The organism is Pseudomonas sp. AFG_SD02_1510_Pfu_092, assembly GCF_003331055.1.
Lineage (GTDB): Bacteria > Pseudomonadota > Gammaproteobacteria > Pseudomonadales > Pseudomonadaceae > Aquipseudomonas.
Genome location: NZ_PUQD01000044.1, coordinates 1 through 45,939 on the forward strand (window position 1 = coordinate 1; position 45,939 = coordinate 45,939).

44 protein-coding genes, 1 tRNA gene and 1 pseudogene are annotated in these 45,939 nt (G+C 65.1%); 28 read left to right on the top strand and 18 right to left on the bottom strand.

Features of this window, described 5'->3' with window-relative positions:
- Positions 1-122 precede the first annotated feature (122 nt).
- The 4 genes from C6A77_RS17720 to C6A77_RS17735 form a co-directional block, all read right to left on the bottom strand.
- Positions 123-620: a GreA/GreB family elongation factor gene (locus tag C6A77_RS17720; RefSeq protein WP_114170636.1), complete on the bottom strand. Its 498-nt coding sequence runs from the start codon at positions 618-620 to the stop codon at positions 123-125.
- A gap of 67 nt (positions 621-687) precedes the next feature.
- The gene (locus C6A77_RS17725; RefSeq protein ID WP_114170674.1) at positions 688-1,044 is read right to left on the bottom strand and encodes a hypothetical protein; all 357 of its coding nucleotides are present in this window, start codon (positions 1,042-1,044) and stop codon (positions 688-690) included.
- A 199-nt stretch (positions 1,045-1,243) separates the two neighbouring features.
- A complete protein-coding gene (locus C6A77_RS17730) occupies positions 1,244-3,097 on the bottom strand; it encodes a DUF4105 domain-containing protein (RefSeq protein ID WP_114170637.1) in 1,854 nt (617 codons plus the stop codon).
- A 74-nt stretch (positions 3,098-3,171) separates the two neighbouring features.
- Positions 3,172-3,660 (bottom strand): DUF3015 domain-containing protein, encoded by a 489-nt coding sequence (locus tag C6A77_RS17735; protein ID WP_114170638.1) that lies wholly within the window; start codon positions 3,658-3,660, stop codon positions 3,172-3,174.
- A gap of 253 nt (positions 3,661-3,913) precedes the next feature.
- Here C6A77_RS17735 and C6A77_RS17740 point away from each other — a divergent pair, with 253 nt between their 5' ends.
- From C6A77_RS17740 to C6A77_RS17760, 5 genes are all read left to right on the top strand, one after another.
- Complete coding sequence (locus C6A77_RS17740) at positions 3,914-6,352, top strand: ATP-binding protein (protein WP_114170639.1); 2,439 nt, start codon at positions 3,914-3,916, stop codon at positions 6,350-6,352.
- Positions 6,353-6,513: 161 nt separating this feature from the next.
- A complete protein-coding gene (locus tag C6A77_RS17745) occupies positions 6,514-6,852 on the top strand; it encodes a hypothetical protein (RefSeq protein WP_114170640.1) in 339 nt (112 codons plus the stop codon).
- Positions 6,853-7,009: 157 nt separating this feature from the next.
- Entirely contained in the window at positions 7,010-7,498 is a 489-nt protein-coding gene (locus C6A77_RS17750) for a TIGR00645 family protein (protein ID WP_114170641.1), read from the top strand.
- A gap of 157 nt (positions 7,499-7,655) precedes the next feature.
- Positions 7,656-7,961 carry a DUF6482 family protein gene (locus C6A77_RS17755; RefSeq protein ID WP_114170642.1) on the top strand — a complete coding sequence of 102 codons (306 nt, stop codon included), beginning with the start codon at positions 7,656-7,658 and terminating at the stop codon, positions 7,959-7,961.
- Between the two features lie 85 nt (positions 7,962-8,046).
- Positions 8,047-8,664, top strand: a complete 618-nt coding sequence (locus C6A77_RS17760) for an FKBP-type peptidyl-prolyl cis-trans isomerase (RefSeq protein WP_025337633.1) — start codon at positions 8,047-8,049, stop codon at positions 8,662-8,664.
- 127 nt (positions 8,665-8,791) lie between these two features.
- On the opposite strand, the gene C6A77_RS17765 is transcribed toward C6A77_RS17760, so the two are convergent.
- From C6A77_RS17765 to C6A77_RS17775, 3 genes are all read right to left on the bottom strand, one after another.
- On the bottom strand, positions 8,792-9,037 hold the full coding sequence (locus C6A77_RS17765; RefSeq protein WP_009686102.1) for a hypothetical protein: 246 nt from the start codon (positions 9,035-9,037) through the stop codon (positions 8,792-8,794).
- Positions 9,038-9,119: 82 nt separating this feature from the next.
- Complete coding sequence (locus tag C6A77_RS17770) at positions 9,120-9,461, bottom strand: zinc ribbon domain-containing protein YjdM (protein WP_114170643.1); 342 nt, start codon at positions 9,459-9,461, stop codon at positions 9,120-9,122.
- Positions 9,462-9,649: 188 nt separating this feature from the next.
- On the bottom strand, positions 9,650-10,618 hold the full coding sequence (locus C6A77_RS17775; protein ID WP_114170644.1) for a polyprenyl synthetase family protein: 969 nt from the start codon (positions 10,616-10,618) through the stop codon (positions 9,650-9,652).
- A 244-nt stretch (positions 10,619-10,862) separates the two neighbouring features.
- Here C6A77_RS17775 and rplU point away from each other — a divergent pair, with 244 nt between their 5' ends.
- The 5 genes from rplU to C6A77_RS17800 all read left to right on the top strand — a co-directional run bounded on the left by rplU (position 10,863) and on the right by C6A77_RS17800 (position 14,560).
- The gene (gene rplU, locus C6A77_RS17780; RefSeq protein WP_003247466.1) at positions 10,863-11,177 is read left to right on the top strand and encodes a 50S ribosomal protein L21; all 315 of its coding nucleotides are present in this window, start codon (positions 10,863-10,865) and stop codon (positions 11,175-11,177) included.
- Between the two features lie 38 nt (positions 11,178-11,215).
- Positions 11,216-11,473 carry a 50S ribosomal protein L27 gene (rpmA, locus tag C6A77_RS17785; protein WP_023533198.1) on the top strand — a complete coding sequence of 86 codons (258 nt, stop codon included), beginning with the start codon at positions 11,216-11,218 and terminating at the stop codon, positions 11,471-11,473.
- A gap of 189 nt (positions 11,474-11,662) precedes the next feature.
- Positions 11,663-12,889, top strand: a complete 1,227-nt coding sequence (gene cgtA, locus C6A77_RS17790; protein ID WP_114170645.1) for an Obg family GTPase CgtA — start codon at positions 11,663-11,665, stop codon at positions 12,887-12,889.
- Positions 12,890-12,974: 85 nt separating this feature from the next.
- On the top strand, positions 12,975-14,093 hold the full coding sequence (gene proB / locus C6A77_RS17795; RefSeq protein ID WP_114170646.1) for a glutamate 5-kinase: 1,119 nt from the start codon (positions 12,975-12,977) through the stop codon (positions 14,091-14,093).
- Positions 14,094-14,116: 23 nt separating this feature from the next.
- Positions 14,117-14,560 (top strand): CreA family protein, encoded by a 444-nt coding sequence (locus tag C6A77_RS17800; RefSeq protein ID WP_161959678.1) that lies wholly within the window; start codon positions 14,117-14,119, stop codon positions 14,558-14,560.
- 247 nt (positions 14,561-14,807) lie between these two features.
- Here C6A77_RS17800 and mksF read toward each other — a convergent pair whose 3' ends face one another.
- Genes mksF through mksB form a run of 3 tightly spaced genes read right to left on the bottom strand, consistent with a single transcriptional unit; the run spans position 14,808 to position 19,622 of the window.
- The gene (mksF, locus tag C6A77_RS17805; RefSeq protein WP_114170648.1) at positions 14,808-17,639 is read right to left on the bottom strand and encodes an Mks condensin complex protein MksF; all 2,832 of its coding nucleotides are present in this window, start codon (positions 17,637-17,639) and stop codon (positions 14,808-14,810) included.
- Positions 17,636-18,343, bottom strand: a complete 708-nt coding sequence (mksE, locus tag C6A77_RS17810) for an Mks condensin complex protein MksE (protein WP_114170649.1) — start codon at positions 18,341-18,343, stop codon at positions 17,636-17,638. The genes mksF and mksE overlap by 4 nt, the downstream gene beginning before the upstream one ends.
- On the bottom strand, positions 18,333-19,622 hold the full coding sequence (mksB, locus tag C6A77_RS17815; RefSeq protein ID WP_114170650.1) for an Mks condensin complex protein MksB: 1,290 nt from the start codon (positions 19,620-19,622) through the stop codon (positions 18,333-18,335). The genes mksE and mksB overlap by 11 nt, the downstream gene beginning before the upstream one ends.
- Positions 19,623-19,864: 242 nt before the next feature.
- Between mksB and C6A77_RS17820 the strand changes: the two genes are divergently transcribed.
- Together C6A77_RS17820 and rimI are read left to right on the top strand one after the other, a co-directional pair.
- Positions 19,865-20,650: an energy transducer TonB gene (locus C6A77_RS17820; protein ID WP_114170651.1), complete on the top strand. Its 786-nt coding sequence runs from the start codon at positions 19,865-19,867 to the stop codon at positions 20,648-20,650.
- Entirely contained in the window at positions 20,647-21,102 is a 456-nt protein-coding gene (gene rimI, locus C6A77_RS17825) for a ribosomal protein S18-alanine N-acetyltransferase (protein WP_114170652.1), read from the top strand. The genes C6A77_RS17820 and rimI overlap by 4 nt, the downstream gene beginning before the upstream one ends.
- Positions 21,103-21,187: 85 nt before the next feature.
- Here rimI and C6A77_RS17830 read toward each other — a convergent pair whose 3' ends face one another.
- A complete protein-coding gene (locus C6A77_RS17830; protein WP_114170653.1) occupies positions 21,188-22,345 on the bottom strand; it encodes a hypothetical protein in 1,158 nt (385 codons plus the stop codon).
- 67 nt (positions 22,346-22,412) lie between these two features.
- Between C6A77_RS17830 and C6A77_RS17835 the strand changes: the two genes are divergently transcribed.
- Positions 22,413-22,994 carry a D-Ala-D-Ala carboxypeptidase family metallohydrolase gene (locus C6A77_RS17835; protein ID WP_114170654.1) on the top strand — a complete coding sequence of 194 codons (582 nt, stop codon included), beginning with the start codon at positions 22,413-22,415 and terminating at the stop codon, positions 22,992-22,994.
- On the opposite strand, the gene C6A77_RS17840 is transcribed toward C6A77_RS17835, so the two are convergent.
- Positions 22,934-23,851 (bottom strand): LysR substrate-binding domain-containing protein, encoded by a 918-nt coding sequence (locus tag C6A77_RS17840; protein WP_114170655.1) that lies wholly within the window; start codon positions 23,849-23,851, stop codon positions 22,934-22,936. The two genes, C6A77_RS17835 and C6A77_RS17840, sit on opposite strands and share 61 nt — an antisense overlap.
- A gap of 238 nt (positions 23,852-24,089) precedes the next feature.
- Here C6A77_RS17840 and C6A77_RS17845 point away from each other — a divergent pair, with 238 nt between their 5' ends.
- Positions 24,090-24,704, top strand: a complete 615-nt coding sequence (locus C6A77_RS17845; protein ID WP_114170656.1) for a LysE family translocator — start codon at positions 24,090-24,092, stop codon at positions 24,702-24,704.
- Between the two features lie 64 nt (positions 24,705-24,768).
- Here the strand turns inward: C6A77_RS17845 and C6A77_RS17850 are convergent.
- Positions 24,769-24,845: transfer RNA gene (locus C6A77_RS17850), tRNA-Met, on the bottom strand.
- 209 nt (positions 24,846-25,054) lie between these two features.
- Between C6A77_RS17850 and C6A77_RS17855 the strand changes: the two genes are divergently transcribed.
- From C6A77_RS17855 to C6A77_RS17860, 3 genes are all read left to right on the top strand, one after another.
- The gene (locus C6A77_RS17855; protein ID WP_114170657.1) at positions 25,055-26,272 is read left to right on the top strand and encodes an MFS transporter; all 1,218 of its coding nucleotides are present in this window, start codon (positions 25,055-25,057) and stop codon (positions 26,270-26,272) included.
- Between the two features lie 103 nt (positions 26,273-26,375).
- Positions 26,376-26,513, top strand: a complete 138-nt coding sequence (locus C6A77_RS25730; RefSeq protein ID WP_164497671.1) for a hypothetical protein — start codon at positions 26,376-26,378, stop codon at positions 26,511-26,513.
- 83 nt (positions 26,514-26,596) lie between these two features.
- Positions 26,597-27,754, top strand: coding sequence for an MFS transporter (locus C6A77_RS17860; protein ID WP_114170658.1), 1,158 nt, complete (start codon positions 26,597-26,599; stop codon positions 27,752-27,754).
- A 5-nt stretch (positions 27,755-27,759) separates the two neighbouring features.
- On the opposite strand, the gene C6A77_RS17865 is transcribed toward C6A77_RS17860, so the two are convergent.
- The gene (locus C6A77_RS17865) at positions 27,760-28,716 is read right to left on the bottom strand and encodes a FecR domain-containing protein (protein ID WP_114170659.1); all 957 of its coding nucleotides are present in this window, start codon (positions 28,714-28,716) and stop codon (positions 27,760-27,762) included.
- Positions 28,703-29,218, bottom strand: a complete 516-nt coding sequence (locus C6A77_RS17870; RefSeq protein WP_114170660.1) for a sigma-70 family RNA polymerase sigma factor — start codon at positions 29,216-29,218, stop codon at positions 28,703-28,705. Before C6A77_RS17870 ends, C6A77_RS17865 begins: the two co-directional genes overlap by 14 nt.
- Before the next feature lie 172 nt (positions 29,219-29,390).
- Here C6A77_RS17870 and C6A77_RS17875 point away from each other — a divergent pair, with 172 nt between their 5' ends.
- The 3 genes from C6A77_RS17875 to C6A77_RS17885 all read left to right on the top strand — a co-directional run bounded on the left by C6A77_RS17875 (position 29,391) and on the right by C6A77_RS17885 (position 33,695).
- Positions 29,391-30,017, top strand: coding sequence for a DNA-3-methyladenine glycosylase (locus C6A77_RS17875; protein ID WP_114170661.1), 627 nt, complete (start codon positions 29,391-29,393; stop codon positions 30,015-30,017).
- A 148-nt stretch (positions 30,018-30,165) separates the two neighbouring features.
- On the top strand, positions 30,166-31,224 hold the full coding sequence (gene ada / locus C6A77_RS17880) for a bifunctional DNA-binding transcriptional regulator/O6-methylguanine-DNA methyltransferase Ada (protein WP_114170662.1): 1,059 nt from the start codon (positions 30,166-30,168) through the stop codon (positions 31,222-31,224).
- Between the two features lie 56 nt (positions 31,225-31,280).
- Positions 31,281-33,695 (top strand): DUF3772 domain-containing protein, encoded by a 2,415-nt coding sequence (locus C6A77_RS17885; protein ID WP_114170663.1) that lies wholly within the window; start codon positions 31,281-31,283, stop codon positions 33,693-33,695.
- Between the two features lie 154 nt (positions 33,696-33,849).
- On the opposite strand, the gene C6A77_RS17890 is transcribed toward C6A77_RS17885, so the two are convergent.
- The 3 genes from C6A77_RS17890 to C6A77_RS17900 all read right to left on the bottom strand — a co-directional run bounded on the left by C6A77_RS17890 (position 33,850) and on the right by C6A77_RS17900 (position 37,286).
- Positions 33,850-35,289: an aldehyde dehydrogenase family protein gene (locus C6A77_RS17890; RefSeq protein ID WP_114170664.1), complete on the bottom strand. Its 1,440-nt coding sequence runs from the start codon at positions 35,287-35,289 to the stop codon at positions 33,850-33,852.
- Positions 35,290-35,302: 13 nt separating this feature from the next.
- Positions 35,303-36,802, bottom strand: coding sequence for a cytosine permease (locus C6A77_RS17895; protein ID WP_114170665.1), 1,500 nt, complete (start codon positions 36,800-36,802; stop codon positions 35,303-35,305).
- A gap of 94 nt (positions 36,803-36,896) precedes the next feature.
- On the bottom strand, positions 36,897-37,286 hold the full coding sequence (locus tag C6A77_RS17900; RefSeq protein ID WP_114170666.1) for a nuclear transport factor 2 family protein: 390 nt from the start codon (positions 37,284-37,286) through the stop codon (positions 36,897-36,899).
- Between the two features lie 180 nt (positions 37,287-37,466).
- Here C6A77_RS17900 and C6A77_RS17905 point away from each other — a divergent pair.
- The 8 genes and pseudogenes from C6A77_RS17905 to C6A77_RS17945 all read left to right on the top strand — a co-directional run bounded on the left by C6A77_RS17905 (position 37,467) and on the right by C6A77_RS17945 (position 45,808).
- Positions 37,467-38,050: pseudogene (locus tag C6A77_RS17905) on the top strand (Fic family protein).
- A gap of 135 nt (positions 38,051-38,185) precedes the next feature.
- Positions 38,186-38,806 (top strand): isochorismate family cysteine hydrolase YcaC, encoded by a 621-nt coding sequence (gene ycaC, locus C6A77_RS17915; protein WP_114170667.1) that lies wholly within the window; start codon positions 38,186-38,188, stop codon positions 38,804-38,806.
- 187 nt (positions 38,807-38,993) lie between these two features.
- Positions 38,994-39,812 (top strand): polyphosphate kinase 2, encoded by an 819-nt coding sequence (gene ppk2, locus C6A77_RS17920; RefSeq protein WP_114170668.1) that lies wholly within the window; start codon positions 38,994-38,996, stop codon positions 39,810-39,812.
- Positions 39,813-39,839: 27 nt separating this feature from the next.
- Positions 39,840-41,036 carry a monovalent cation:proton antiporter-2 (CPA2) family protein gene (locus C6A77_RS17925; RefSeq protein ID WP_114170669.1) on the top strand — a complete coding sequence of 399 codons (1,197 nt, stop codon included), beginning with the start codon at positions 39,840-39,842 and terminating at the stop codon, positions 41,034-41,036.
- Positions 41,037-41,071: 35 nt separating this feature from the next.
- Positions 41,072-42,169, top strand: coding sequence for an AI-2E family transporter (locus C6A77_RS17930; RefSeq protein WP_114170670.1), 1,098 nt, complete (start codon positions 41,072-41,074; stop codon positions 42,167-42,169).
- 12 nt (positions 42,170-42,181) lie between these two features.
- Positions 42,182-43,702, top strand: a complete 1,521-nt coding sequence (locus C6A77_RS17935) for a TolC family protein (RefSeq protein ID WP_114170671.1) — start codon at positions 42,182-42,184, stop codon at positions 43,700-43,702.
- Positions 43,699-44,808, top strand: a complete 1,110-nt coding sequence (locus C6A77_RS17940) for an HlyD family secretion protein (protein WP_114170672.1) — start codon at positions 43,699-43,701, stop codon at positions 44,806-44,808. Before C6A77_RS17935 ends, C6A77_RS17940 begins: the two co-directional genes overlap by 4 nt.
- Positions 44,798-45,808 (top strand): DUF2955 domain-containing protein, encoded by a 1,011-nt coding sequence (locus C6A77_RS17945; protein ID WP_114170673.1) that lies wholly within the window; start codon positions 44,798-44,800, stop codon positions 45,806-45,808. Before C6A77_RS17940 ends, C6A77_RS17945 begins: the two co-directional genes overlap by 11 nt.
- Positions 45,809-45,939 lie beyond the last annotated feature (131 nt).

Consider the following 45,939-nt stretch of genomic DNA (forward strand, 5'->3'; position numbering starts at 1 on the left):
TGGGGGGGTGGCGCCCCGCCCCGCCCCCCCCCCCCCCCCCCCCCCCTCCCCCCCCGTCGGGCGGCGGGGGGGGTGGGGGGGGGGGGGGGGGCCCCCCGGCGATGGGCCGCACAGCGGCCCCCTCAGGTTTCACCCTCGATCTCGATAATCTCAATCACCTGCTCCCCCACCGGCCGCCGCCAGGCCACTTCATCCCCCGGCCCCGCACCCAGTAACGCCCGCCCCAGCGGCGACCCCCAGTTCACCAGCCCGCGGCCCGCATCAGCTTCGTCCTCGCCCACCAGCCGCACCACATGTTCCTGATCCTGCGTATCGACAAACCGCACCCGGCTACCAATCTGTACCTTGCTGCGGGAAGTCGCCGCCGGCACCACCTGGGCACTCTGCACTCGCGCGCTGAAGTAGCGCAGGTCCCGTTCGGTATCCGCCAGCCGCTGCTTGTCGCCTCGCTCGCCTTGCGCCAGCAGTTCGCTGCGCAGGGCGTTCAGCTCGGCCACGCGTGCCTGCAACTGGCGCAGGCCGCTGGCGGTGACGTAGTTGGGTTGTTCGCTGACCCGACGCTCGACCGGCTGGTCGGCCTGGGCGGCGGCCTGGTCTTCGTTGACGAATGCTCGGCTCATGCGTGGCCTCCTTGTGCAAGAGACCATCATCGCAGGCCGACGGTTTCAAGGGATGTCCGCTTGCGACTCAGTTGTGGCGATAGGCGCGGGCGGCGTCGCGGTCCTTTTCCTGTTGCCAGTCGCGCTCGCGCTCGTCCCAGAAGCGCTCATGGTACTGGCGCTGTTGTTCGCTGTTCTGCATGGCCTGGCATTGGCGGAAGCCGTCGTCCCAGCCGCTTTCGTACTGGCGCTCGTGCAGGTAGCGCGGTACGTCCTTGTGAAAACCGCCCACCATCAGCCCCGCCGCCTGACGGCCGCTGCTGCAGCCATCCTGGAAACCATCGGCATAAGCGGGGGGATAACCCTGATCGACCATCTGCTCGTGGGTGGTCTCGCAACCTGACAGCAACAACGCAACGCACACGCCGAACCAGTACCGCGACATGACCAGCACACCCTTCAGTTGATAGGGGCAAGTCTAGGTGGCGATTTGTCGGGGGGCTGTCAAAACAGTGTCAAAGAGTCGGTTGGGTCACAGTGCTATGCTGGCTTCAGTGGCCATTCGCGGGCGTGCCCGCTCCCACAGGTGCAAAACAGCCTTCGATGTGGGAGCGGGCACGCCCGCGAATGGCCGCAATGCGGTCTCAGTAGTGATACCACTTCAACTCCAGCATCACCTCGTTCTGCGCCGTGGCCAGGTGGCTGAACTCGCGCGAGGCACTCAAGCGCACCCCCAGGTTCTGGCTCAGCTCCCATTGCTGGTTCAGGCTCACGCTGCGGCGCACCTCGCCATTGGTGAAGTAGTCGCCCTTGGCTTCCAGGGTCAGGTTGCCCAGCCCGTTGCGCCACAGCAGCCCGCCGTTGAACCCGGCCGCCGGTGCGATGAACTGGGCAAAGTCATTGTGGTGCTCGACCCGCACCGTGCCCAGGGCAAAGCCCAGCAAGCCATCGGCCAACTGCCAGGTACCGCCGGCGCCGCCGTTCACATGGCTCACCAGTACCTCGTCATCATGCTTGCCCGGCACCCGCTCCAGGCCGCCGGCTACCTGCCACGACCACGGCTTGAGCAGCTCGTTGCGCGGGGTCAGCGAGCGGATAGTGGCCAGGTCCAGGCGTTGCACCTGCCAGTCGTTGCCTTCGTACTGGCGCAGCTTCAATTGCAGGATCTCGATCTGCGCGCCCAGCGGGAAGCCATAGGCGTTGTCGTTCAGGTCGTGATAGGCCATGCGCAGGCCGTACTCGGCGTAGGCGCGGTCGTCGCGGGTGCCCACGCCCAGCTGCCAGGTACGTGAATCATGGCCGTCCTCGGGCAGGCCCGGGCGTTCGATCTGCAGCGGCGGCGGTGGGTTGCTGTTGATTGCCCGCAGCAGCTCGAAGCTGCGCTTTGCCTGCCCAGGGTCGCGCTCCTGGCCATTGGCGCGGTAACGCTCCAGGCGGTAGGCGGCATCCTGCACCAACGCCTGGCGCTGCCGGGGCAGGGCTTTGAATTCGGGGCTTTGCAGTTGGGCAGTGTCGGCGCTGACGGCCAGCACCTGGCGTTTCTCATCGTGGTCGAGCGGCTCTGCGCGGGCCAGCAGTTCACGTTCGCGCGAGGGCCGGTAGGTCTCGCTGGCGACCAGGCCGGACTGCTTCACCGCCTTTACCGTGTCGGTCGGGATGGCGGTCAGCGGGAACTGCGAGGTCAGGTCCAGGCTCGGGCGGGCTACCTGCAACAGTTCCAGCAGGCGGTACGAGCAGTTTTCATCGAAGAAGAAATAGTCGAACTGGACCTGCTTCAGTTCCCACACATGTTCGACCATGCGCCCGGTTTCTTCCGGGGTCAGGTCCAGCTGGTATTCCCACAGGTCGCGGTTTTCCAGGCTGCGGTATTCGGACAGTTTTTCCTGGTAGGGCATCAGCGCGAACAAGCCCGGGTAGCCGCCCATCAGGCCTTTCCAGGCATACAGGATGCTGTTGTCGCTGCCCTCGATGTAGGCGCCGAAGTTGATCGCGTAGCTCAGCAGCGTGGTGTCGTCGCTGCGAGTGTTGGACTGGTCGATGCGCAGCAGGGTGTGGCCGAACATCGATGACGGGCTGTTCAGGTAGGCCGCCGGGAAGATCAACGCGGCGCTGTGCGGGTCGATCGACTGGTACCAGGTGCGGAATTCCTGGCAGTTCGGTTGCGGCAAGCCTTGCAGGTTCAGCTGTTCGCGCAGCCAGCGGGTGCGCGCCGGGAATACGCACTGGGCGTGCTTGTCGCCGAGGCTGGCCGGCGCATACAGCGCTTCGACCGTGGCTTGCAGCTCCTGGTCGGGGTGGTGCGCGCCGTCCTCGGCGAGGAAGAACGCATCATCGTCCACGTAGCTGCGCCAGCCACCGAGCTTGGCGGTTTCGTAATGACCCAGGGCAATCCAGTAGGGGGTGTTGGCCAGTTGCTGAAGACGGCCGTGGTCCAGCACCGGCGCGGCATGAACAGGGGCGCAGACACACAGCGCCAGGGCAGCGAAGCGTTTGAGCATATCGGGCAACTACTTCTTGATGATGCCGAAAAAAGGCGAAACCCGCCCCGGGGTCGGGGCGGGAGCAGCTGCACTTAGGCCTCGGTAGCGTATTTGGCCAGGCGTGGGTCGTTCTTCAGCACGGCCAGGGTGTTGCTGTGGACCGTTTCGGCAGTGACGTCGGCGCTGCTGAAGATCTGGTTGAAGTGCTGGTGGGTGACCGAGTTGAAGTAGCCACGGTCTTCCGGGGCCACGCCGAGAACCACGGCATAGGTGGTCAGCGCTTCGCCCTGGCCCATGGCCATGTCTTCGGACAGCTCGTTCATCATGCCGTTCATGGCGAACCAGGACTTGCCACCGTAGGTCAGCGAAGCCCTGGTCGAACAGCCGTTGGTGCCGGAGGTCATGCCGAAGGTGGCGTTACCGGAGGTGCCGTTGGTGGTGGAGGCCAGGAAGTGTGCCGGAGTGCCGCGCTGGCCTTCGAACAGCATGTTGCCCCAGCCGCAGTTCGGGCCGCCTGGCGCCTCGGCCATGGCATTGAGCGAGACTACGGTGAACAGAGTACCCAGAAGAATCCGTTTCATAGCATTTGTTCTCTATTTGTCTTAACCAAGGGTCAGGGTTTCTGGCAACTCGGTTGCCAGGTCGGGGAAGCATTTCACCCACCCGCGCAGTTTGGAGTTTAGGCACGATCTAAAGGTTGCGTTGTTGATTGCGAAAAATTTGCTGTTCCATGACCCGCTGCGGCTGCGACATAAAGTCCTGTGGAGCCTTGCAACGCGCGCGCTGGCAGCGCCAGAATGCTGCGTATCTGCCCCGCCGAAGTAAGGAAACCCAATGCCCGATCCTGTCGCTGCGCGCCTGCGTCTCGCGCCCGAAGCCCTGACCCGGCGTTTCTCCCCCGAGCAGTTTGCCTTTACCCATACCGACGATCTGGAGCCGTTTCGCGGAGTCCTGGGCCAGGAACGTGCTGTCGAGGCCCTGCAGTTCGGCGTGGCCATGCCGCGCCCTGGTTACAACGTGTACGTGATGGGCGAGCCCGGCACCGGGCGCTTCTCGTTCGTCAAGCGCTACCTCAAGGCCGAGGGCAAGCGCCAGCAGACCCCGGCCGACTGGGTCTACGTCAACCACTTCGATGACACCCGCGAGCCGCGAGCGCTGGAGTTGCCGTCCGGTAGCGCCGGGGCGTTCATTGCCGACATGAGCGGGCTGATCGACAACCTGCTGTCGACTTTCCCGGCGGTGTTCGAGCACCCGTCCTACCAGCAGAAGAAAGGCGCCATCGACCGCGCCTTCAACCAGCGCTACGACCGCGCCCTGGATGTGATCGAGCGCGCCTCGCTGGAAAAGGATGTGGCCCTGTACCGCGACGCCAGCAACGTCGCCTTCACCCCGATGGCCGACGGCAAGGCGCTGGATGAAGCCGAGTTCGCCCAGTTGCCGGAAGAGGTGCGCGAGCAGTTCCACGAAGACATCGCCCTGCTCGAGGAGCGCCTGAACGAAGAGCTGGCCAGCCTGCCGCAATGGAAACGCGAGTCGAACAACCAGCTGCGCCAGCTGAACGAAGAAACCATCACCCTGGCGCTGCAACCGCTGCTGGCGCCGCTGTCGGAAAAGTACGCCGAGAACGCGGCTGTCTGCGCCTACCTGCAGTCGGTGCAGTTGAACCTGCTGCGTACCGTGGTCGAGCAACTGGTCGAAGACAGCAAGACCGACGCCGCCGCGCGCAAGCTGCTGGAAGAGCAGTACGCCCCAAGCCTGGTGGTCGGCCACCATGCCGATGGCGGGGCACCGGTGGTGTTCGAGCCGCACCCGACCTATGACAACCTGTTCGGCCGTATCGAATACAGCACCGACCAGGGCGCGCTGTACACCTCGTACCGCCAGCTGCGCCCGGGCGCGCTGCACCGCGCCAATGGTGGCTTCCTGATCCTCGAAGCGGAGAAGATGCTGGGCGAGCCGTTCGTCTGGGACGCGCTCAAGCGCGCGTTGCAGTCGCGCAAGCTGAAGATGGAATCGCCGCTCGGCGAGCTGGGCCGGGTCGCCACCGTCAGCCTGACGCCGCAGATGATTCCGCTGAACATCAAGCTGGTCATCATCGGCTCGCGGCAGCTGTACTACGCGCTGCAGGACCACGACCCGGACTTCCAGGAGATGTTCCGGGTGCTGGTGGACTTCGACGAAGACATGCCCATGGTCGATGAGAACCTGGAGCAGTTCGCCCAGCTGTTGCGCACCCGCACCAACGAAGAAGGCATGGCGCCGCTGACCAGTGACGCGGTGGCGCGCCTGGCCACTTACAGCGCCCGCCTCGCCGAAAACCAGTCGCGCCTGTCGGCACGCATCGGCGACCTGTTCCAGCTGGTCAGCGAAGCCGATTTCATCCGCCAGCTGGCCAGTGACGAAATGACCGACGCCGGGCATATCGAGCGCGCGCTCAAGGCCAAGGCCACCCGTACCGGGCGTGTTTCGCAGCGGGTGCTGGACGACATGCTCGCCGGCATCATCCTGATCGACACCGAAGGCGCGGCCATCGGCAAGTGCAACGGCCTGACCGTACTGGAGGTGGGCGATTCGGCGTTCGGCATGCCGGCGCGCATCTCCGCCACGGTATACCCGGGCGGCAGCGGCATCGTCGACATCGAGCGGGAGGTCAACCTTGGTCAGCCGATCCACTCCAAGGGGGTGATGATCCTTACCGGCTACCTCGGCAGCCGCTATGCCCAGGAGTTCCCGCTGGCGATCTCGGCCAGCATCGCCCTGGAACAGTCCTACGGCTACGTGGACGGCGACAGCGCCTCGCTGGGCGAAGCCTGCACGCTGATCTCGGCGTTGTCGCGCACACCGCTCAAGCAATGCTTCGCCATTACCGGCTCGATCAACCAGTTCGGTGAAGTGCAGGCGGTGGGCGGAGTGAACGAGAAGATCGAAGGCTTCTTCCGCCTGTGCGAAGCGCGTGGCCTGACCGGCGAGCAGGGGGTGATCATCCCGCGCGCCAACGTCGCCACGCTGATGCTCGACGAGCGTGTGCTGCAAGCGGTGGAGAACGGCATGTTCCACGTTTACGCGGTCAGCCAGGCCGACGAAGCGCTGAGCCTGCTGGTGGGCGAGGAGGCCGGGGTGCTGGATGACAAGGGCCAGTTCACTGAAGGCAGCGTCAACGCCCGGGTGGTGGAACGCCTGCGCGAGATCGCCGAGATGATCGGCGAAGAGGAAATCGAGAAGGCCGAGAAGGAGCGCCTGGAAGAGGTGATTGCCCAGGCCAAACCAGCCTGAGTCAATAAACCGGCGCTGACGGCCATGTGCTACCGTTCAGCGCCGGTTTTCCATCTTCTGGTACTGTTCCTCTATGCTGGAACTTAAGGACGGTATCAGCGTTCAGGATGGAAACAGCCTGAGGTTCAGGCTGAACAAGGCTTATTGGAGGGGGCGCGGCCATGCGCAATCTCAGCCTCACGCGCCAGTGCCTGGGCCTGGTGACCCGCATCGAATGCAGCATCCGTCCGCTGGCCGGCGACACTGGCATGTGGACCTTGCTGTTCGCCGCCGGCATGGCCGGAGAACAACCGTCTGCGATCAAGGCCCAAGGGCCGTTTCATGGGCCGCTGGTGGCCGAATCGGTGCTCCATGCGATTGTCGACAGCCTGACCCTGCACGGTTACCAGGTGGCCGAGGACCCGCAGATCTGGTGCCTGCATCTGCAGGCGCAGTTACGGCGGATCAATGGCGAGCGCTGCCGCAACCTGGGGGATTTCCAGTTTCATCCGGAGACCTGAACACCTTCACTGGCCTCATCGCCGGCAAGCCAGCTCCCACAGGGACGGGCGCAAGGCTTGCCGGCGATGGGCTGCACAGCAGTCCCGGGCTTTTGCTGTAACAGGTGGCTGGCTATACTCGCCGTCGCTTTTAGTCACCTGATGAGTCCTTAACTTCATGGAACGTATCCTCGAAAACGCGATGTATGCCTCGCGCTGGCTGCTCGCCCCTATCTACTTCGGCCTGTCCCTCGGCCTGCTGGCCCTGGCGCTGAAATTCTTCCAGGAAGTGGTCCACGTCTTGCCCAATGTCTTCGCCCTGAGCGAAGCCGACCTGATCCTGGTGATCCTGTCGCTGATCGACATGTCGCTGGTGGGCGGCCTGCTGGTGATGGTGATGATCTCCGGCTATGAGAACTTCGTCTCGCAGCTGGACATCGATGAGAGCAAGGAAAAGCTCAACTGGCTGGGCAAGATGGACTCTTCGTCGTTGAAGATGAAGGTTGCCGCGTCGATCGTGGCGATTTCCTCCATTCACCTGCTGCGGGTGTTCATGGACGCGCAGAACATCTCCACCGACTACCTGATGTGGTACGTGATCATTCACATGACCTTCGTCATTTCGGCGTTCTGCATGGGCTACCTGGACAAGGTCACCAAGCACTGAGCCCGGCCTGGCCCCTTCGCCATCCCGTGGGAGCGGGCATGCCCGCGGAGGGGCCGGCGCAGTCCAACCGACGAGCGGCGTCGGTCATGCCTTGTGCATTCCCCTGTTCTGTACAAAAAATGAGCTCTCATGCGTGGGTCCCAACGCGAGGTGCTCCATGAACCTGCATCAGCTCAACAGCGAGGCCAGGGCTGGCCATGTCGACGAACTGAACCTGATCGCCATCGAAGGCGGCGACTACCTGCTCGAGGCCCGGGTCAAAGGCCACGCTCACCCGCTGTCCGACACCCGTGGTGAACGCTTGCGCGTGCATTCGGTGGAGGATGCGCGCAAGTTGCTGCAAACCATCCCCATGGTCTCGATGAACCTGGTGCACTGGTCGGTGCAGGACGAAATGTGCGGCATGGGCACGCACCCGGAAGAAGACCTGAAGGTGCCGATTTCCCAGCGCTCGGCCTGGTAGCTGCTCGCAGCGCCCCAGTGTGCTAGGCTGCTCGCCCTTTTCATCAAGGGCGCGGCTTCACTGCGCCCTGCAGTGGAGCACGACAATGTCCGAACTCAACCTGTCCACCGACGAAACCCGCGTCAGCTACGGCATCGGCCGTCAGCTGGGCGGCCAGCTGCGCGACAACCCGCCACCAGGCGTCAGCCTGGAAGCCATCCTGGCCGGCCTGACCGACGCCTTCAACGGCGCCGACAGCCGCGTCAGCGAAGCCGACCTGTCGGCCAGCTTCAAGGTCATCCGTGATGTGATGCAGGCCGAAGCAGCTGCCAAGGCAGAAGCTGCTGCCGCTGCTGGCAAGGCCTTCCTGGTCGAGAACGCCAAGCGCGACGGCATCACCACCCTGGCCTCGGGCCTGCAGTTCGAAGTGCTGACCGCTGGCGAAGGCGCCAAGCCGACCCGCGAAGACAACGTGCGCACGCACTACCACGGTACCCTGATCGACGGCACTGTGTTCGACAGCTCCTACGACCGTGGTCAGCCGGCTGAATTCCCGGTGGGTGGCGTGATCGCTGGCTGGACCGAAGCCCTGCAGCTGATGAACGCTGGCAGCAAATGGCGCCTGTACGTGCCGAGCGAGCTGGCCTACGGCGCCCAAGGCGTTGGCAGCATCCCGCCGCACAGCGTGCTGGTGTTCGACGTCGAGCTGCTCGACGTTTTGTAATGCCCTCGGGGCCGCTTCGCGGCCCATTCGCGGGTGAACCCGCTCCCACAGGTACTGCACAGGCTTAAACACTTGTGCGGTCCCTGTAGGAGCGGGTTTACCCGCGAAGAGGCCGGCCCTGCCAGCCTCAATTCCAGTCTGTTCCCCCAGGGCGCAATGCCCGCGCATAGCAGAACAGAAACAGGTTGCGCACCAGCTCCTTGAGCACCCCCGGCTCACTCGAATTCAGCCCGCTCATGTCCAGGTCGCCCTGGTCACGCAGCTCGTCGAGTGCTTCGGCTTCAAGCACCGCGCACACTTCGCCGGTTTCCCGATGAAGAATGCGCAGGTAGGGGTGAGGGCGGTCCAGCCAGGCGTCGATCAGATAAGTCATGGCTATTCTCCTTGGATAGCGGTTCCAATGAGAATAATTCTTATTATCTAAATAGCAAGCGCCAATTGGCAGATGGGGCTGATCAGACCTTGCGTACGAACTCGGACTTCAGCTTCATGGCGCCGATGCCGTCGATCTTGCAATCGATGTCGTGGTCGCCGTCGCACAGGCGGATGTTCTTGACCTTGGTGCCGACCTTGACCACCAGGGACGAGCCTTTGACCTTCAGGTCCTTGATCACGGTGACGGTGTCGCCGTCCTGCAGAACGTTGCCGACCGAATCCTTCTTCACCACCGCGTCGCTCGCCGCTTCGGCGTCGCCGCTGGCCGACCACTCGTGGGCGCACTCAGGGCAGATCAGCTGAGTGCCATCCTCGTAGGTGTATTCGGAGTTGCATTTTGGGCAGGGTGGCAGAGTGCTCACTTCGGTTCCTCAAACAAACAGACGGACGGTTAAAGGCCCGCATTGTAAAAGGTATTTCTGCAGAAGGGATTATGTCCGGACAAAAGCATTCGCGGGTAAACCCGCTCCCACAGGTACAACATAGGCCTAGAGGCCTGTGATATCCCTGTGGGAGCGGGTTTACCCTCGAATGAAGGCGACTCGGTCTATCAGTGAGTACGCGCTACAGCAAACTCGCTCAGCTCGACCAGTGCATCGCGGTATTCGCTGGCCGGCAGCACTTCCAGGCAGGCGATGGCACGCTTGACGTAGTCACGCGCCAGCTCGGCGGTGTACTTCAGCGCACCCGACTCCTCGACCGCCACGCGAATCTGCTCCAGGTCTTCCAGGCCACCTTTCTGAATGGCCTGGCGCACCAGCGCAGCCTGTTCGGCAGTGCCTTCGCGCATGGTGTAGATCAGCGGCAGGGTAGGCTTGCCTTCGGCCAGGTCGTCACCGACGTTCTTGCCCAGGGTCTGCGAGTCGCCCTTGTAGTCCAGCAGGTCGTCGACCAGCTGGAAGGCCACGCCCAGGTGGTCGCCAAAGGTGCGCAGGGCTTCGCGCTGTTCGTCGCTGGCTGCGGCCAGCGCGGCGGCGCTATGGGTGGACGCTTCGAACAGCATCGCGGTCTTGCCGCGGATGACCTCCATGTAGACTTCCTCGGTGGTGCTGGCGTCGCGTACCCGCGACAGCTGCAGCACTTCACCTTCGGCAATCACGCGGGTGGCCTTGGACAGGATCTGCATGACCGGCATCGAGCCCAGCTCTACCATCATTTCGAACGAGCGCGAATAGAGGAAGTCGCCCACCAGTACGCTCGGCGCGTTGCCCCACAGGGCATTGGCGGTGGAGCGGCCACGGCGCATGCCGGACATGTCGACCACATCGTCGTGCAGCAGGGTGGCGGTGTGCAGGAACTCGATGGTGGCAGCCAGCAGGCGCAGGTCGTCGCCTTCGCGGCCCAGGGCCTTGCCACACAGCAGCACCAGCAGGGGGCGCAGGCGCTTGCCACCGGCGGACGTGATATAGTCGCCGATCTTCGATACCAGCGGCACGCGCGAGGTCAGCTGCTTCTTGATGATCTCGTCGACGGCGCTGAAATCATCAGCTACCGCGCGGTAGAAGGATTGGGGTTGCATCGGCTGCTCCAGTGAGGTTGCGCGGCATGCTAGGTCGCGGGTCCCGGTGTGTCAAGGCGCGGTGCCAGCGCCACAGGGGTGGCACTTGCAAGCAAAACCGCGGTTGCGTACAATCGCGCACCCTAACTTCCTGGGCAGCACCTGCCTTACGCAATTGCGCCGGGCCGTTCCAGCCCTGTGCAGCCATGCCAGCCAATACTCATCATATAAAGCGCTGGGTGAGCAGGATTATCGGAGAAATACCATGTCTTACGCAGTAATCGTTACCGGCGGCAAGCAGTACAAAGTCGCTGAAGGTGAATTCCTCAAGATCGAAAAACTGGAAGTCGCCACTGGCGAATCCGTGACCTTCGATCGCGTTCTGCTGGTCGCCAACGGTGAAGAAGTCACCATCGGTGCTCCAGTTGTTGCTGGCGCTAAAGTAGTGGCCGAAGTCGTTTCGCAAGGCCGCCACGACAAGGTTCGCATCATCAAGTTCCGTCGTCGTAAGCACCACATGAAGCGCATGGGCCACCGCCAGTGGTTCACCGAGATCAAAATCACCGGCATCCAGGCTTAATCCCCTAGATCCCCTGAATTTATTTGGAGAATTGAACCATGGCTCACAAAAAGGCTGGTGGTAGTACTCGTAACGGTCGCGACTCAGAATCGAAACGCCTTGGCGTGAAGATGTATGGCGGCCAGGTTATCAAGCCAGGCAACATCATCGTCCGCCAGCGCGGCACCGAATTCCACCCGGGCTACGGCGTGGGCATCGGTAAAGATCACACCCTGTTCGCCAAGATCGAAGGCGTGATCAAGTTCGAGAAGAAAGGCGAGTTCAACCGCCGTTACGTGAGCATCGTCGCAGCTTAATCGCGACGTCGCTCCAGAAGCCCCGTCATGCGACGGGGCTTTTTCGTTTGTGGTGAGCCTCTTGCAAAGCTGTTTGTATGGGCTGCCGGCGTTGGTTTCTACGGTCGTACGGGGCCGCCGCGCTCATTTTTGCAAGAGCCTCAGGTTTATCAGTATTCAGCTCGCCGGAAGGCGAGAGGCGGTTTTTGAATGAAGTTTGTTGACGAAGTATCCATTCGGGTCAAGGCCGGCGACGGCGGCAACGGTTGCATGAGCTTCCGGCGCGAGAAATTCATCGAGAACGGTGGCCCCAACGGCGGTGATGGTGGCGACGGCGGTTCGGTGTACATGGTCGCCGACGAAAACCTCAACACCCTGGTCGACTACCGCTACACCCGTCACCACGAGGCCCAGCGTGGCGCCAACGGCGGCAGCACCGACTGCACCGGCAAGAAAGGCGAGGACCTGTTCCTGCGCGTGCCGGTCGGCACCACCGTGATCGACGCTTCCACCCAGGAAGTGATCGGCGACCTGGTTACCCCCGGGCAGAAGCTGATGGTCGCCCAAGGCGGCTGGCACGGCCTGGGTAACACCCGTTTCAAGTCCAGCACCAACCGTGCCCCGCGCCAGACCACCCCGGGCAAACCGGGTGAGCAACGCGACCTGAAGATGGAAATGAAAGTGCTGGCCGACGTCGGCCTGCTGGGCCTGCCGAACGCTGGCAAGAGCACCTTCATCCGCTCGGTTTCGGCTGCCAAGCCGAAGGTCGCCGACTACCCGTTCACCACCCTGGTGCCGAACCTGGGCGTGGTCAGCGTCGACCGCTGGAAGAGCTTCGTCATCGCCGACATCCCTGGCCTGATCGAAGGCGCTTCCGAAGGTGCCGGCCTGGGTATCCGCTTCCTCAAGCACCTGGCGCGTACCCGCGTGCTGCTGCACCTGGTCGACATGGCGCCGCTGGACGAAAGCAGCCCGGCCGATGCTGCCGAAGTCATCGTCAACGAGCTGACCCAGTTCAGCCCCTCGTTGGCCGAGCGTGAGCGCTGGCTGGTGCTGAACAAGGCCGACATGGTCATGGAAGACGAGCGCGACGAGCGGGTCAAGGAAGTGGTCGAGCGCTTGCAGTGGGAAGGCCCGGTCTACGTGATTTCGGCGATCTCCAAGCAGGGCACCGAAAAGCTCAGCCACGACCTGATGCGCTACCTCGAAGACCGCGCCGACCGCCTGGCCAATGACCCGGCCTACGCCGAAGAACTGGCTGACCTCGACCAGCGCATCGAAGACGAAGCCCGTGCCCAGCTGCAGGCCCTGGACGACGCGCGCACCCTGCGCCGTACCGGCGTCAAGAGCGTGCACGACATTGGCGACGATGACGGTTGGGATGATGATTTCGAGGACGACGAAGACGGCCCGGAAATCATTTACGTGCGCGACTGACCGGTTGCAGTACACTAAACGCCGCTCTCTGGAGCGGCGTTTTTGTATCCACGGTATCTACAGATTCGACATAGGTTGGAAGAAGATGCGAAGCAAGGTGACGGGCGCCAGGCGCTGGGTCGTGAAGATTGGCAGTGCTCTGCTGACCGCCGATGGCAAAGGCCTCGACCGCGGGGCCATGGCCGTTTGGGTCGAGCAGATGGTCGCGCTGCGTGAGGCAGGCGTGGAGTTGGTTCTGGTCTCCTCCGGGGCCGTGGCTGCCGGCATGAGCCAGCTGGGCTGGACGTCGCGACCGAGCGCGATGAACGAGCTGCAGGCCGCCGCCTCGATCGGCCAGATGCGCCTGGTACAGGCCTGGGAGTCGAGCTTCGGCGAGCATGGCAAGCACACTGCGCAAATTCTGCTGACCCATGACGACCTGTCCGACCGCAAGCGTTACCTCAACGCCCGCAGCACCCTGCGTACGCTGGTCGACCTGGGCGTGGTGCCGGTGATCAACGAAAACGACACCGTGGTCACCGACGAGATCCGCTTCGGCGACAACGACACGCTGGCGGCACTGGTGGCCAACCTGGTCGAGGCCGACCTGCTGGTGATCCTCACCGACCGCGATGGCATGTTCGACGCCGACCCGCGCAACAACCCCGATGCCCAGCTGATCTACGAAGCCCGCGCCGACGACCCGGCACTGGATGCCGTGGCGGGCGGTACTGGCGGTGCCCTGGGCCGTGGCGGCATGCAGACCAAGCTGCGTGCAGCGCGCCTGGCGGCCCGTTCCGGTGCCCACACCATCATCATCGGTGGCCGCATCGAGCGCGTGCTCGACCGCCTCAAGGCGGGCGAACGCCTGGGTACCCTGCTGTCGCCCGAGCGCGGCATGCTCGCCGCGCGCAAGCAGTGGCTGGCTGGGCACCTGCAAACCCGTGGCACGCTGGTGCTGGATGCCGGTGCGGTACAGGCGCTGCGCCAGGCCAGCAAAAGCCTGCTGCCGGTTGGCGTGAAGACCGTGCAGGGCAGCTTCCGTCGCGGCGAGATGGTGGTCTGCGTCGGCCCGGACGGCCATGAAGTGGCGCGCGGCCTGGCCAACTACAGCGCCCTGGAAGCGCAGAAGATCATTGGCCAGCCGTCGGATGCCATTGAAAGCATCCTCGGCTATATCGCCGAGCCTGAGCTGGTGCACCGCGATAACCTGGTTTTGGTGTGAGGGGCGTGTACGTGCTGAAAAGGATGATTGCCGTGGCGGCACTGGCTGTGCCGATGCTGGCCGGGGCCGAGGAAATCGGCCAGGTATCGACCGTGTTCAAGTTCCTCGGGCCGAATGACCGTATTGTGGTCGAGGCGTTCGACGACCCCAAGGTCGAGGGCGTGACCTGCTACCTGTCGCGGGCCAAGACCGGCGGTGTGAAGGGTGGGCTGGGGCTGGCGGAGGACCGCGCGGAGGCGTCGATTGCCTGCCGCCAGGTCGGGCCGATCAATTTCAAGGGTGAGCTTAAGGACGGCGAGGAAGTGTTCAAGGAACGCACCTCGCTGGTGTTCAAGACCATGCAGGTGGTGCGCTTCCTCGACAAGAAGCGCAATACCCTGGTGTACCTGGTGTATAGCGACCGGATCGTCGAAGGCAGCCCGCAGAATGCGGTAACGGCGATTCCAATCCTGCCTTGGGCTCACTGATAGCCTGGTAGATCGCCGGGAGGCCTTTGGCCTCCATCGCCGGCAAGCCAGCTCCCACAGGTGCATCACAGACCTTTAGGCTTGTGCAGTCTTGTGGGAGCTGGCTCATTGATAGCCTGACAGCTTGTCGGGAGGCCTTTGGCCTCCTATCGCGACACAAGGCCGCTCCCACAAAGGTCCTGCGTATGCAGATCAATGTGGGAGCGGCCTTGTGTCGCGAATGGGCCGCAAAGCGGCCCCAGATTCCTCAGGCCAACTCTTCGGCCTGATCCTCGCGCACAACCGCTTTCACCTCATCCCGACGGCTGATGAACTTCCAGTCAGCCTCGTCGATGTAGATGCCATTCGGCCCGCTGCCGCCCTCCAGGTCGATTGCCACGCGTGCCGACACCTGCGGCTTCACGCTCGCCAGAATCGGTACGAAGCCCAGCTGCAGGCTGGTCTCCAGCAGTGCGGCCTGGTTGCGTTCGTCGATGTCCGCCGCTTCGTCCAGGTAGTAGGGCAGGCGAATGCGCCCGGCCAGGTCGCGGTCCATCAGGTGCAGCAACAGGTACATGTTGGTCAGCGCCTTGATGGTCATGGTGGTGCCGTTGGATGCCGCGCCGTCGATGTCGGCATGGATCACTGGCTGGCCATTGACCTTGGTGATCTCGAACGCCAGCTCGAACAGGTCCTTGAGGCCCAGCTGGTTGTGGTTGGCCGCCACCAGCCGTGCCAGGTACTCCTTGGCCTCTTCGTTCTTGTTGTCCTGCTCGGCGCTCTGGGTCAGGTCGAACACCGACAGGGTTTCGCCTTCTTCGTACTGGCCGGCACTGTGGATGATCTGGTCGATGTGCTTGAGCGCTTCCTTGTTCGGCGCCAGCACCACCCGGAAGCTTTCCAGGTTGGACACCTGGCGCCGGTTGATCTCGCGGTTGAACAGGGCCAACTGGTGCTCGAGGCTATCGTAGTCGCTGCGGATGTTGCGCAGGGTCCGGGCGATGTCGGTGACCGCGGCGCGGCGCGCCTTGGCCAGGGTCAGCGCCTCGTCGGTGCGGTGCGCATAGGCGTTCACCAGCAGTTGCAGGCGGCGCTCCATGTCGTCTTCGCTGTCGAACTTGGCCACGCCTTTCAGGCGCACCTGGGCGTACAGCGCCTCGATCTGGTTATCCACCCGCTGCAGGCTCTGCCAGCTGTCCTGGTAGTCGTTGAGCAACGGCAGCAGGTTGTCCATCGAGTCGTCGATGGCTTCCATGTATGGCGTGCCGAAAGGCAGGTCGGCCGGCAGCAGCTGGCGACGGCGCAGGGCATCTTCCAGGGTGCGTTGCTTGGCTTCGAGGTCGCCGATCTGGCGACCGACCAGCTGCAGCTTGGCCGACAGTTGCTGGACGCGCTCGGTGAAGGCGTCGCTGGAGCGCTTGAGTTCGTCCTGGGCGGCTTCCAGTTGCGCCAGCTGCTCCAGCTTCTCGGGCTCTTCGGCGGCCAGGGTTTCGCTGCGGCGGAAGTCTTCCAGCGCTTTTTGCGCGTCCAGCACTTCCTGGTACAGGGTTTCAGTCTGTGCCTTGGAGGCGGAGCGGTCGGCGGCCACGGCCTGCTGGGTCTTGAGCTGCTTCAGCTCTTTTTCCAGGCGCTCTTTCTGGTCGCGCAGCGCGGCACGGTCGGCCAGGGCCTGCAGCGCCGGTGGGTCGATGTGCGACAGGTCGATGGACAGGCCCGGGGCTTCGAAGCGCTCGCCCTTGAAGCTGTCGAGCACCGCTTCCAGCGATTTGACCCACAGGTCGCTGTCGTCCAGCTCGATGCCACGCTCGCCCAGCGGCAGGCTGAACAGCGCACCGTTGAACAGGCGCATCAGGCGGTCAACGTCCTGTTGCGAGAACTCTTCGCGCAGGCGGGCGTAGCTGTTGTTGTCGGCGTGGTCGAGCTGCTGCCTGACCTGCTTGAGGCGCTTTTCCAGGTCGCGCACGCGTTCGTCGAGGTCTTCGGCGCTGAACTGGCGTGACTGCGCGAGGGCGCCGGCCAGTTCGTCGTGGGCGTCCTTGGCCGCCAGCAGTTGTTGCTCCAGGACCTTGACGTCATCGACCAGGGCAAAGCGGTGCTTGAGCACCGACAGCTCGCCCAGCCAGCGCTGGATGCCGGTGATTTCACGCTCCAGGCGCATCAGCTCCTGGGTGCCGCCGCGCTGGTCGTTCTGCAGGCGGTCCTGCTCGCCACGGTAGTGCTCGGCCTGGATCACCAGCTCTTCCTTGCGGGCCATGGCGTATTCCTGCCAGGTCCCCAGCAGGGTGTCGAGCACAGGGGAAATGCGGTGCAGCTTGCCGCGCAGGATGTCGCGCTGGGCCACGCCACCGGCCAGGGCCTCGACCAGCGGGCCGGCGGCGACCAGGGCGTTGTAGTCCTGTTCCATGCGGCGCACATCGCGGAAGGCTTCTTCACAGGCGGCGATGTAATCGACGCTGCCCGAACGCAGGCTGTGCTCGAAGGCGTCGAGGAACAGCTGCTTGAGCTTGGCGGCGGTGATTTCGCGCATGTGCAGCAGGTTGATGAACAGGGCGCGGAAGGTTTTCAGGCTTTGCTCGCTGGTCGAGCGCAGCGGGATCATGGTCAGGTCCAGCGGCACCGAGGTGTGGCCGCCGACCAGCAGCCGGCGCAGCTCGTCCGGCTTCACCTCGTAGGCCTTGATACCCAGGCGCTCGAGGTTGGTGAACAGCTCTTTCTGGCGCAGGCAGGTGTCGTTCTTCTGGTAGTGCGCCAGGTCCAGTTCGCCCTTGTAGGCGAAGAACTGGTGGCCGAAACCGCCGCCCGGGCCACGCCCGACCACGCCGATCACGTGCGGGCCGTGGGGCAGGCTCAGTTCGCAGAGAATGTACGACGTGTCGCTGGCGAAGTAGAAGCGGCGTGACTGTTCGAGGCTGTACTTGCCGAAACTCATGTCCGACATGCGCGCCAGGATCGGGAACTGCAGGGCGTTGATCGACGCCGATTTACCCAGGTTGTTGGCACCGTAGACCGACAGCGGCTGTTCCAGCGGGAACAGGCCAAGGCTGTAGCCTGCGGTGTTGAGCAGTGCGAAGCGGCGGATGCCGTAGCGTTCCTGGCTCATGCGTCAATCTCCTGTTGCTCTTCGCGGATGGCCCGTGCCAGGGCCTGCTCTTCGCTTTCCTCGCCCTCGAAGGGGCTGAGGTCGAGCGGGTCGTCGGTGCGGTTGAGTGCTTCGGGGCTTTCTTCCTCGACCAGCACCGGCGTCGGCAGCGGCAGGTCGCTGTGCAGCGTGGCGGCCAGGTCGCGGTCCTGCTGCACGGCCAGGCACACATCGAGGAAACGGTGCATGGGCGGCAGGAAGCGGTAGATGCCGCCTTCCTCGAAGGCGAAGCCGAGCTGGGTCATGCGCCGCAGGATCTTTTCTTCCAGCTCGTCCACGGTCTGCACTTCGGCCTGTATGAATAGGTCGCGGTACTTGTCCAGCAGCGAGGGCAGTTCGTCGCGGCCGATGCTGCCGCCGTCGAGCACGGCCATTGGGTCACGGCCCTGATCGGCCAGGTGCTCGACCAGGATGAAGGTGAACAGCGACAGGCGCTGCGCGGTCTTGTTGACCTGCGCGGCGGCCAGGTCCGGTACGAAGTAGTAGAAGCCACGGGTGTCGCACACCAGTTCGAAGCCCAGGGCCTTGAACAGGGTGCGGTACTGGTCCTGGAAGTTCGACAGCTGGGCGTACAGCTCGGGGTCGCGGCGGCTGACATGGAAGCCTTTGAACAGCTCGCGGAAGATCGGCGCGAGCTGGGACAGTTCGGAAAGATCAAGATGCATGGGCTGGGCTCGCGGTAGGTTCGGTAGGCGCGCTGGCGGCGTCTTCGCGGCTGGAGGCCAGGGCGAACGAGCGCAGGCTGACCAAGTGTTCCTGGGTGGTGTACTCGCGACGGTCGAGGCGTTCGCGCTTGAAGCGTTTTTCCCGCGACAAGCGCGAGAACCAGTACAGCAGCTCGTCGGTGGCGCCTTCAGGTTCCTGCTCCAGCAGCCAGACCATCAGGTCGGGCAGCGGCAGGGCCTGTTCGCAGCGTTCGGCCATTTCCTTGACCGTGCGCGGTGCACGGGGCAGGGCGCCGGACTGGGTCTTGTGGGCCTTGGGGAAGCGCGCCGGCTTGGGCTCGAAGCGGGCCAGGGCGTAGACATAGGCCTCGACCTGGCTGGCACTGCCGAGGAAGGTGCTTTGCGGGCGGGTGAACAGCGGCATGGCCGCTTGCGGCACGGCGTCGATGCCCTTGCGCCGGATGACCGACAGGGCCAGTGCGGCGCCCCGGGTCACGGCGTTGTGCCGGCGCGCTTCTTCGCGCAGCGGCAGCAGCAGTTCGCGGGCGTGACGCAGGGTCAGCTGGGCGTTGGTCTGCATTTCCAGAATGCGCGCGTGGGTACGCAGCAGCATGTCGTCGTCGACCAGGTGGCCCAGGCGCGCCTGTTCACCCAGCAGTTTCAGCAGCACGGTCTCGACCTTGCGCACGCCCTGTTCGAAGGCACCGTCGGCGTTGACCAGCTGGATCATCGGCTCGACGTACTCGTCCCAGGTCGCCAGTACTTCGGCATAACGCTGGCGCAGCGGGATCTGGCGGTTGCTGGTCTTGGCCCGCTCGGCCACTGCCACCAGGGCCTGCTCGTCGTTGTCGAGCTTTTTCAGCACATCGCGCACGCGCATGTCGAGCAGGCGCAGCTGGCGCGCCAGGTCGTCGCTGTCACGGTTGTCGAAGGCGTCCTGGATATGCCCGGCCAGACGTTCCAGGTGGCGCAGGTAGGCTTCGATCTCCAGGCACAGGCCCAGCCGGTGTTCGCGGCGCAGGTAGGCGAGGAAGTCGTGGATCTGCGCGTTGAGCTCGAAACGGTTCGGGCTCTTGGCCACCGGGACGAGGATATCCAGGCGGATCCACACATCGAGCAGTTGGGTGATGTCCTGCGGGGTGCTCTCGACCTGCTGGCGGGCCACATGCTGGCGCAACTCGACCAGGCTCAGGGTGCCCTGGTCGAAACGCTCGCACAGCGGCTCGATCAGGGCCCAGTGTTCGGCTAGGGCGCGCAGGACGCGCTTGGGTTCGATCATTGGCTGCGACTCGTTGCCAAGAAAAAGGGGGCGATTGTACTGCATCCGGGGGGGAGGTTTTCACCCCTTGGTCTGTAATGAGAGATAACCTTTGCTGTTGTAGGGGATTCACTGGCCTCTTCGCGGGTGAACCCGCTCCCACAACGCCGGCACAGGCAATAAAAATCCGCCGACCAGTTGCGGCACTCGAAAGCCAACAGCGTTAGAATGCCCCACTGTCTTCACCCCTCGGATACCCGCTCTTGCTCACCGAACCCCGTCGCCGCGCCTACCTTTCCGCCATGCAAGTGGTGCACTGGCTGCCGCGCGCCGAACTGCCGTTCGCCGCCCCGTCGCGGCCCGAGCTGCTGCTGCCGCTGGCGCCGGTCGAGGACATCGAATTCGCTGTCAGGCCCGCAGCCGCAGCCAGCGAAGCGCCGGCCACGCCCCAGGCCCGCTCGGCTGAGCGGCCGAAAATCGAGGTGCCGCGCCCAGGCAATGTGGCCAAGCCGGCCGCGAAGCCTGTCGAAGCCGAAGAACCCGCCGCGCCGCCACGCCCGGCCCCCGTGCCGCCCCCGCGCTTTGCGCTGCAGCTGCTGCGCGCCGGCAGCTGCCTGCTGCTGGTGGAGCTGGCCACCGGCCAACCGTTCCAGAGCCGCGACCCGTCCTACCTGCTGCTCAAGGACATGCTGCGCGCCGCCGGGCTGCCCGACGCCCCGCAGATCATCGGCGAGCCGGTGCGCTGGCCGCTGCTGGTGCGCGGCAACATGGACCAGGGCCCGGAGGCCGCGCGCGATTTCGTCCAGGGCTTCGTCCAGGCGCGCCTGGAAGAGGCCCCGTGCAGCTGCCTGTGGCTGATCGGCCTGCCGGCACTGCGCTTTGCCGCCAATGCCGAAGGCGAAGCCTATTACCAAACCCTGAAGCTCGAAGGCCTGGGTGATGCCTGGGCCTTGCCGGGCCTTGAACTGTTGATGGACGAGCCGCAGCGCAAGGCGGACGTCTGGCAAGCCATGCGCCAGCTGATGGCGCGCTGGAAGAGCGTTGAATGAGTGACTCGATCAGTTTCCGCCCGATGACCGAGGCGGATCTGGATGCCGTACTTAAAATCGAATATGCCGCGTTCAGTCATCCCTGGACCCGTGGGATCTTCCAGGATGCGCTCAAATCGTACGAAGTCTGGCTGATGTTCGACGGCCAGCAGCAAGTGGGGCATGGCGTGATCAACGTGATCATCGACGAGGCACACCTGCTCAACATCACCATCAAGCCGGAAAACCAGGGCCGTGGCCTTGGCCTGCGCCTGCTGGAGCATCTGATGGCCCGGGCCTATCAGCTCAATGGCCGCGAGTGTTTTCTGGAAGTGCGGGCCAGCAACCAGTCGGCCTATCGCCTGTACGAGCGCTACGGTTTCAACGAAATCGGCCGCCGTCGCGACTATTACCCGATTGCCGGCGGCCGTGAGGATGCGCTGGTGATGGCCTGCACGTTGCTCGAAGACTGAGCCGGCCTGCACCGGCCTCTTCGCGGACGCGCCGGCGCCCACAGGTGGCGCGCAATGCCTGAACCCCGCGAAGGGCCGGTGTCGATCACAACGCCTGCGGCTGAACCTCGGCCGGTTTGTCCAGCTCGCGCAGGCTTCTTGTCACGCTGCCGGTATTGCATTTTGCTGCCGCCTGCTCAGGCGTGTACTTGCGCACGGTGCGGAAGAACAGCTCGCAGGTCTGCTTTTTCTGCGTCACCTGCCACTTGCTCGCGCAGGCCTCTAGCGTCAGCTTCGCATCGGCCCGTTGATTGCGCCCCATCCCCGCCTGCCAGCAGGCCGCGGTCAGGTCCTGCGCCATCATCTTCAGGCCGGCGGCATCGGCGGCATCCTGGTCACCGCCGTGGCTGTCCTTGTTCGCTGCATACCAGATGGCGCTGGGGTGGTTGGCACCCAGCACCGGCACTTTGGTGCCGGGCTGCGGGCTGATGCTGACCAGGCCCAGCACGTTCACCTGCGGCCCGTACTGCTGCTGGATCCAGCTGCGCACCGGCGCGCCGAAGGCGACCATCGGCAGTGGCCTGGCGGGGTTCTGCAAGGTCATCTCGCTGACCATGCGCAGCTGGTAGTCCTTGAAGTAGCTGTAGGTGTCCTTCAGCGTTTCGCCGGCGCTGGCCGGTGCGGCGATCGGGGCGATGTCGATGATGGTCTGGTAGGCAGGGGTCTGGCTGGCCTCGACGCCGTTGAAGGTCAGCAGCTCGGCCCAGCGGTCGGTGGTGTTGGAGCGCAGGTAGTCCTGAGCCTGGGTCAGCGAGTAGTCCGGCGGGAAGTGCAGCAGCTCGATGCTGCGGCGGTTCTGCAGGGCCATGCCCAGGGGCAGGAACAGGTACCAGTCGTAGGACCATTTGCCGTCCTTGTTCAGCTGGCTAGCGCCCTGATAGGCCAGTTCGCCGCTGTCGAGCAGCTTGCGCAGGGGCTTGGCATAGCTGGCGGGCACGCCACTGATGGTCGCGTGCAGGCGGTCGTTTTCGCGGCGCACCTGCACCTGGGCATCGGCATGGCCGTCGCGGCGTACGCTCTGGGTCAGGTAGTGCTCGACGGTCTGCTCCAGGGTCCAGTCGCGATAGCAGATCACGTGGCAGTTGTTGGGGAAGGCGAACAGGCGGGTAACGCGCTGGGCGTCGCCCAGGTCAATCTGCGCGTCAGCGGCGGCAAGGCCGCTGAAGGCGAGGGCGATGAGGCTCGGTAAGGCAATCTTGCGCATGCTTAACTCCTTGTCAGGCGCCGCTGTGTTTGGCAGCGTTGCACATACTGGGGCAGGGAGAGCGGCGATGGGAAGGGCTGGATGGCTGTTGCTGGCGCTGGGCCTGTCGGGGGCGGCGGCCCAGGCTGACGAGCGTGACCTGTGGCTGTTCGCGCAGTGGGCCGGGGACCATCAGACCCGGCCGTTTCGCCAGATGCTGGTGGACGCCCGCCTGTACGGCGTGGTGCCAATCCATCAGTTGCTGCGTTCGGCGTCGGACTGGCGGCTGTGCCGGGCCGCGCCTTTCGCAGTGCCGCCGGCGAGCAACTGGCCAGCGGTGCGTTCCACGCTGTCGCTGCTCAAGGTCCTCGACGAGCAAGGCCTTCTGCGCCAATACGAGGTGGTGTCGGCCTACCGTGACCCAAGCCTGAACCGTTGCGCGGGCGGCGCCGTGGGCAGTGCGCACACCCGCGCTTTTGCGGTGGACATCCTCCTGCCGGCGTGGGCCGACCCCAACCCGTTGTGCCGTTTCTGGCAGCAGTCCGGCCAGGCCTGGAACATGGGCCTGGGGCGCTACCCGAGCGGGCGCATCCACATCGATACCGCGGGTTATCGCACCTGGGGTGGCGACGGCCGTTCGGCTTCGTCGTTCTGTACCAGGCCCAGCTGAGCCAGACAGCCTTGGCATTGGTCGATTACCCAGGCGGCGAAGCGCTGGCGCTTGCCGCCGTCTTCCAGCGGCTGCGGGCTGAGCAGGTGGTAGGCCGAGCCGTCGCGCAGAAAGCCGAACGGCGCCTGCAGCTGCCCGCTGTCGAGTTCGTCACGCACCATCAGGGCTGAGGCCATGGCCAGGCCCAGGCCGGCGCTGGCAGCCTGGATCGACAGGTAGAAATGCTCATAGTCGCTGCGCTCGGTGTGCCGAAGCTGCTCGCCGCGCAGGCGCAACCAGGTCGGCCAGGCGCTGGGGCGGGTGGTGCTGTGCAGCAGGCGTTGGCCTTCGATAAGGGGCAGCGAGGCGGGGTGGCACACCGGGCCGATCCACTCGTCACAGATCAGTTGGCTGTACAGCTGTTGGTCCCAATGGAAGTCGTCGCGGCGAATTGCCAGGTCGACCCCGCTGCGGGTGAAGTCCAGTGGCCCGCCTGCGGCAACCAGGTGCAGCTGCAAGTCGGGGTGGGCGGCATGGAAGCCGGGCAGGCGCGGGATCAGCCAGCGCATGGCGATGGTCGGTTCGCACGACAGCACCAGCACATTGTCGCGGGCCTGTTGCTGCAAGCGCTGTACGGCGCCTTCGAGCTGCTCGAAGATTGCCTGGGTGGTGCCCTGCAGGGCACGCCCGGCGGGAGTGAGGAAAATGGCCCGGTTGCGCCGCTCAAACAGCTCTATGCCAAGGCTTTCTTCAAGCAGGCGGACCTGGCGGCTGACGGCGCCATGGGTGACATGCAGGTGCTCGGCGGCGCGCACGAAGCTCTCGGTTGTGGCGGCGATGTCGAAGTAGCGGAAGGCGTTGAGTGGGGGCAGCTTCATGGTGTTCCTGTTTGCCTGTACTGGCCTCTTCGCGGGTAAACCCGCTCCCACAAGGCCCCCATCGACCCTGAAAGCGGTGCTGTACCTGTGGCAGCGGGTTAAAGGGCCGGTGCAGGCGTGAATGATCAGTGAGAAAAGCTAGCAGATATATCTCACAATAAATCGATTTATCCTCGTTTGTAAGCTCTCGATAATCAGCGCATCCGTGCATTTCCATCGCCTATCGAGAAATCCCACCATGACCGAACTCATCGCCGTCGCCGTGTTCACCCTGCTCGCCGTCATCAGCCCGGGTGCCGATTTCGCCATGGTCACCCGCAGCAGTTATGCACAGGGTCGCAAGGCCGGCTTGGCCGCCGCCGCAGGCATTGCCCTGGGGGTGCAGGTGCATGTCCTGTACACGGTGCTGGGGATCGCGCTGATCATCAGCAAGAGCCCGACCCTGTTCCTGAGTATGAAAGTGCTGGGCGCGGGTTACCTGATCTACCTCGGCTACCAGTCACTGACCAACACCCGGCGCTTCAGCCTGGACGAAGGCGGCAGCGGCGCTATCAGCGTGACGCAAGCCCTGCGCAGCGGCTTTCTGAGCAATGCCCTCAACCCCAAGACCATGCTGTTCGTGATCAGCGCCTACACCCAGGTCGTTCAGCCTGGCAGCGCGCTGGCGCGGGACTTCGCCTATGGCGGGTTCATGTCGTTTGCCCACTGGGCCTGGTTCAGCCTGGTAGCGGTGTTCTTTTCCAGCGCGGCGCTGCGCAAGGCGATGCTGGCAAGGCAGCAGATGGTCGACCGGGTGATCGGTGTGGCACTGATTGGCCTGGGTGTGGCTGTAGCGCTCGCCGGGGTGAAATGAGGAGGAGGGGTTTTCTGCAGGCAAAGAAAAAGGGCTTACCTTGCGGTAAGCCCTTCGTCTTGTTTGGTGGCTACACAGGGACTTGAACCCCGGACCCCAGCATTATGAATGCTATGCTCTAACCAACTGAGCTATGTAGCCGATGGCGCGCATTATTCTCTTGAACGGCCCCCCTGTCAACACTCATTTCAAAAAAAATTTGCACGCTTTCAAAAACTTAGCGGCCAGGCCCGGTTTCAGCGCACTGCAGGCTGTTGCGACGGGGTTGAGCCGGCCAATAAAAAAGGTAGCTATGTATCTATTTCTTTTCCGATAATCGGATCCCGAACCGAGGACGGAGATTCTGGCTCATGGCTATCAGTAGTAGCGCCTCCGAGGCGTCCACCGGCACGGCGGCCAGCCAAGCCACGCCGCTGGTGATGCGTATCATCGGCTTCTGCGCCCTGGCGCACCTGATCAATGACCTGATCCAGTCGGTGCTGCCGGCGATCTACCCGATGCTCAAGGCCAACTACGACCTGAGTTTCACCCAGATCGGCATGATCACCCTGACCTACCAGATCACCGCTTCGCTGCTGCAGCCTTGGGTTGGTTTCTTCACCGACCGCCGGCCGGCACCGAACCTGCTGCCGCTGGGCACCCTGTGCACATTGCTGGGCATCGTGATGCTGGCCTTCGTCGGCAGTTTCCCGATGATCCTGCTGGCCTCGGCGCTGGTGGGGATCGGCTCGTCGACCTTCCACCCGGAGACCTCACGTATCGCGCGCCTGGCCTCGGGCGGGCGTTTCGGCCTGGCCCAGTCCACGTTCCAGGTCGGCGGCAACACCGGTTCCGCCCTTGGGCCACTGCTGGCGGCGGCCATCGTCATTCCGTTCGGCCAGGGCCACGTGGCCTGGTTCGGCCTGGCCGCACTGTTTTTCCTCGGCGTCACCTTGATGCTGCGCGCTTGGTACAAGGAGCACCTCAACCAGGCCAAGGCGCGCAAGGCGGTGCAGGCGACCCATGGTATTTCCCGCGGGCGGGTGATCGCGGCGCTGATCGTGCTGGGCCTGCTGGTGTTCTCCAAGTATTTCTACATGGCCAGCTTCACCAGTTACTTCACCTTCTACCTGATCGAGAAGTTCGAGGTGTCGGTGGCCAGCTCGCAGTTGCACCTGTTCCTGTTCCTCGGTGCGGTGGCGGCGGGTACCTTCTTTGGCGGGCCGATCGGTGACCGCATCGGGCGCAAGGCAGTCATCTGGTTCTCGATCCTCGGCGTGGCGCCGTTCACCCTGGCGCTGCCGTATGCCGACCTGTTCTGGACCACGGTATTGAGCGTGGTGATCGGCTTTATCCTGGCCTCGGCGTTTTCCGCGATCGTGGTCTATGCGCAGGAACTGGTGCCGGGCAGTGTGGGCATGATCGCCGGGATCTTCTTCGGCCTGATGTTCGGCTTCGGCGGCATCGGCGCGGCACTGCTGGGGTATGTGGCGGACCTGCGCGGCATCGAGTATGTGTATGGGGTGTGTTCGTTCCTGCCACTGTTCGGGTTGCTGGCGGTGTTCTTGCCGAGTACCGGCAAGCGCTGAGCGTGCCGGGGGCTGCACAGCAGCGGCCCCCACGATTGACGCCCTGACACCCTTGGCCTAGAGTGCCGCCTCTTTCCCGACCACCTGCGTAGTAGCCAAAGCAATGCGCCGTAACCAGTCCCTGCCACACGCCCGCCAGCCTGCCTTGCAGGCCCTGCGCCGTGCGTGGCCGAGCGACACGGTGCTCAAGCGCCGGCGCAGCGTGCTGTTCGCCTTCACCTTCTCGCCACACCTCGCCTGAACTGATCTGCGCTTTTGCGTCGCGCGCCGCCCTGGCGTGCGCGCCTGTGTTTGCACGTCTTTTCGGTTTGCAAGGAGTGGTACATGAACATGCGTTTGCTGGCGGGCCTGTTGTTCGCCGTTTCGGTCGTGGGTTTCAGCCTGGGCGCCAGCCTGCCGCTGGTGTCGTTGCGTCTGCATGAAGCCGGGGCCGGCACCCTGGAAATCGGCATCATCTCGGCTATTCCGGCGGCGGGCATGATGCTTTCGGCATTCCTGGTCGAAGCGTGTTGCCGCCACCTCACCCGGCGCACCATCTACCTGCTGTGCTTCAGCCTGTGCACGCTCAGCATCGCCTTGCTCGAGTCGGCGTTCGGCTCGCTGTGGCTGTTGGCCCTGTTGCGCCTGGGCCTGGGGCTGGGCATGGGCATCGCCATCATTCTTGGCGAGTCGTGGGTCAACGAACTGTGCCCGGAGCACAACCGTGGCAAGATCATGGCCCTGTACGCCACCAGCTTCACCGGCTTCCAGGTGCTTGGCCCGGCCATGCTGGCGCTGCTGGGGGCCGACAGCCCGTGGATCACCGGCGTGGTCACCGGCTGCTATGGCCTGGCACTGCTGTGCATCGTGCTGACCGTGCCCAACGACCATGTCGAGCATGCGGAGGGCGAGAAGAGCTTCGGCCTGGCCGGGTTCTTCCGCGTGGCGCCGGCGTTGTGCGTGGCGGTGCTGTTCTTCTCGTTCTTCGATGCCGTGGTGCTGTCGCTGCTGCCGGTGTATGCCACCAGCCATGGTTTTGCCGTGGGCGTGGCGGCGCTGATGGTGACCGTGGTGTTTGCCGGCGACATGCTGTTCCAGTTGCCGCTGGGCTGGTTGGCCGACCGGGTGGAACGTACCGGGCTGCACCTGGTGTGTGGGCTGGTGGCCATGTCGATCGGTATCGGCCTGCCCTGGCTGCTGAACATGACCTGGTTGTTGTGGCCACTGCTGGTGCTGCTGGGGGCCGTGGCCGGCGGCATCTACACCTTGGCGCTGGTGCTGATCGGGCAGCGTTTCAAGGGCCAGGACCTGGTCACCGCCAACGCCAGCGTGGGCTTGCTGTGGGGCGTAGGCAGCCTGATCGGGCCGCTGCTGAGCGGTGCGGCGATGAATGTCGCGCCGCATGGCCTGCCCATGGCACTGGCGCTGATGGCCGGGTTGTTCGTGTGCTTTGCCCGGCAGTCGTATCGGGCTGCCGGGCGTTTGCGAGCGTTGGCCGACTGAGCCTTTCAGGCCGCGCCGATGCTGACCCAGTAGCGCGTGCGGTACTCGACCCGCACCGGCAAGCTACGGCCGAGCAGGTGCAGGATCTGCCCGGTGTCGGCCAGCTGGTAAGTGCCGGACACCCGCAGGTTCGCCACTGCCGGTGCACAGCGCAGCAGGCCGGGACGGTAGCGCGCCAGCTCGGCAACGAACTCGCCCAGCGGCATCTGCTGTACGCTGAGCACGCCCTCGGTCCAGCCCCAGGGATCACTGTGCAAGGTCACCGCCCGGGCACTGCCGCTGGCCGCTACCTGCAGGATCTCGCCGGGCAGCACCTGGCGTGGCGAAGCCGACTCGGGGAACAACGAAACCTCGCCACGGCGCACCGCCAACAACAGGCCCTGGTCGTTCTCGCGCAGCAGCAACTGGCCATTGACCGTGGCCAGCGTGCCGACCCGCGTGCCGATGTGGAACGGGCGGTTGTCGTTGGCGTTGCTGTCCAGGCTCACCTCGCCGCGCAGCAATTGCAGGCGGCGCTGCCCGGCGCTGTAGCCGAGGTCGATGGCGCTGGCGGTATTGAGCTGGATGCGGCTGCCATCGCTGCCTTGCCACTGGCGGCGCTCGCCAACGGCGGTACGGCTGTCGGCCAGCAGTTGCGGCAGGCCCAACGGCTCACGCGCGGCCCAGCCCAGGCTGCCGCCGGCAGCCAGCACGGCCAGCAGCTTGAGGTGGTCGCGACGGCTGCTGCGCTGGCGCTGGCTGCCATCCAGGGTGCGTCGGCTCAGGCCTTTGGGTAGCCCGGCCAGTTCGTCACTGAGCTGGCTGACCCGCTGCCAGGCCAAGGCATTGTGCGGGTGGCTGGCCAGCCACTGCTGGAACTGTTGTTCGGTGTGCGGGCCGGGGCGGTCAAAGCGCAGCTTTACCAGCCAGTCGATGGCCTGATCGACCTGCGCCTGCGCGGGCGCGCTGTCAGGCGTCGGCATAGCGCAACCGGTAGCAGACGCCCAGCGCCTTGGCCAGGTCGCGCTCGACGGTGGCCCGCGACACCCCCAGGTGGCGGGCGATCTGGACGATGCTCGCACCGTCGAGCTGGGCCAGCAGGAAGGCCTGCCGGGCGCGCGGTTTCAGCTGCTGCAGGGCGCGGTCGAGGCGCTCCAGGGTGTCGAGGATGACCAGCCGATCTTCCTCGCTGGGCACTTCGCTTTCGGGCAGGTGAGCCAGGCTTTCCAGATAGGCCCGCTCCAGCGCACGGCGGCGGAACTGGTCGATCATCAAGCCCCGGGCGATGCTGCTAAGGTAGGCGCGTGGCTCTTTCAGCGGCGACAACGGGTGGGCTCGCAACAGCCGCACGAAGGTATCCTGAGCCAGGTCGGCGGCGTGCTCGCTGCAGCCGACCCGGCTGCGCAGCCAGCCGCGAAGCCAGCTGTGGTGGGCCTGGTAGAGCAGAGCGACCTCGGTCGGCTTGAGCGTATCGTTGATCGGCATCTTGGCGAAGGCCCGCTGCGGTGATTGGTTGCGATTGTGAATTGTTCTCAATTCTATGCGGGGACGCTGGCGCGGAGCAACGGTATGCCAGGAATTAGCCGCGCAAGAACCGGCGTTTGCCCGATGAACGGCTGCGCTAAGCTCGTTCTGCAATCGACTTGATGGAGGTGCCATGATGCTGGCCGACCTTGCGCCTGACGCGTACCACGAAGCCACCGAATACTTGGCGAAGCTCGACCCGGACTGGTCGCGGCACATCGCGGCGACCGGCCCTTGCCTGCACCAGGCCACGCCGGGGCGCGAGCCTTACGAAGTGCTGGTGCGGGCGATTGCCTACCAGCAGCTGCATGCGCGGGCCGCCGAGGCCATTCTCGGGCGGCTGCTGGCGCTGTTTCCGCAGGCGGCGTTCCCGGCGCCGGAGCAGTTGCTGGCGGTTGCACCGGAAACGATGCGTGCCTGTGGTTTTTCCGCGAGCAAGCTGGCAACTGTTCAAGGCATTGCCCAGGCCCGGCTCGACGGCCTGGTGCCGACCCGGGAAGAGGCGCTGGCGATGGCCGACGAGGCATTGATCGAACGCCTGGTGGCGCTGCGCGGGGTAGGGCGGTGGACCGTGGAGATGCTGCTGATCTACAGCCTGGCGCGTGCGGATGTGCTGCCGGTGGACGACTTTGGCGTGCGCGAGGGGTACCGGCGGCTGAAGGGGCTGGACAAGGCGCCGACGCCGGCGCAGATGCGCTCGCTGGGTGGCGGCTGGCGGCCGTACCGCACCGTGGCGGCCTGGTACCTGTGGCGGGCCTGAGGTGCTTGCAGTGCCTGTACCGGCCCTTTCGCGGGTGAACCCGCTCCCACAGGGATTTGCACAGCCCTGAACGTCTGCACACACCTGTGGGAGCGGGTTTACCCGCGAAGAGGCCGGCCCCGGCAACAACCAACCTGGACACTTACCAATGACCCCCTACACCACCCCCGAGCAACGCTGGCAAGCCGTGGAAACCCGCGACAGCGCCGCCACCGGCCACTTCGTCTATGCCGTGCGCACCACCGGCATCTATTGCCACCCCGGCTGCAAGGCTCGCCTGGCCAAACGCAGCAACGTCGACTTCTACGCCACCCCGGCCGCCGCCGAAGCCGCCGGTTACCGCGCCTGCAAACGCTGCACCGCCGCCCCCCAGGCCAGTGCTGCCCGCCACAGCCAGCTGATCACCCGCGCCTGCCGCCTGATCGAAGCCAGCGACCCGGCCCCCAGCCTCGATCAACTCGGCGCCCAGCTGGCCATCAGCCCGTTCCACCTGCACCGCCTGTTCAAGGCTGAAACCGGCCTTACCCCCAAGGCGTACGCCAGCGCCTTCCGCGCCCAACGCCTGCGCGCGCACCTGGAAAGCGGCCAGCGCTCGGTCACCGAGGCCATCTACGATGCCGGTTACAACTCCAACAGCCGTTTCTACGAGAGCGCCGATCAGCGCCTGGGGATGCGCCCAAGGCAATACCGCGCCGGCGGCGCCGGGGCGACCATCCACTTCGCCCTCGGCCAGTGTTCGCTGGGCGCGATTCTGGTGGCCCAGAGCGAGAAGGGCATTTGCGCGATCCTGCTGGGCGATGACCCCGAGGCCCTGCTGCACGACCTGCAGGACCAGTTCCCCAAGGCCCGGCTGATCGGCGGCGACAGCGCCTACGAACGGCTGGTGGCCGAAGTGGTGGGCTTCGTCGAAGCCCCGGCGCTGGGCCTGGCCTTGCCGCTGGATGTGCAAGGCACGGCCTTTCAGGAGCGGGTGTGGCAGGCCCTGCGCGAGGTGCCGGCCGGCAGCCGGGTCAGCTACACCGACATCGCCGAGCGCATCGGCGCACCCAAGGCAGTGCGCGCGGTGGCCATGGCCTGCGCGGCCAACCACATCGCCGTGGCCATCCCCTGTCACCGGGTGGTGCGCCGGGACGGTGACCTCAGTGGCTACCGCTGGGGCGTCGAACGTAAACAACAGCTGCTCAAGCGAGAAACGGCACTCTCCTGATCGCCTGAAGCCGCGTAGAATCCCCCGCCAAATCGAATTGTAAAGAGGAATATTCGATGAGGCGTGTCAGCCTTGCCCGTTATTGCCCAGGCCTGATGGTCCTGATGGCCCTGTTGCTGGCGTTCGCCAGCCCGGCCTGGTCGGCCCCGGCCACGCCCTTGTCCAACCTGGCGGTTGCCGAAGCGCCACAGCTCGACGAAAACGCCAGCATCGAGCAACTGAGCGAGCGCCTGGACCAAATCCGCCAGGGCGTCACCAGCGAGGCCAACGACGACCTGCTGTCGCAACTGCGCCTGGCGGCAGTGCAGGTTCAGCGCCAGGCCGATGCGCTGACCGCCCTGCGCACCGCCGATGTGGAAAAGCTCGACGACCAGCTCAAGGTTCTCGGCCCGGTCCAGCCGGACGAGGCCGCCACCCTGACCCAGCAGCGCAAAGCGCTGGAGGCCGAGAAAAAGGCCTTGGTGGCCCAGCAGGGCCAGGCCGCCAAGCTGACCCAGTCGGCCCGCGACCTGTCCACGCAGATCGTCAACCTGCGCCGCAGCCAGTTCAACTCGCAGATCACCAGCCGCGCGGCCTCGCCGCTGACCCCGGCGTTCTGGCAGAGCATCATCCGCCCCACCCAGGACGACGTGGCGCGCCTGCGTGACCTGCGTGGCGAAACCGCAGATGCCATTGCCAGCGCCTTCAGCGCCGAACACCGCTGGCTGTTCATTGCCAGCCTGGTCGCGGCCATTCTGGTCTGGACCCTGGTGCGGCGCATGTTCGAGCGCGTGCTGGCCAACGCCATGGTCAGCTGGCTGCCCGAAGGCCGCCTGCGTCGCAGTGCCCTGGCGTTGGGTGTGAGCCTGGCGACCCTGGGTACCATCGCCGGCTCGGTCTCGCTGATGCGCTGGGGGCTGGAGAGCAGCGCCGAGCTGGGCTCCGATATCGCCAGCCTGGCCAACCATGTGCTGGCCCTGGTTGTGTTCAGCGCCTTCATCACCGGCCTGGGCCGCGCCATGCTGATGCTGCAACGCCCGTCCTGGCGCCTGCCGCCGATCCACGACGAAGTTGCCAGCGCGCTGGGCTGGTTCCCCAAGGTACTGGCGCTGGCGCTGATGGTCATGATGACCATGGAGCGCATCAACAGCGTGATCGGTGCCAGCCTGGCGCTGACCGTGGCGGTCAACGGCCTGACCGCGCTGGTGGTGGCGACCACCTTCGCCGGTGCGTTGCTGCGCTACCGGCGCACCTTGCGCAAACATGACCTGGAGCGCCCCACCGGCCTGGCCGGGCTGATCCCGTTCGTGATGGTCATCTGGCTGACGCTGATCCTGCTGGCGCTGCTCGCCGGCTACCTGACCCTGGCCTACTTCCTCACCGGCAAGCTGCTGTGGGTAAGCCTGGTGGTCACCTGTGCCTACCTGCTGACCACCTTCCTTGGCGACCTCTGCGAAACCCTGCTGTCACCCCGTCAGCCCGGCGGCCTGGCGCTGGCCTCGACCCTTGGCCTGGCGCCACGTCACCAGGCGCAGGCCAGCACCATCCTGGCCGGTATCGGCCGCACCGTGGTGCTGTTCCTGGCGCTGTTGCTGGCACTGATGCCGTCGGGCACCAGCCCCAGCGAACTGCTGCTGAGCCTGGGCGATTGGGACGGTACCGGCGGCAAGTTGCTTGGCAACATGAACATCGTCCCGCAGGACATCCTGCTGGCAGTGGTGATGTTCTTCGGCGGCCTGTTCGCCATTCGCGTGGTCAAGCGCTGGCTGAGCGATCGCCTGCTGCCGGAAACAGACATGGACGCCGGCATGCGCGCCTCGCTGGTAACCCTGGTGGGTTACCTGGGCTTCATCTTCCTGGCCATGCTGGTGATGTCGACCCTGCGCATCAACCTCACCAGCCTCACCTGGGTGGTCAGTGCCCTGTCGGTGGGTATCGGTTTCGGCTTGCAGCAGATCGTGCAGAACTTCATCTCCGGCCTGATCCTGCTCACCGAGCGCCCGGTGAAGGTGGGCGACTGGGTCAGCCTGGCGGGTGTCGAGGGCGATATTCGCCGGATCAACGTCCGCGCCACGGAAATCCAGATGTCCGACCGCTCGACGGTGATCGTGCCGAATTCGCAGTTCATTTCCCAGAACGTGCGCAACGTGACCATGGGCAATGCGCTGGGGGTGGTCGGCATTACCCTGACCTTGCCGCTGGAGACCGATGCCAACCGCGTGCGCGACTTGCTGCTGGCCGCCTACCAGGAGCATGAGGCCATTCTGGATGCGCCGACCACTTCGGTGTCGTTCAAGGACCTGACCAGCAGCGGCATGGTGATTGGCGTGAGTGGTTACGTGGCCGGGCCACGGCAGGTGTCGGGTACCCGCAGCGACCTGCTGTTCACCATTCTTGGGCGGTTGCGTGATGAAGGCATTGCCCTGTCGTCGCCGCAGAGCATGGTGCTGGTGCAAGAGGGCGCGCGACCGGCGGACGAAGCGCTGTTATAGCAGCGCTGTCGAGGTGGCTGGCTTGCTTGTTTTCGCCAGCGCCGGCCTCTTCGCGGGCTTGCCCGCTCCCTCAGGCACTGTGCTGTACCTGTGGGGGCGGGCAAGCCCGCGAAGAGGCCAGAGCAGCCAGCACCTGACTTCGAGCTTTCCGTTGTCAGGAAGCCTCGCCCAGACACCGCGTCACATGCTTCACCGACTGATACCCCGACAAGCCCCAAGGCCCCAGCTCACGCCCGATCCCGCTGCCTTTCGTTCCGCCCCACGACGTCTCGACAAACACCGCCTGCACCGAGTTGATCCACACATGGCCAACCTCCAGCGCATCGGCCACGCGCTCGGCGCGTTGCAGGTCGGCAGTGCACACCGTGGCCACCAGGCCGAATCGGCTGTCGTTGGCTTCGGCAATCGCCTGTCGCTCGGTCGCAAAGCGTCGCGCGCACAGTACCGGGCCAAAGATTTCTTCGGTCCACAGGCGGCTGTCCTGCGGCACATCGGCATACAGCGTCGGGCTGACGAACCAGCCATCACGGTCCAGCGCCTTGCCTCCTGCCAGGCACTGCAAGCCTTCTTCCCGCGCGGTGGCGAAGTAGCTGGCCACCTTCAGCCATTGTGCCTGGCTGGTCAGCGGGCCCATGTCGACCTCTTCGCTCAGCGGGTTACCCACTCGCAGGTTTTCCAGCGCCGTCTGCAAGCGCGGCAGCAACGCATCGGCGATGCCCTCCTGCACCAGCAGCCGCGAGGTGGCCGAGCACATCTGCCCGGCGTTCCAGGTAATGCCGGCGACGATCCATTCCACCGCCTGCTCGACATCGCAATCATCGAACACCACGATCGCCGACTTGCCGCCCAGCTCCAGCGTCACCGGCCGACATTGCGCCGCCGCGCTGCGCATCACCTGGCTGCCGACGTTGTTGCTGCCGGTGAACGACAGCTTGTCCAGGCCGTTGTGGTTGCTCAGTGCGGCACCGGTTTCGGCCTTGCCGTTGACGATGTTCAACACCCCGGCCGGCAGGCCCAGGGCGTCGGCGATCTGGGCGTAGGCCTGTTCCACCAGCGGGGTGACTTCCGAGGGCTTGAGGACCACGGTACAGCCGGCCGCCAAAGCCGGGGCGAGCTTCCAGGCACTGGTCACCAGCGGGAAGTTCCACGGCACGATCAGGCCGACCACACCCACTGGCTCCAGGCGCGTGCGCGCAGTGAAACCTGGGGCAGCCAAGGGCACCTCACGGTTTTTCGCCGGCAGTTGCTCGGCCAGCTCGGCGTAGTAGCTGAACGTGGCAATGGCATCGTCCAGGTCGATTTCCGCCTCGTGACGCGGCTTGCCGTTGTTGCGCATCTGCAAGCCGATCAGCGCTTCGCGGCGCTGGCCCAGTTGCTCGGCAAAGCCGCGCAAGTAGCCGGCGCGTTCGCTGGCGCTGGTGGCTTTCCAGGCGGGCAGGGCGCCACGCGCGGCAGCCACGGCCTGGTCGACCTGGGCTGCGCTGGCTGCCATCAATTCGGCGAAGGGTTGCCCCAGCGCAGGGTCGTTGACGCTGATGCAGTCGCTGCCCTGGCCTTCGACCCAGCGGCCGGCGATGTAGTGGGAAGTGGTCATGGTCGGTTTCCAGTCAGGCCATTTCGGCAGTGGTGACCGGCGTGTGCGCAGTGCGTTTGCAACGCACCCAACGCGGGCCCTGGGGGCCATACACACCAGCGGGTTCGGGGAACAGGTTGAGCAGCAACAGGTACAGCACGCCGGCCAGCCCCAGGGTGACCGGCAGGCTCAGGTCGATGCCGCCGGCCAGGTCGCCCAGGGGGCCGACGAACTGCCCGGGCAGGTTGACGAAGCACAGGCCGACCGCCGCGCTGGGGAGCCACGCCCCCATGCCGCGCCAGTTCCAGCCATGCAGGAACCAGTAATGGCCGCCCCGCTGGCCGCGGGTGAACACCTGCAGGTCGTCGGCGTGGTAGAAGCCACGGCGGGTAACCAGGCCGAGAATCATGATCACCATCCACGGGCTGGTGCAGGTGATGATCAGCACGGCGAAGGTCGACACGCTTTGCACCAGGTTGAAGGTGAAGCGGCCGACGAAGATGAAGCCGATCGCCAGCACGCCGATCAGCAGCGTGGCGCCGGCACGGCTGAGCAAGCGCGGGAACACGCTGGACATGTCCAGGCCGGTGCCATACAGCGCGGTGGTACCGGTGGACATGCCGCCGATCACGGCAATCAGGCACACCGGCAGGAAGAACCAGCTTGGCGCCACCGCCAGCAGGCCGCCGACGTAATTATTGGCGGCGATGTAGTCCGGTGCCTGGGTGGCCACCAGGGTGGCGGTGCACAGGCCGAACAGGAACGGGATCAGCGTCGCGCCCTGGGCCGCGATCACCGCCAGCATGATGCGCGCCTTGGGCGTTTCACGCGGGATGTAGCGCGACCAGTCGCCGAGAAAGGCGCCGAACGACACCGGGTTGCTCATGGCCAGGATCGCCGCGCCGACGAATGCCGCCCAGAAACCGGCCTGGCCCAGGTTGATGCTGCCCGCGTAGCCGGCATCGAACGGCCCGGCAAAGGCAACGATGCCCAGCAGGAACAGCAGGCTCGAGGCCCACACGGCAATCTTGTTGACCCACAGCATGAAGCGGAAGCCGAAGATGCACACCACCAGTACCAGCACCGCGAACAGGCCGTAGGCCAGGCCCAGGGTCAGGTCGGTTTCCGGCAGGCCGGCCAGGCGCTTGGCGCCGCCGACCAGGGCGTCGCCGGAACTCCACACCGACAGCGAGAAGAACGCCACCGCCGTCAGCAGCGACAGGAACGAGCCGACGATGCGCCCGTGCACGCCAAAATGTGCGCCTGACGACACCGCATTGTTGGTGCCGTTGAGCGCGCCGAACAGGCCCATGGGGGCGAGGATCAGCGCGCCCACGCCGACGCCGAGCAGGATCGCCCACACGCCGGCCTGGAACGACAACCCGAACAGCACCGGGAAGCTGCCCAGCACCGCTGTGGCGAAAGTGTTGGCGCCGCCGAAGATCAGGCGGAACAGGTCCAGCGGGGAGGCGTCGCGTTGATCGTCGGGGATCTGTTCGACGCCGTTGGTCTCGATACCGGTCGAGTGGCTCATGGTGATGCTCCAGCGCGGTTGTTGTGGGCCGGCGCAGTGCGCGGGCCTTGTTGTGGGTGCGATGGCAGGGCGGCAGGGCCGCGTAAAGGGGCGATCAGGCCGGTGACAGCACCGACAGGTGTTCGTGACAGGCCAGCCAGCGTTCACCGTGGCGGCGGAACACGATGGTCTCGCGCTCGCGCAGTTGCTGTTGTTCGCCGGCAATGCGGATGTGCGTGGCCACATCGTGCATGAAGATCGCCACATCACCTTGCAGGCTCACCTGGGCGTTGGCCGACTCGCAAGCGAGCACGGCAAAGCCGTCTGCCTGCCATTGCGCCCAGAGTTGCTCATAGGCACGGCGCGACAGCAGCGGTTGCGGCAGGGTGTGGAAGAGGAAGCTGGCGTCTTCGCTGAAGCAGGCGAAATAGCGGGCGGTGTCGTTGCTGGCGAACGCCGCAACGAGGTCGGCGGCGGCTTGCCGTACCTGGAGTGTCTGGTCCACGGGAGTGGCCTCACGGTTTTTTGTGATTGTGGTGAAGCGATTCTGGTGGCGCCTGGCGAGGGGAAAAATCGCTGCGGGTAAATAATCACTTCAGGAATTCGTGAAGTGATGGCTGGGCGTTCTTTACCCCTGCGCGATCAGTGGATTAAGGTGGCGGCTGATTCTTACGGGCTGCGAGCAATGAGCAATTACCACCCACCGCTGACGGTGACACCTCGCATTCTGGCTCTGGTTGCCGAAATCAGTGAGCACGTCGGGTTGCTGACTGCCTACCGCGATGCAACGCTCACGCCGCAACTGCGCAGGGGCAATCGTATCCGTACCATCCAGGCATCACTTGCCATAGAAAACAATACCCTGAGTGTGGAACAGGTAACGGCCTTGCTGGATGGCAAACGGGTTCTGGGCTTGCCGCGCGAAATTCAGGAAGTCCGTAACGCATTCGCGACCTACGACGCTATGCCTGGTTGGTGCGCGGAGTCCCAAGGTGATTTGCTGGCTGCGCACGGCATGCTTTATTGCGGGCGCTTGTCGAAGCTGAAGCGAGCGACCAAGTAACCGACCAAGTAGCGAGTCTCTTGAAGGTACTGCCTGCGGGCGTTGCTTTGAAGAGCAGCGAACTGATGCAGCAATTAGGTCTTTCGCACCGCGCCACGTTCCGCAAGAGTTATTTGCACCCGGCCCTTGCTGCCGGGGTAATCGAAATGACCGACCCTGAATCTCCTCGTAGTCCCAAACAGCAATATCGACGCGTTGCCAAGTAGGTTGCCTGCCGAGTACCTGGGATGTGCGCCGCGCGCCCATCACCTGCCGCACAAGCGAACCGACTGACGGTCCCCTCCATTCCCGATCCTTGCCTACGCTGAAATTCCCAACCCGCTGAAGCAAGGAGAACCGTCATGGCCTTCCAATACAAGCGTCTGGACAAGAACGATGCCGCCGTGCTGCTGGTCGATCACCAGACCGGCCTGCTCTCGCTGGTGAGGGACATCGACCCCGACCGCTTCAAGAACAACGTCCTGGCCCTGTCGGACCTGGCCAGGTATTTCAAGCTGCCGACCATTCTCACCACCAGTTTCGAGACCGGCCCCAACGGCCCGCTGGTACCCGAACTGAAAGAGCAGTTCCCCGATGCGCCGTACATTGCCCGCCCCGGCAACATCAACGCCTGGGACAACGAGGACTTCGTCAAAGCCGTCAAGGCCACCGGCAAGAAGCAGCTGCTGATCGCCGGTGTGGTCACCGAAGTGTGCGTGGCCTTCCCGGCGTTGTCGGCGCTGGAGGAGGGCTTCGAGGTGTTCGTCGTCACCGACGCCTCCGGCACCTTCAACGAACTGACCCGTGACTCCGCCTGGCGGCGCATGGAAGCGGCCGGGGCGCAGCTGATGACCTGGTTCGGCGTGGCCTGCGAGCTGCACCGTGACTGGCGCAACGACATCGAAGGGCTGGGCACGCTGTTCTCCAACCATATTCCGGATTACCGCAACCTGATGACCAGCTACGACAAGCTGGCCAAGTAACCCGCCGTCGAGGGCGCGGCAAAAACCCTGTGGGAGCGGCTGAACCCGCTCCCACACCCCTGCTGAAAACCCGCCAAGACGCCGCAGTATCAAAGAGATAAAGGCAAAATCTGCGAAAACCCCAAGCGAAGCGGCAAACTGCCATGGATCGACCATACTCACTCTTCAATCGCCTCAGGAGAGTGCCATGTCGAAGCCGTCCGGGAAGAAGCCCACCCATCAACCGCTGGAAAAACTGGGCGGCAAGGCCTACGAAAAGCAACTGAAGCAACTGCACGTGGAGCTGGTGAAGTTGCAGGAGTGGGTGGTCGCCAAGGGCCTGAAGGTGTGCATTGTCTTCGAGGGCCGCGACGGGGCTGGCAAGGGCGGCACCATCAAGGCCATTACCGAGCGCGTCAGCCCGCGCGTTTTCCGCGTGGTGGCGCTGCCGGCACCGACCGAGCGGGAAAAATCCCAGATGTACGTGCAGCGCTACCTCGGCCACCTGCCTGCCGCCGGCGAGGTGGTGATCTTCGACCGCAGCTGGTACAACCGCGCCGGCGTCGAGCGGGTGATGGGTTTCTGTAGCGAAGAGCAGAGCAGCAAGTTCCTTACCGTCGTGCCACTGTTCGAAAAGATGATGGTCGAGTCGGGCATCATCCTCATCAAGTACTGGCTGGAAGTCAGCGCCGAAGAGCAGACCCGCCGCCTGCAGGACCGCATCAACGATGGTCGCAAGCTGTGGAAGCTGTCGCCGATGGACCTCAAGTCGTATACCCGCTGGGACGAATACACCCGGGCCCGCGATGACATGTTCGCCGCCTCCGATTCGTCCTGGGCACCCTGGTTCATGGCCGATTCCAACGACAAGCGTCGCGCCCGGCTGAACATCATCAGCCACCTGCTGACGCGTATTCCCTACAAAGACATCACCCGCGACCAAGCGGTGAAGTTGCCCAAGCGTGGCAAGATCGGCAAGTACCAGGCCGCGAACTACCCGTTCAAAGTGATCGAAGCGCGTTTCTGACCCGTCCAGCAGCGAAGGTGAAGTCCTATGCCACATGACGGCAGCCTGTTGCAGGCGACGGTGGTGTTCCTGCTGGCGGTGGTACTTTTGGTACCGCTGGCGCAGCGCTTGAAAATGGGCGCGGTGCCCGGTTACCTGCTGGCGGGCATCCTCATCGGGCCTTCGGTGTTCGGCCTGCTGAACAACCCGGACAACGTTGCCCGCCTGTCGGAGATGGGCGTGGTGATGCTGCTGTTCGTCATCGGCCTGGAGCTTTCGCCGCGGCGCCTGTGGACCATGCGCCGGGCACTGTTTGGCGTCGGCTCGCTGCAAGTGGGCCTGAGCGCCCTGGTGCTTGGCCTGCTGGCGTACTGGCTGTTCGACCAGTCGAAGCCCGCCGCCATCGTGCTGGGCCTGGGCCTGGCGCTGTCGTCCACTGCGTTTGGCCTGCAGGTGCTGGCCGAGCGCAAGGACCTGGGCAAGCCGCACGGCCGCCTGGCCGTGGCCATCCTGCTGTTCCAGGACATTGCCGCGATCCCGCTGATTGCCGTGGTGCCGCTGCTCGGCGGCGGCGTCACGACCGCTGACGAAGGCGCCTGGCCGGTGCTGGCGGTGGTGGTGGGTATCGGTGTGCTGATCGTCTTTGGCCGCTATCTGCTGACCCCGGTTTTCAAATGGACCGTCGGCTCGGGCCTGCCCGAACTGTCCACCGCCACTGCCTTGCTGGTGGTGCTGGGCACCGCCTGGGTGATGGAGCACGTGGGCGTGTCCATGGCGCTGGGGGCATTTCTGGCCGGCGTGCTGATGGCCGAATCGCCGTTTCGCCATGAACTGGAAACCCAGATCGAACCGCTCAAGGGCCTGCTGCTCGGGCTGTTCTTCGTCGGGGTGGGGATGAGTGCCGACCTGCGCCTGCTGTTCGGCATGCCGCTGCTGGTGCTGGGGCTGACCCTGCTGCTGGTGCTGGTGAAGCTGCCGCTGCTGTATGGCCTGGGGCGTACCGCCGGCGGGCTCGGCCAGGCCCAGGCGCTGTGCCTGGGCGTGGTGCTTGCGTCTGGCGGCGAGTTTGCCTTCGTGGTGTTCAAGCTGGCGCTCGAGCATCAGGTGCTGGCGCAGCAGGTGCATGACCTGCTGGTGTTGGCGATCACCTTGTCGATGGCGGTGGTGCCCCTGGTAATGATGGCCCTGGCGCGGCAGTTGCGTGACGACAGCCCCGCCCAGGCAAGCGCTGAAACGGACCATTGAACCGCCCCGCACGGCGCACCCAACTGGAGGTAAGCATGCAACCGGGTCTTAAGCTGGACAGCAGCCTGTCGCGAGGTCTGCTCGATGTGCTCATCAAGGCCGGCCTGGTGGCTGCGCTGGTGATATTTGCCTTCCAGACCTTCCAGCCATTCCTCGAGCTGATGCTGTGGTCGGTGATCCTGGCAGTGACGTTGTATCCGTTGCATTGCCGCCTTCAGCGCCGCACCGGGCTGAAGGACGGCTATGCAGCGACGCTGGTGGTGTTGCTGGTCCTGGTGGTGCTGCTGGTGCCGATCTACCTGGTGGTGATGTCCATCGGCGAATCCGTGGACAGCCTGGTGAGCTTGCTCAAGAGCGGTGCCTGGAGCGTACCGGTGCCACCTGAGTCGGTGGCGGCCTGGCCGCTGATCGGGCCCAAGGTGTACGCCCTGTGGCTGGCCGCCTCGGAAAACATGGCCAATGTGCTGAACCAGTGGATGCCTCAGCTCAAGGGCGCCGGGCGCACGGTGCTGGGGGCGGCGGCCAGCGCTGGCGGTGCGTTCCTGCTGTTCATCGCGTCCATCATCATCTCGGGCATCATCATGGCCTTTGGCAAGCGCGGCGAAATCGCAGCGCAGCGCATCGCCATGCGGGTGTCGGGCGAAGAGCGCGGCAAGCCGCTGGCCAAACTGTGCACCGCCACCATTCGCGCGGTGGCCCAGGGCGTGATCGGTATCGCTTTCATCCAGATGCTGCTGATTGGTGTCGGCTTCGTCATCAAAGGCGTGCCGGGGGCCGGGATGCTGGCCATCGTCGTGCTCATGCTGGGGATTGCCCAGGCCCCGGCGACGCTGGTCACGCTGCCGGTGATCATCTATGTGTTCAACGTTGAAGGCTTCACTGCGGCGACTATCATTTTCGCCATCTACACCTTCGTCGCCGGGCTTGCCGACAACGTGCTCAAACCGCTGCTGCTGGGGCGCGGGGTCGACGTGCCGATGCCGGTGGTGCTGATCGGGGCGCTGGGCGGCATGGTGGTCAAAGGCATCATCGGCCTGTTCATCGGCCCCGTGATCCTCGGCGTGACCTATGTGCTGTTCTGGCAATGGGTGGCGCTGCAAGTGCCGGAAGTCCCCGCCGACCCGGCGGCGTGAGCCAGGACTGACATGCCCGCACGCTTGCCTGGATGTACCCTGAGCCTGGTCGCGCTGTTGACGGCCTGTACCCAGGTCGGCCCGGACTTCCAGGCCCCGCAGGACCCATGGCTGGGTACCTGGAATACCCCGCTGCTGGAGCAGGCCGGGCAGCAGGCCGCAACGCCCGACCTGCAGCGCTGGTGGCGCGTGTTCGCCGACCCCGCCCTGGAAGCCCTGATCGCCGAAGCCGATGCCAACAACAGCAACCTGCGGGTGGCCGGCTTGCGCGTCGCCGAAGCTCGCGCCCAGCTGGCCATCGTGCAGACCGGGCGTTATCCACAGCTGCAGCAGCTGCGCGCGCAGAGCCTGTACCTCAAGCAGGACCAGTCCGGTACTGCCAGCGCCCGCGACTCGGTGTTCTGGCAATCCAGCGCGGGCTTCGACATCGGCTGGGAAATCGACTTCTGGGGGCGCTTCAGCCGTGCCATCGAAAGTGCCGATGCCGTCTACTTCGCCTCGCAGGCCAACTACGCCGATGCCATGCTGTTGTTACGCGCGCAGGTCGCCGACACCTACTTTGCCCTGCGCACCGCCGAGGCGCGGCTGGATATCGCCGAAGAGAACGCCCGCCGCCAGGCGCGCAGCCTGGAGATCACCGAGCGGTTGTTCCGCCATGGCGAAAACGACGAACTGGACTGGCAACAGGCACGCACCCAGTACCTGGCCACCCAGGCCACCATCCCCGAATTCCAGAACCAGCTCAATGCCCTGCGCAACGTGCTCTGCTCGCTGCTGGGCCGGCCGCCCGGGCCGTTGCCGCAGCTGGCTGTCGGCCACGGGCAACTGCCGTTGCCGAACCGGGCCGTGCTGCAGGATGTGCCGGCCAAGCTGCTGCAGCGCCGCCCGGACATCCGCGCCGCCGAGCAGGCGGTGGCGGCGCAGTCGGCGCTGGTCGGGGTGGCCGAGGCCGACCTTTATCCACAGCTGAGCCTGTTGGGCAGCATTGGCTGGAGCCTGGTCACGGCCAACCACCTGCCCGATACCTTCGACATCGCCGCCGGGCCCAGCCTGATCTGGAACCCGTTCGACTACGGCCGGCGCAAGAATGCCGTGCGCGTGGAGGATGCCCGCCTGCAGCAACTGATCGAGCTGTATCACCAGGGCGTGCGCGAAGCCGCTCGCGAGGCCGATGATGCCGCCAGTGGGCTGGTGCGCTCGCTGCAGAGTGCGAATATCCGCGACCAGGCCTCGCAGGCCGCGCAGCGTTCGCTGAACCTGGCCAGCTCGCAGTACCGCGAAGGCTTCGCCGATTTTCAGCGCGTGCTCGACGCCCAGCAGCTGCTGTTGCAGCAACAGGACGGCTACCTGGTCAGCCGCGGCAATGCCGTCAGCAGCCTGGTGACCTTGTACAAGGCCCTGGGCGGCGGCTGGGACGCCACCCGCCCTGCAATCGACCCGGCCACGCGCCAGCACATGCAGCAACGAACCGACTGGGGCGAGCTGCTCGACGAGCCAGCCACCGGCGCACATGCCCAAGGTGAAACGAAATGAGAGATGCCACGCCACCCCCACCCGCGCGCCCATCCCCACCAGCACCTGATCGCGGTATGCGCTGGGTGCTGCTGCTGATTGCCGTGAGCCTGCTCTGGTACCTGCTGGCCGACCGCTTCACGCCCTACACCCAGCAGGCCCGTCTGCAGGCCTACGTGGTGCCGGTGAGCGCCGAAGTGGCCGGGCAGGTCAGGCGCGTGGCGGTGGGCAACAACCAGGAAGTACGCAAGGGCGATGTGCTGTTCGAGCTGGACCAGGACCAGTACCGCATCGCCCTGGCCCGCGCCGAGGCCGAACTGGACACGGTGCGCCGACAGATCGGTGCCCACACCGCTGGCATCGATTCTGCCCAGGCGGCGCTGCTGGCCGCCCAGGCCAACGAGCGCAAGGCGCGCCAGGACGCCGAGCGGCTCAAGCGGCTGATCGACGAAGACCCCGGCACGGTCTCGGTGCGCCGGCTGGAAGGCGCCCAGGCCACCCGCGACCAGGCCATCAGCCAGGTCGCGGCAGCCCGTGCCGAAGTGGAACGGGCCCGTGAGCAGCAGGGCGGGGCGCAGGACGATAACGCCCAGTTGCGCAGCGCTGCGGCCAACGTGGAAAAGGCCCGCCTGGACCTGGCGCGCACTGTGGTTCGCGCCGATGCCAACGGCCTGATCACCGACCTGCGTACCGACGTTGGCCACTATGTCGGGGCTGGCAGCCCGATGATGACCCTGATCGCCATCCATGACGTGTGGATAAGCGCCGACATGACCGAGAACAACCTCGGCCGGCTGCGCCCCGACACCCCGGTGCTGGTGGTGCTCGATGCGTTGCCCGGTACGGTGTTGAAGGGCCACATCCGCAGCATCGGCTACGGCGTCAGCGTGGGCCAGAGTACCCCGCCGGGCACGCTGCCGACGGTGCAGAACAGCCGCGAGTGGCTGCGCTCGGCGCAGCGCTTCCCGGTGATCATCGAACTGCAGCGTGAGCAGTTGCGGGACAAGCGCGGGTTGCGCGTTGGCGGCCAGGCCGAGGTCATGGCGCTGCCCAGCGAGGGCAACCCGTTGAACCTGCTGGGCCGGGTGTTCATGTGGCTGATGAGCTGGTTGTCGTATGCCTATTGAGCTGCGCCGCCTGCGTGCGCTGCGCCTGGCCTGGGGCGTGGCGCTGTGCCTGGCGGTGAGTTTCGCCATCGGCCTGCCGGTGCCGATTCTGGCCCCGGTGTTCGCGGTGCTGTTGCTGGCCATGCGCAGCCAGCCCTTGCCCCTGCGGGCGGCGCCGGCCCTGGCAGTGCTGGTGCTGCTGGCGTGTGGTACCGGCCTGCTGCTGATTCCGTTGCTGCGGCACGCCCCGCTGAGCGGGGTGTTGCTGGTCGGGGTAGGGGTGTTCCTGACCTTGCGTTACGCGCTGAAGGGCGGCAACGGCCTGCTGGCCAACCTGCTGGTGATCGGCCTGACCATGATCGCCGCCGCCGGCACCAGCGATTTCACCCTGGCACTGTCGGTGGTCGAAGCCTTGGCCAAGGGCATGTTGCTGGCGGTGCTGGGCACGGCGGTGGCGCATGTGCTGTTTCCGGAGCCCTGCGATGCGCCGGCGCAACCGCCGCCACCGCTGCTCGACAGTGGCGAGGTGAGCTGGGTCGCCTTGCGGGCCACGCTGATCGTGATGCCGGCCTTTCTGCTGGCGCTGATCGCACCGGACCAGTACATGCCGCTGATCATGAAGGCGGTGAGCCTGGGGCAGCAGGCCGGCGAAACCCGCGCACGGCATGCCAGCCGCGAACTGATCGGCTCGACCTTGCTGGCCGGGTTGCTGGCGATACTGGTATGGGGGGCGCTGAGCCTGTTCGTGCACCTGTGGATGTTCTTTCTGTGGGTGTTGCTGTTGGCCCTTTGGCAGGGGCGCAGGCTCTACCGTGCGGTGGCAACCAGGCAAAGCCCGGCGTACTGGGTGAGTTGCCTGACCACGATGCTGATCTTGCTGGGGCAGTCGGTGCAGGACAGCGCCGGCGGGCAGGACGTGTACCGCGCCTTTGCCGTGCGTATGGCGCTGTTTCTGGCGGTGTCGGTGTATGCCAGTGGCATGCTCATATGGATCGATCGGCGGCGGGTTCGGACTGCTTAGTTCTTCTGTTCTGGCCTCTTCGCGGGGCCCCCCCCCCCCCCCCCGGGTGTGGGGGGGGGGGGGGGGGGGGGGGCGGCGCGGGGGGGGGGGGGGCGGGGGAAGAAGGGGGGGGGGGGCAACCCCCCGGGGGG

Bases quoted from the DNA above. Each gene is read 5' to 3' on its own strand.
- C6A77_RS17840 (WP_114170655.1), bottom strand. From the start codon at position 23,851: ATGAAGCTGCCCCCACTCAACGCCTTCCGCTACTTCGACATCGCCGCC.
- mksB (WP_114170650.1), bottom strand. From the start codon at position 19,622: ATGATCGAACCCAAGCGCGTCCTGCGCGCCCTAGCCGAACACTGGGCC.
- C6A77_RS17940 (WP_114170672.1), top strand. From the start codon at position 43,699: ATGAGAGATGCCACGCCACCCCCACCCGCGCGCCCATCCCCACCAGCA.
- proB (WP_114170646.1), top strand. From the start codon at position 12,975: ATGCGAAGCAAGGTGACGGGCGCCAGGCGCTGGGTCGTGAAGATTGGC.
- rimI (WP_114170652.1), top strand. From the start codon at position 20,647: ATGAGTGACTCGATCAGTTTCCGCCCGATGACCGAGGCGGATCTGGAT.
- C6A77_RS17760 (WP_025337633.1), top strand. From the start codon at position 8,047: ATGTCCGAACTCAACCTGTCCACCGACGAAACCCGCGTCAGCTACGGC.
- C6A77_RS17750 (WP_114170641.1), top strand. From the start codon at position 7,010: ATGGAACGTATCCTCGAAAACGCGATGTATGCCTCGCGCTGGCTGCTC.
- C6A77_RS17860 (WP_114170658.1), top strand. From the start codon at position 26,597: ATGAACATGCGTTTGCTGGCGGGCCTGTTGTTCGCCGTTTCGGTCGTG.
- C6A77_RS17930 (WP_114170670.1), top strand. From the start codon at position 41,072: ATGCAACCGGGTCTTAAGCTGGACAGCAGCCTGTCGCGAGGTCTGCTC.
- C6A77_RS17885 (WP_114170663.1), top strand. From the start codon at position 31,281: ATGAGGCGTGTCAGCCTTGCCCGTTATTGCCCAGGCCTGATGGTCCTG.
- mksE (WP_114170649.1), bottom strand. From the start codon at position 18,343: ATGCATCTTGATCTTTCCGAACTGTCCCAGCTCGCGCCGATCTTCCGC.
- C6A77_RS17925 (WP_114170669.1), top strand. From the start codon at position 39,840: ATGCCACATGACGGCAGCCTGTTGCAGGCGACGGTGGTGTTCCTGCTG.
- C6A77_RS17935 (WP_114170671.1), top strand. From the start codon at position 42,182: ATGCCCGCACGCTTGCCTGGATGTACCCTGAGCCTGGTCGCGCTGTTG.
- C6A77_RS25730 (WP_164497671.1), top strand. From the start codon at position 26,376: ATGCGCCGTAACCAGTCCCTGCCACACGCCCGCCAGCCTGCCTTGCAG.
- C6A77_RS17945 (WP_114170673.1), top strand. From the start codon at position 44,798: ATGCCTATTGAGCTGCGCCGCCTGCGTGCGCTGCGCCTGGCCTGGGGC.
- C6A77_RS17725 (WP_114170674.1), bottom strand. From the start codon at position 1,044: ATGTCGCGGTACTGGTTCGGCGTGTGCGTTGCGTTGTTGCTGTCAGGT.
- C6A77_RS17745 (WP_114170640.1), top strand. From the start codon at position 6,514: ATGCGCAATCTCAGCCTCACGCGCCAGTGCCTGGGCCTGGTGACCCGC.
- C6A77_RS17870 (WP_114170660.1), bottom strand. From the start codon at position 29,218: ATGCCGATCAACGATACGCTCAAGCCGACCGAGGTCGCTCTGCTCTAC.
- cgtA (WP_114170645.1), top strand. From the start codon at position 11,663: ATGAAGTTTGTTGACGAAGTATCCATTCGGGTCAAGGCCGGCGACGGC.
- C6A77_RS17890 (WP_114170664.1), bottom strand. From the start codon at position 35,289: ATGACCACTTCCCACTACATCGCCGGCCGCTGGGTCGAAGGCCAGGGC.
- rpmA (WP_023533198.1), top strand. From the start codon at position 11,216: ATGGCTCACAAAAAGGCTGGTGGTAGTACTCGTAACGGTCGCGACTCA.
- C6A77_RS17855 (WP_114170657.1), top strand. From the start codon at position 25,055: ATGGCTATCAGTAGTAGCGCCTCCGAGGCGTCCACCGGCACGGCGGCC.
- ada (WP_114170662.1), top strand. From the start codon at position 30,166: ATGACCCCCTACACCACCCCCGAGCAACGCTGGCAAGCCGTGGAAACC.
- ppk2 (WP_114170668.1), top strand. From the start codon at position 38,994: ATGTCGAAGCCGTCCGGGAAGAAGCCCACCCATCAACCGCTGGAAAAA.
- C6A77_RS17740 (WP_114170639.1), top strand. From the start codon at position 3,914: ATGCCCGATCCTGTCGCTGCGCGCCTGCGTCTCGCGCCCGAAGCCCTG.
- C6A77_RS17730 (WP_114170637.1), bottom strand. From the start codon at position 3,097: ATGCTCAAACGCTTCGCTGCCCTGGCGCTGTGTGTCTGCGCCCCTGTT.
- C6A77_RS17720 (WP_114170636.1), bottom strand. From the start codon at position 620: ATGAGCCGAGCATTCGTCAACGAAGACCAGGCCGCCGCCCAGGCCGAC.
- C6A77_RS17865 (WP_114170659.1), bottom strand. From the start codon at position 28,716: ATGCCGACGCCTGACAGCGCGCCCGCGCAGGCGCAGGTCGATCAGGCC.
- C6A77_RS17895 (WP_114170665.1), bottom strand. From the start codon at position 36,802: ATGAGCCACTCGACCGGTATCGAGACCAACGGCGTCGAACAGATCCCC.
- C6A77_RS17800 (WP_161959678.1), top strand. From the start codon at position 14,117: ATGATTGCCGTGGCGGCACTGGCTGTGCCGATGCTGGCCGGGGCCGAG.
- C6A77_RS17775 (WP_114170644.1), bottom strand. From the start codon at position 10,618: ATGCAACCCCAATCCTTCTACCGCGCGGTAGCTGATGATTTCAGCGCC.
- C6A77_RS17845 (WP_114170656.1), top strand. From the start codon at position 24,090: ATGACCGAACTCATCGCCGTCGCCGTGTTCACCCTGCTCGCCGTCATC.
- C6A77_RS17835 (WP_114170654.1), top strand. From the start codon at position 22,413: ATGGGAAGGGCTGGATGGCTGTTGCTGGCGCTGGGCCTGTCGGGGGCG.
- C6A77_RS17875 (WP_114170661.1), top strand. From the start codon at position 29,391: ATGATGCTGGCCGACCTTGCGCCTGACGCGTACCACGAAGCCACCGAA.
- mksF (WP_114170648.1), bottom strand. From the start codon at position 17,639: ATGAGCCAGGAACGCTACGGCATCCGCCGCTTCGCACTGCTCAACACC.
- C6A77_RS17755 (WP_114170642.1), top strand. From the start codon at position 7,656: ATGAACCTGCATCAGCTCAACAGCGAGGCCAGGGCTGGCCATGTCGAC.
- rplU (WP_003247466.1), top strand. From the start codon at position 10,863: ATGTCTTACGCAGTAATCGTTACCGGCGGCAAGCAGTACAAAGTCGCT.
- C6A77_RS17765 (WP_009686102.1), bottom strand. From the start codon at position 9,037: ATGACTTATCTGATCGACGCCTGGCTGGACCGCCCTCACCCCTACCTG.
- ycaC (WP_114170667.1), top strand. From the start codon at position 38,186: ATGGCCTTCCAATACAAGCGTCTGGACAAGAACGATGCCGCCGTGCTG.
- C6A77_RS17830 (WP_114170653.1), bottom strand. From the start codon at position 22,345: ATGCGCAAGATTGCCTTACCGAGCCTCATCGCCCTCGCCTTCAGCGGC.
- C6A77_RS17735 (WP_114170638.1), bottom strand. From the start codon at position 3,660: ATGAAACGGATTCTTCTGGGTACTCTGTTCACCGTAGTCTCGCTCAAT.